The sequence below is a fragment of the Streptomyces tropicalis genome, from assembly GCF_029269835.1.
In the GTDB taxonomy this organism is placed as follows: Bacteria; Actinomycetota; Actinomycetes; order Streptomycetales; family Streptomycetaceae; genus Streptomyces; species Streptomyces tropicalis.
Window position 1 is genome coordinate 114,722 of the sequence record NZ_JARJBB010000011.1, and the last position, 55,255, is coordinate 169,976.

At 68.4% G+C, this 55,255-nt stretch carries 62 protein-coding genes and 3 tRNA genes (2 of these 65 cut by a window edge); 5 read left to right on the forward strand and 60 right to left on the reverse strand.

Annotated features, from left to right (window positions below; all coding sequences use genetic code 11):
• The 3 genes from glmM to rplM form a co-directional block, all read right to left on the reverse strand.
• Positions 1-297, reverse strand: the 5' portion of a protein-coding gene (gene glmM / locus P3H78_RS21450; RefSeq protein ID WP_276110717.1) for a phosphoglucosamine mutase. The gene continues 1,062 nt to the left of window position 1, outside the view; 297 of the gene's 1,359 nt are visible here — the first part of the coding sequence; the start codon lies at positions 295-297; its stop codon lies beyond the left edge, outside the window.
• A 242-nt stretch (positions 298-539) separates the two neighbouring features.
• The gene (gene rpsI / locus P3H78_RS21455) at positions 540-1,052 is read right to left on the reverse strand and encodes a 30S ribosomal protein S9 (RefSeq protein WP_276110718.1); all 513 of its coding nucleotides are present in this window, start codon (positions 1,050-1,052) and stop codon (positions 540-542) included.
• Between the two features lie 42 nt (positions 1,053-1,094).
• A complete protein-coding gene (gene rplM, locus P3H78_RS21460; RefSeq protein WP_276110719.1) occupies positions 1,095-1,538 on the reverse strand; it encodes a 50S ribosomal protein L13 in 444 nt (147 codons plus the stop codon).
• Between the two features lie 379 nt (positions 1,539-1,917).
• Here rplM and P3H78_RS21465 point away from each other — a divergent pair, with 379 nt between their 5' ends.
• Positions 1,918-2,787, forward strand: a complete 870-nt coding sequence (locus P3H78_RS21465; protein WP_276110720.1) for a hypothetical protein — start codon at positions 1,918-1,920, stop codon at positions 2,785-2,787.
• Positions 2,788-2,839: 52 nt separating this feature from the next.
• Here P3H78_RS21465 and truA read toward each other — a convergent pair whose 3' ends face one another.
• The 49 genes from truA to P3H78_RS21710 all read right to left on the reverse strand — a co-directional run bounded on the left by truA (position 2,840) and on the right by P3H78_RS21710 (position 46,455).
• On the reverse strand, positions 2,840-3,697 hold the full coding sequence (gene truA, locus P3H78_RS21470) for a tRNA pseudouridine(38-40) synthase TruA (RefSeq protein ID WP_276110721.1): 858 nt from the start codon (positions 3,695-3,697) through the stop codon (positions 2,840-2,842).
• 239 nt (positions 3,698-3,936) lie between these two features.
• On the reverse strand, positions 3,937-4,413 hold the full coding sequence (rplQ, locus tag P3H78_RS21475) for a 50S ribosomal protein L17 (RefSeq protein WP_276110722.1): 477 nt from the start codon (positions 4,411-4,413) through the stop codon (positions 3,937-3,939).
• A 178-nt stretch (positions 4,414-4,591) separates the two neighbouring features.
• Entirely contained in the window at positions 4,592-5,614 is a 1,023-nt protein-coding gene (locus P3H78_RS21480) for a DNA-directed RNA polymerase subunit alpha (protein ID WP_276110723.1), read from the reverse strand.
• Positions 5,615-5,769: 155 nt separating this feature from the next.
• A complete protein-coding gene (gene rpsK / locus P3H78_RS21485; protein WP_003956432.1) occupies positions 5,770-6,174 on the reverse strand; it encodes a 30S ribosomal protein S11 in 405 nt (134 codons plus the stop codon).
• A 62-nt stretch (positions 6,175-6,236) separates the two neighbouring features.
• A complete protein-coding gene (gene rpsM, locus P3H78_RS21490; RefSeq protein ID WP_093477045.1) occupies positions 6,237-6,617 on the reverse strand; it encodes a 30S ribosomal protein S13 in 381 nt (126 codons plus the stop codon).
• 184 nt (positions 6,618-6,801) lie between these two features.
• The gene (gene rpmJ, locus P3H78_RS21495) at positions 6,802-6,915 is read right to left on the reverse strand and encodes a 50S ribosomal protein L36 (protein WP_003974245.1); all 114 of its coding nucleotides are present in this window, start codon (positions 6,913-6,915) and stop codon (positions 6,802-6,804) included.
• Between the two features lie 82 nt (positions 6,916-6,997).
• The gene (gene infA, locus P3H78_RS21500; RefSeq protein WP_003948620.1) at positions 6,998-7,219 is read right to left on the reverse strand and encodes a translation initiation factor IF-1; all 222 of its coding nucleotides are present in this window, start codon (positions 7,217-7,219) and stop codon (positions 6,998-7,000) included.
• Between the two features lie 190 nt (positions 7,220-7,409).
• Positions 7,410-8,246 (reverse strand): type I methionyl aminopeptidase, encoded by an 837-nt coding sequence (map, locus tag P3H78_RS21505; RefSeq protein ID WP_276110724.1) that lies wholly within the window; start codon positions 8,244-8,246, stop codon positions 7,410-7,412.
• A gap of 127 nt (positions 8,247-8,373) precedes the next feature.
• A complete protein-coding gene (locus tag P3H78_RS21510; protein WP_276110725.1) occupies positions 8,374-9,036 on the reverse strand; it encodes an adenylate kinase in 663 nt (220 codons plus the stop codon).
• Positions 9,036-10,349: a preprotein translocase subunit SecY gene (secY, locus tag P3H78_RS21515; protein WP_276110726.1), complete on the reverse strand. Its 1,314-nt coding sequence runs from the start codon at positions 10,347-10,349 to the stop codon at positions 9,036-9,038. The genes P3H78_RS21510 and secY overlap by 1 nt, the downstream gene beginning before the upstream one ends.
• Positions 10,350-10,594: 245 nt before the next feature.
• A complete protein-coding gene (gene rplO / locus P3H78_RS21520; protein ID WP_276110727.1) occupies positions 10,595-11,050 on the reverse strand; it encodes a 50S ribosomal protein L15 in 456 nt (151 codons plus the stop codon).
• Positions 11,051-11,052: 2 nt separating this feature from the next.
• The gene (gene rpmD, locus P3H78_RS21525) at positions 11,053-11,235 is read right to left on the reverse strand and encodes a 50S ribosomal protein L30 (RefSeq protein ID WP_276110728.1); all 183 of its coding nucleotides are present in this window, start codon (positions 11,233-11,235) and stop codon (positions 11,053-11,055) included.
• A 2-nt stretch (positions 11,236-11,237) separates the two neighbouring features.
• Positions 11,238-11,843: a 30S ribosomal protein S5 gene (gene rpsE, locus P3H78_RS21530; RefSeq protein ID WP_009190144.1), complete on the reverse strand. Its 606-nt coding sequence runs from the start codon at positions 11,841-11,843 to the stop codon at positions 11,238-11,240.
• A gap of 41 nt (positions 11,844-11,884) precedes the next feature.
• On the reverse strand, positions 11,885-12,268 hold the full coding sequence (gene rplR, locus P3H78_RS21535; protein ID WP_276110729.1) for a 50S ribosomal protein L18: 384 nt from the start codon (positions 12,266-12,268) through the stop codon (positions 11,885-11,887).
• A gap of 3 nt (positions 12,269-12,271) precedes the next feature.
• A complete protein-coding gene (rplF, locus tag P3H78_RS21540; protein WP_276110730.1) occupies positions 12,272-12,811 on the reverse strand; it encodes a 50S ribosomal protein L6 in 540 nt (179 codons plus the stop codon).
• A gap of 24 nt (positions 12,812-12,835) precedes the next feature.
• On the reverse strand, positions 12,836-13,234 hold the full coding sequence (gene rpsH, locus P3H78_RS21545) for a 30S ribosomal protein S8 (protein ID WP_276110731.1): 399 nt from the start codon (positions 13,232-13,234) through the stop codon (positions 12,836-12,838).
• A gap of 213 nt (positions 13,235-13,447) precedes the next feature.
• The gene (locus P3H78_RS21550; RefSeq protein WP_003948630.1) at positions 13,448-13,633 is read right to left on the reverse strand and encodes a type Z 30S ribosomal protein S14; all 186 of its coding nucleotides are present in this window, start codon (positions 13,631-13,633) and stop codon (positions 13,448-13,450) included.
• A 5-nt stretch (positions 13,634-13,638) separates the two neighbouring features.
• Positions 13,639-14,196, reverse strand: a complete 558-nt coding sequence (gene rplE / locus P3H78_RS21555; RefSeq protein ID WP_276110732.1) for a 50S ribosomal protein L5 — start codon at positions 14,194-14,196, stop codon at positions 13,639-13,641.
• Complete coding sequence (gene rplX, locus P3H78_RS21560; protein WP_276110734.1) at positions 14,196-14,519, reverse strand: 50S ribosomal protein L24; 324 nt, start codon at positions 14,517-14,519, stop codon at positions 14,196-14,198. The genes rplE and rplX overlap by 1 nt, the downstream gene beginning before the upstream one ends.
• Positions 14,520-14,521: 2 nt before the next feature.
• Positions 14,522-14,890 (reverse strand): 50S ribosomal protein L14, encoded by a 369-nt coding sequence (gene rplN / locus P3H78_RS21565; RefSeq protein ID WP_003998823.1) that lies wholly within the window; start codon positions 14,888-14,890, stop codon positions 14,522-14,524.
• 99 nt (positions 14,891-14,989) lie between these two features.
• On the reverse strand, positions 14,990-15,274 hold the full coding sequence (gene rpsQ, locus P3H78_RS21570; RefSeq protein WP_039656223.1) for a 30S ribosomal protein S17: 285 nt from the start codon (positions 15,272-15,274) through the stop codon (positions 14,990-14,992).
• Positions 15,274-15,498: a 50S ribosomal protein L29 gene (gene rpmC / locus P3H78_RS21575; protein ID WP_018564811.1), complete on the reverse strand. Its 225-nt coding sequence runs from the start codon at positions 15,496-15,498 to the stop codon at positions 15,274-15,276. Before rpmC ends, rpsQ begins: the two co-directional genes overlap by 1 nt.
• Positions 15,498-15,917 carry a 50S ribosomal protein L16 gene (gene rplP, locus P3H78_RS21580; protein ID WP_009190136.1) on the reverse strand — a complete coding sequence of 140 codons (420 nt, stop codon included), beginning with the start codon at positions 15,915-15,917 and terminating at the stop codon, positions 15,498-15,500. Before rplP ends, rpmC begins: the two co-directional genes overlap by 1 nt.
• Before the next feature lie 5 nt (positions 15,918-15,922).
• A complete protein-coding gene (rpsC, locus tag P3H78_RS21585; protein WP_003998826.1) occupies positions 15,923-16,744 on the reverse strand; it encodes a 30S ribosomal protein S3 in 822 nt (273 codons plus the stop codon).
• Positions 16,744-17,091, reverse strand: coding sequence for a 50S ribosomal protein L22 (gene rplV, locus P3H78_RS21590; RefSeq protein ID WP_155058649.1), 348 nt, complete (start codon positions 17,089-17,091; stop codon positions 16,744-16,746). Before rplV ends, rpsC begins: the two co-directional genes overlap by 1 nt.
• Before the next feature lie 45 nt (positions 17,092-17,136).
• The gene (gene rpsS, locus P3H78_RS21595) at positions 17,137-17,418 is read right to left on the reverse strand and encodes a 30S ribosomal protein S19 (RefSeq protein ID WP_276110735.1); all 282 of its coding nucleotides are present in this window, start codon (positions 17,416-17,418) and stop codon (positions 17,137-17,139) included.
• Positions 17,419-17,430: 12 nt separating this feature from the next.
• On the reverse strand, positions 17,431-18,267 hold the full coding sequence (gene rplB, locus P3H78_RS21600) for a 50S ribosomal protein L2 (protein ID WP_007494772.1): 837 nt from the start codon (positions 18,265-18,267) through the stop codon (positions 17,431-17,433).
• Between the two features lie 40 nt (positions 18,268-18,307).
• The gene (gene rplW / locus P3H78_RS21605) at positions 18,308-18,727 is read right to left on the reverse strand and encodes a 50S ribosomal protein L23 (protein WP_276110736.1); all 420 of its coding nucleotides are present in this window, start codon (positions 18,725-18,727) and stop codon (positions 18,308-18,310) included.
• A complete protein-coding gene (rplD, locus tag P3H78_RS21610) occupies positions 18,727-19,380 on the reverse strand; it encodes a 50S ribosomal protein L4 (protein WP_276110737.1) in 654 nt (217 codons plus the stop codon). Before rplD ends, rplW begins: the two co-directional genes overlap by 1 nt.
• Before the next feature lie 7 nt (positions 19,381-19,387).
• A complete protein-coding gene (gene rplC / locus P3H78_RS21615; RefSeq protein ID WP_005481233.1) occupies positions 19,388-20,032 on the reverse strand; it encodes a 50S ribosomal protein L3 in 645 nt (214 codons plus the stop codon).
• Positions 20,033-20,049: 17 nt separating this feature from the next.
• A complete protein-coding gene (rpsJ, locus tag P3H78_RS21620) occupies positions 20,050-20,358 on the reverse strand; it encodes a 30S ribosomal protein S10 (protein ID WP_003948644.1) in 309 nt (102 codons plus the stop codon).
• 489 nt (positions 20,359-20,847) lie between these two features.
• Positions 20,848-22,017 (reverse strand): type VII secretion-associated serine protease mycosin, encoded by a 1,170-nt coding sequence (mycP, locus tag P3H78_RS21625; protein ID WP_276110738.1) that lies wholly within the window; start codon positions 22,015-22,017, stop codon positions 20,848-20,850.
• A 1,764-nt stretch (positions 22,018-23,781) separates the two neighbouring features.
• Positions 23,782-24,348 carry a DUF2563 family protein gene (locus P3H78_RS21630; protein ID WP_276110739.1) on the reverse strand — a complete coding sequence of 189 codons (567 nt, stop codon included), beginning with the start codon at positions 24,346-24,348 and terminating at the stop codon, positions 23,782-23,784.
• Between the two features lie 734 nt (positions 24,349-25,082).
• Positions 25,083-27,203, reverse strand: coding sequence for a hypothetical protein (locus tag P3H78_RS21635; RefSeq protein ID WP_276110740.1), 2,121 nt, complete (start codon positions 27,201-27,203; stop codon positions 25,083-25,085).
• Between the two features lie 53 nt (positions 27,204-27,256).
• A complete protein-coding gene (locus tag P3H78_RS21640) occupies positions 27,257-27,592 on the reverse strand; it encodes a hypothetical protein (RefSeq protein ID WP_276110741.1) in 336 nt (111 codons plus the stop codon).
• Between the two features lie 367 nt (positions 27,593-27,959).
• Positions 27,960-29,153 carry an elongation factor Tu gene (gene tuf, locus P3H78_RS21645; protein WP_276110742.1) on the reverse strand — a complete coding sequence of 398 codons (1,194 nt, stop codon included), beginning with the start codon at positions 29,151-29,153 and terminating at the stop codon, positions 27,960-27,962.
• 165 nt (positions 29,154-29,318) lie between these two features.
• Positions 29,319-31,445 (reverse strand): elongation factor G, encoded by a 2,127-nt coding sequence (gene fusA, locus P3H78_RS21650; protein ID WP_276110743.1) that lies wholly within the window; start codon positions 31,443-31,445, stop codon positions 29,319-29,321.
• 39 nt (positions 31,446-31,484) lie between these two features.
• The gene (gene rpsG, locus P3H78_RS21655; protein WP_005481264.1) at positions 31,485-31,955 is read right to left on the reverse strand and encodes a 30S ribosomal protein S7; all 471 of its coding nucleotides are present in this window, start codon (positions 31,953-31,955) and stop codon (positions 31,485-31,487) included.
• A gap of 2 nt (positions 31,956-31,957) precedes the next feature.
• Positions 31,958-32,329 (reverse strand): 30S ribosomal protein S12, encoded by a 372-nt coding sequence (gene rpsL / locus P3H78_RS21660; RefSeq protein WP_003948652.1) that lies wholly within the window; start codon positions 32,327-32,329, stop codon positions 31,958-31,960.
• Between the two features lie 674 nt (positions 32,330-33,003).
• The gene (locus P3H78_RS21665) at positions 33,004-36,903 is read right to left on the reverse strand and encodes a DNA-directed RNA polymerase subunit beta' (RefSeq protein ID WP_276110744.1); all 3,900 of its coding nucleotides are present in this window, start codon (positions 36,901-36,903) and stop codon (positions 33,004-33,006) included.
• Between the two features lie 101 nt (positions 36,904-37,004).
• Complete coding sequence (gene rpoB / locus P3H78_RS21670) at positions 37,005-40,490, reverse strand: DNA-directed RNA polymerase subunit beta (protein ID WP_276110745.1); 3,486 nt, start codon at positions 40,488-40,490, stop codon at positions 37,005-37,007.
• Between the two features lie 606 nt (positions 40,491-41,096).
• Positions 41,097-41,486, reverse strand: coding sequence for a 50S ribosomal protein L7/L12 (gene rplL / locus P3H78_RS21675; protein WP_276110746.1), 390 nt, complete (start codon positions 41,484-41,486; stop codon positions 41,097-41,099).
• 116 nt (positions 41,487-41,602) lie between these two features.
• Positions 41,603-42,133, reverse strand: coding sequence for a 50S ribosomal protein L10 (rplJ, locus tag P3H78_RS21680; RefSeq protein WP_276110747.1), 531 nt, complete (start codon positions 42,131-42,133; stop codon positions 41,603-41,605).
• A gap of 364 nt (positions 42,134-42,497) precedes the next feature.
• Complete coding sequence (locus P3H78_RS21685; protein WP_276110748.1) at positions 42,498-43,403, reverse strand: SCO4651 family lipoprotein; 906 nt, start codon at positions 43,401-43,403, stop codon at positions 42,498-42,500.
• 156 nt (positions 43,404-43,559) lie between these two features.
• The gene (gene rplA, locus P3H78_RS21690; RefSeq protein ID WP_276110749.1) at positions 43,560-44,285 is read right to left on the reverse strand and encodes a 50S ribosomal protein L1; all 726 of its coding nucleotides are present in this window, start codon (positions 44,283-44,285) and stop codon (positions 43,560-43,562) included.
• A 94-nt stretch (positions 44,286-44,379) separates the two neighbouring features.
• Positions 44,380-44,814 (reverse strand): 50S ribosomal protein L11, encoded by a 435-nt coding sequence (gene rplK, locus P3H78_RS21695; protein WP_255953001.1) that lies wholly within the window; start codon positions 44,812-44,814, stop codon positions 44,380-44,382.
• Between the two features lie 182 nt (positions 44,815-44,996).
• Positions 44,997-45,908: a transcription termination/antitermination protein NusG gene (gene nusG / locus P3H78_RS21700; RefSeq protein ID WP_276110750.1), complete on the reverse strand. Its 912-nt coding sequence runs from the start codon at positions 45,906-45,908 to the stop codon at positions 44,997-44,999.
• Positions 45,909-45,988: 80 nt separating this feature from the next.
• Positions 45,989-46,273: a preprotein translocase subunit SecE gene (gene secE / locus P3H78_RS21705; RefSeq protein WP_276110751.1), complete on the reverse strand. Its 285-nt coding sequence runs from the start codon at positions 46,271-46,273 to the stop codon at positions 45,989-45,991.
• A gap of 109 nt (positions 46,274-46,382) precedes the next feature.
• Positions 46,383-46,455 (reverse strand) — tRNA-Trp (locus P3H78_RS21710).
• A 259-nt stretch (positions 46,456-46,714) separates the two neighbouring features.
• On the opposite strand from P3H78_RS21710, the gene P3H78_RS21715 reads away from it, so the two are divergent.
• The 3 genes from P3H78_RS21715 to P3H78_RS21725 all read left to right on the forward strand — a co-directional run bounded on the left by P3H78_RS21715 (position 46,715) and on the right by P3H78_RS21725 (position 49,819).
• Complete coding sequence (locus tag P3H78_RS21715) at positions 46,715-47,941, forward strand: pyridoxal phosphate-dependent aminotransferase (protein WP_276110752.1); 1,227 nt, start codon at positions 46,715-46,717, stop codon at positions 47,939-47,941.
• A 124-nt stretch (positions 47,942-48,065) separates the two neighbouring features.
• On the forward strand, positions 48,066-49,106 hold the full coding sequence (locus tag P3H78_RS21720; protein ID WP_276110753.1) for an adenosine deaminase: 1,041 nt from the start codon (positions 48,066-48,068) through the stop codon (positions 49,104-49,106).
• An 80-nt stretch (positions 49,107-49,186) separates the two neighbouring features.
• Positions 49,187-49,819 (forward strand): NAD(P)-dependent oxidoreductase, encoded by a 633-nt coding sequence (locus tag P3H78_RS21725; RefSeq protein WP_276110754.1) that lies wholly within the window; start codon positions 49,187-49,189, stop codon positions 49,817-49,819.
• Between the two features lie 60 nt (positions 49,820-49,879).
• Here the strand turns inward: P3H78_RS21725 and P3H78_RS21730 are convergent, their stop codons facing one another.
• The 8 genes from P3H78_RS21730 to P3H78_RS21765 all read right to left on the reverse strand — a co-directional run bounded on the left by P3H78_RS21730 (position 49,880) and on the right by P3H78_RS21765 (position 54,671).
• The gene (locus P3H78_RS21730) at positions 49,880-50,935 is read right to left on the reverse strand and encodes a UDP-N-acetylmuramate dehydrogenase (protein WP_276110756.1); all 1,056 of its coding nucleotides are present in this window, start codon (positions 50,933-50,935) and stop codon (positions 49,880-49,882) included.
• 56 nt (positions 50,936-50,991) lie between these two features.
• Positions 50,992-52,449 (reverse strand): DHA2 family efflux MFS transporter permease subunit, encoded by a 1,458-nt coding sequence (locus P3H78_RS21735; RefSeq protein WP_276110757.1) that lies wholly within the window; start codon positions 52,447-52,449, stop codon positions 50,992-50,994.
• Positions 52,450-52,567: 118 nt separating this feature from the next.
• Positions 52,568-53,137 carry a TetR/AcrR family transcriptional regulator gene (locus P3H78_RS21740; protein WP_276110758.1) on the reverse strand — a complete coding sequence of 190 codons (570 nt, stop codon included), beginning with the start codon at positions 53,135-53,137 and terminating at the stop codon, positions 52,568-52,570.
• A 115-nt stretch (positions 53,138-53,252) separates the two neighbouring features.
• Entirely contained in the window at positions 53,253-53,681 is a 429-nt protein-coding gene (locus tag P3H78_RS21745) for a MaoC family dehydratase (RefSeq protein ID WP_276110759.1), read from the reverse strand.
• Between the two features lie 4 nt (positions 53,682-53,685).
• On the reverse strand, positions 53,686-54,138 hold the full coding sequence (locus P3H78_RS21750) for a MaoC family dehydratase N-terminal domain-containing protein (protein ID WP_276110760.1): 453 nt from the start codon (positions 54,136-54,138) through the stop codon (positions 53,686-53,688).
• 87 nt (positions 54,139-54,225) lie between these two features.
• Positions 54,226-54,390, reverse strand: a complete 165-nt coding sequence (rpmG, locus tag P3H78_RS21755) for a 50S ribosomal protein L33 (RefSeq protein ID WP_003948671.1) — start codon at positions 54,388-54,390, stop codon at positions 54,226-54,228.
• Positions 54,391-54,479: 89 nt separating this feature from the next.
• A tRNA-Met gene (locus P3H78_RS21760) sits at positions 54,480-54,552 on the reverse strand.
• 46 nt (positions 54,553-54,598) lie between these two features.
• Positions 54,599-54,671: transfer RNA gene (locus tag P3H78_RS21765), tRNA-Thr, on the reverse strand.
• Between the two features lie 343 nt (positions 54,672-55,014).
• On the opposite strand from P3H78_RS21765, the gene P3H78_RS21770 reads away from it, so the two are divergent.
• On the forward strand, positions 55,015-55,255 hold the 5' portion of the coding sequence (locus P3H78_RS21770; RefSeq protein ID WP_276110761.1) for an amidohydrolase family protein. It continues 1,040 nt past the right edge of the window; only the first 241 of its 1,281 coding nucleotides appear in the window; the start codon lies at positions 55,015-55,017; its stop codon lies beyond the right edge, outside the window.

Here is a 55,255-nt window from a genome sequence, read left to right on the forward strand (position 1 = left end):
CACACCGAGGTCGGCGCCGAGCGCGCCGGTGAGGTACGCGACCGCGGGAGTCGGCAGCACACCGACCCGCAGCACGTTCACGCCCGCGCTGGCCAGGCCGGCGACCACGGCGGCCTCCAGGAACTCCCCGGACGCGCGCGGGTCCCGACCGACCACCGCCGTCGGCCGGTGGCCTTCGAAGGTGCCCGCCTCGGCGAGTACGTGCGCCGCGGCGACGGAGAGGCCGAGCGCCATCTCGGCCGTCAGGTCCGCATTGGCGACGCCGCGCACGCCGTCCGTGCCGAAGAGTCGTCCCACTTGTCCTCCTGAGGAAGCGTCCGTTCGAAGAGCCGTGCCGATGTGTTCAGCGCGCGTTCACTGGGTTTGATGCACCGGACCCGCCTGCGGCTCCGCATTCCGGGCTCTTCGAAAGCCCGTCCATCCGATCGCATCAACCGTTGAGCGTCCTGTGCCGTTATACGCCCACGTCTGTGATAAACGAACGCCCCGGCGGCACAGTGGCGTGCCGCCGGGGCGTTCGGAGTACGAGCAGGCGACGATCAGCGCTTGCTGTACTGCGGGGCCTTGCGGGCCTTCTTGAGACCGGCCTTCTTGCGCTCGACCGCACGGTCGTCGCGCTTGAGGAAGCCGGCCTTCTTCAGCGCGCCGCGGTTGTTGTCCACGTCGGCCTCGTTCAGCGCGCGGGCGACACCGAGACGGAGCGCACCGGCCTGACCGGAGACGCCGCCACCCGCGATGCGGGCGATGACGTCGTAACGGCCCTCGAGCTCGAGCACCTTGAAGGGCTCGTTGACTTCCTGCTGGTGCACCTTGTTCGGGAAGTAGTCCTCGAGGGTGCGGCCGTTGATCTTCCACTTGCCGGTGCCCGGGACGATCCGGACACGGGCGATGGCGTTCTTGCGGCGGCCCAGGCCGGCGGCCGGCTGGGGCTCGCCGAAGCGGGAGGCCATGGACTCCGAGGTGTACTCGCCCTCGACGGGGACCTCGGACTCGGTGGTGTAGCTGTCGATGTCGATCTCTTCGAGCGGCTGCTCGGCAGTGGTCTCGGCCACGATGCTCCTCAGATTCTCTTCAGTCTTAGGGGGTGGCCGGACTTACTGCGCGACCTGGGTGATCTCGAACGGCACCGGCTGCTGGGCAGCGTGCGGGTGCTGGTCGCCCGAGTAGACCTTCAGCTTGGAGAGCATCTGACGGCCCAGGGTGTTCTTGGGGAGCATGCCCTTGACGGCCTTCTCGACGGCCTTCTCGGGGTTCTTCGCGAGCAGCTCGTCGTAGCGGACGGAGCGCAGACCACCCGGGTAGCCGGAGTGGCGGTACGCCATCTTCTGGGTCCGCTTGTTGCCGGAGAGGTGCACCTTGTCGGCGTTGATGATGATGACGAAGTCACCAGCGTCGACGTGCGGCGCGTAGATCGGCTTGTGCTTGCCCCGCAGAAGGGTGGCGGCGGTGGTGGCGAGACGGCCCAGGACAACGTCCTGAGCGTCGATGACGTGCCACTGGCGCGTCACATCGCCGGGCTTGGGGCTGTACGTACGCACGGTTCGTAGCCTTCGCTTCTTCAGTGAGTGGTCCTGACAAGGTCACCGAAGACGATCACGACAGCCCTGACCGCACTGCGGTGACGCATACCGCGCGCTGGTCGCTGGTCATCGGCCCGGTGGACCGGTGTAAGGGCCGGTTCCGTGAGAAGAGCCAAGCCAATACACAACGAAGAGGCAGAATACCCGCAGCGCCACGGCCGGGTCAAAACGGTGGGCGCGATCGCCGGTCCTGCATCGTCCGGACCCAGTGTACGGGCCCGGCCGCCCGGGCCCGGCCCACCGGACGTACGGGTATGTGACGGCCTGCACCAAAGGCTCCGCGAAGGGTCTCCGCGCCCACACCGGCCGCCCCCGGCCCCCGTCTAAGATGCGCCCCATGAGTTATGGGCAGGGGGGCTCGCAGTCCCAGTGGGATCCCTGGAAACCGAATTCCCAGCAGCCGTGGAGCGGCGGCGACGGACCGTCCCCGGACTGGGCCGCGCTGGCGGAGGCGTCCGAGACACGCAACAGACGGCGCCGGCTGCTGTTCATCGGCGGCGGAGCACTCGCCACCGTCGCCGTCGGCACGGCCGTCGCCATGGCCGTGGTCTCGGCGAACGGCACGAACGGCCGGCCGGGCTCCCAGCTGCCCGCCTCGGCGCCCCTGCCGAGCGACTCGGCCGCCGCCCCCTCCTTCGCGCCCACCAGCGCCCCGCCGCCGCTGGACCCCAAGGACTTCATATCCAGCGCCGGGAAGGACACGGCGCCGCTCAGCCCGGAGACCCTCTTCCCGGGCACCCAGCTGACCATGGGCGAGAGCGTGTACAAGAAGGGGCCCACGGCCGACGTCAAGAACTGCGCCGCGGCCGCGCAGGGCACGCTGCCACAGGTCCTGACCTCGGGCGGCTGCACCCGGCTGATGCGCGTCACCTACGTCAAGGACGGCATCGCGGTGACCGTCGGTGTCGCCGTCTTCGACACCGAGGCACAGGCCACGAAGGCCAAGGGCCGGGCCGACCGGAAGAGCATCGTCAAGCCGCTGTCCGGCAAGGGCGTGAAGCCCTTCTGCACCGGCGCCGTCTGCCGCTCCACGACGAACGCCTACGGCCGCTACGCCTACTTCACCCTTTCCGGCTTCACCAGCGGCAAGAACGTCACGGCCAAGGACACCAAGGTCTTCCGGACCGGCGACGACCTGGCCGAGTTCGCGTTCCGGCAGATCCGCCGGCGCGGCGAGGCGCAGGCCTCCGCGGCGGCCTCCCAGTAGCCGCCCCGCGGCGCCCGCCCCCCACCGGGCGCCGCACCCCCGACGGGACCGTTCAGCAGCACCCCGCCGCCGGCAGCGTCCGCCGGTTGCGGGCCTCCCTGCTCCGCGCCGCCAGCAGCTCGTCGGCCGGATAGCCGACCTCCTCCAGCGTCAGCCCGTGCGGCCGGACCACGTGCACGGCGGAGTCCCGCACCCCGGCGCCCAGCACCCGCCCCGGCCAGTCGGCCGGCCGGTGCCCGTCGCCGACGAACAGCAGCGCCCCGATGAGGGAGCGGACCATGTTGTGGCAGAAGGCGTCGGCGCGGACGGTGGCGGTGATCACGCCGTCCTCCCCGCGCACCAGGCTCAGCTCCTGGAGGGTGCGGATGGTGGTCGCGCCCTCGCGCCGCTTGCAGTAGGCGGCGAAGTCGTGCTCGCCCAGCAGGCGCCGCGCGGCCTCGTTCATGGCGTCGACGTCGAGCGGCCAGTCGTGCCACAGGACGTGGCCGCGCAGCAGCGGGTCGACACCGCCGGGGTGGTCGGTGACGCGGTAGGCGTAGCGGCGCCAGATCGCGGAGAACCGCGCGTTGAAGCCGGCCGGGGCCTCGCCGAGGGACCAGACGCGGACGTCCTTCGGCAGCCGCCCCGCGAGCCGCTTCAGCAGCTTCTCCCGGTGCTCGGCCCACAGCCCGGCCGGCAGGTCGACGTGCGCGACCTGCCCGCGCGCGTGCACCCCGGCGTCCGTGCGCCCGGCCACGGTCAGCTCGTACGTCGTCTCCCCGGACCGGGTCACCGTCCGCAGGGCGTCCTCGATCTCACCCTGCACGGTCCGCCTCCCGCCGGCCTGCTTGGCCCACCCGTGGAAGGCCGTGCCGTCGTAGGAGAGGTCGAGACGGATCCGGACGTACCCGGGCTGTGCTTCGTCGCTCACTGTCGAAAATCCTCCTGGTGCCGTGGCAGGCCATGTCCGCCCGCTGAGGAGCGGCGTCCGGTGCGTGCGCTCGCTGCGCCGGGGCGGAAGTCCTCGTACGGGGCGTACTCGGGCTGCCGGCCGGTGCGGAGAGCGTGCGTGCCGGGCGTCGCGACGGGGCGAACGTTGTCTGCCACGGCACTGGGTACGCGAAAGCGGGCCCGCCCCTCAGGACGGGCCCGCTCGGCGCGAGGTCGGCCTCAGGCGTCCTTGGACTCCTCGGCAGGGGCCTCGGTGCCCTCGGCCTGCGTGGCCTCGGACTCCTTCACGGCGCGCTTGGTCGCCGCCTCGGCCTCGCCGACCGCCTTCTGCTGCACCGTCAGGGCCTCGACCAGCTCGATGACGGCCATGGGCGCGTTGTCGCCACGGCGGTTACCGATCTTGGTGATGCGGGTGTAGCCACCCGGACGGTTCTCGTAGCGCGGGCCGATCTCGGTGAAGAGCGTGTGGACGATGCTCTTGTCCGTGATCACCTGCAGCACCTGGCGGCGGTTGTGAAGGTCGCCCTTCTTCGCCTTGGTGACAAGACGCTCCGCGTACGGGCGCAGGCGGCGGGCCTTCGCCTCGGTGGTGGTGATACGGCCGTGCTCGAAGAGCGACTTCGCGAGGTTCGCGAGGAGCAGCTTCTCGTGCGCGGCGCTGCCGCCCAGACGGGCACCCTTGGTGGGCTTCGGCATGGTGTTTCTCCTAGGTGTCTGCCGCGGCCGTGTCAGGTACCGCGGTCAGTATCCGAGCGGGCGGTCGCCCGTCGGAGATCCGGGAGCAGCCCCGAGGGGCGCTCCCGGAAGGGGCGCGGGGAGCTGCACGATTAGGCACAGCGCACCCGCACCCGGGATCGGAGTGTCGGTCCCGAGCTCAGTACTGCTCGGTCTCGACGAACCCGGCGTCCGCGTCGTCGTCGGTGCCGAAGGCGTCGGCGGCGGCGGTCGGGTCGAATCCGGGCGGGCTGTCCTTCAGGGCCAGGCCCATGCCGGCCAGCTTCGCCTTGACCTCGTCGATCGACTTCGCACCGAAGTTGCGGATGTCGAGCAGGTCGGCCTCGGAGCGGGCGACGAGCTCACCCACGGAGTGGATGCCCTCGCGCTTGAGGCAGTTGTAGGAGCGGACCGTGAGCTCCAGCTCCTCGATCGGCAGGGCCAGGTCGGCGGCCAGGGCGGCGTCCGTCGGGGACGGGCCCATGTCGATGCCCTCGGCGTCGATGTTCAGCTCACGGGCGAGACCGAACAGCTCGACCAGGGTCTTGCCCGCCGACGCCATGGCGTCACGGGGACGCATGGCCTGCTTCGTCTCGACGTCGACGATCAGCTTGTCGAAGTCGGTGCGCTGCTCGACACGGGTGGCCTCGACCTTGTACGTGACCTTCAGCACCGGGCTGTAGATCGAGTCGACCGGGATCCGGCCGATCTCCTGGCCCACCTGCTTGTTCTGCACGGCGGAGACGTAGCCGCGACCGCGCTCGACGGTCAGCTCCATCTCCAGCTTGCCCTTGCCGTTGAGCGTGGCCAGGACCAGGTCGGGGTTGTGGACCTCGACACCGGCCGGGGGCGCGATGTCGGCGGCGGTGACCAGACCCGGGCCCTGCTTGCGCAGGTACATCACGACCGGCTCGTCGTGCTCCGAGGAGACGACCAGCTGCTTGATGTTGAGGATCAGGTCGGTGACGTCCTCCTTGACGCCCGGCACGGTGGTGAACTCGTGCAGGACACCGTCGATGCGGATGCTGGTGACGGCAGCGCCGGGGATCGACGACAGGAGGGTGCGGCGGAGGGAGTTGCCGAGGGTGTAGCCGAAGCCCGGCTCCAGCGGCTCGATCACGAACCGGGAGCGGAACTCGTCGACGACCTCTTCGGTCAACGAGGGACGCTGAGCGATCAGCATGTGTGGATCAGATCCTTCTTTCGTGGACGCCCGCTATTTGACGTCCGACGGTGTCCGCGCCCGTGAGGAACGCGGCTACTGCAAGGGTACGGGCGGCACGGCCCCTTCACGGTGCCGTGCCGCCCGAACCCGAAGCCGTACGAAGCGGCCGTGCGTCAGACGCGGCGGCGCTTCGGCGGACGGCAGCCGTTGTGCGGGGTCGGCGTGACGTCCTGGATGGAGCCGACCTCGAGGCCCGTGGCCTGGAGGGAGCGGATCGCGGTCTCACGACCGGAACCCGGGCCCTTCACGAAGACGTCCACCTTGCGCATGCCGTGCTCCTGCGCGCGGCGGGCTGCCGACTCGGCGGCCATCTGCGCGGCGAAGGGGGTCGACTTGCGCGAGCCCTTGAAGCCGACGTGGCCGGCGGAGGCCCAGGAGATCACGTTGCCGGACGGGTCCGTGATCGAGACGATCGTGTTGTTGAACGTGCTCTTGATGTGCGCGTGGCCGTGAGCGACGTTCTTCTTTTCCTTGCGGCGCACCTTCTTGGCAGCGCCCTGACGACCCTTGGGGGGCATCTCTTAACTCCTACGGGAGGTGGTCGGTCCTACAGCGAAGACCGTGGACAGTCCGCTGCGGACTACTTCTTGCCCGGCTTCTTCTTGCCGGCGATGGCGCGACGCGGGCCCTTGCGGGTGCGGGCGTTGGTGCTGGTGCGCTGACCGCGGACGGGCAGACCGCGGCGGTGACGGAGACCCTGGTAGCAGCCGATCTCCACCTTGCGGCGGATGTCGGCCTGGATCTCACGACGGAGGTCACCCTCGGTCTTGATGTTGCTGTCGACGTACTCGCGGATCGCGACGAGCTGCTCTTCGCTCAGGTCGCGGACGCGGGTGTTCGGGTCGATGCCGGTCTCGGCCAGCGTCTGCTGCGAGAGGGTCCGGCCGATGCCGAACACGTAGGTGAGGGCGACCTCCACACGCTTTTCGCGCGGGATGTCAACACCGGAAACGCGTGCCATTCAATGGCTCCAGTTGATCCTCGGAGGTCTTCCGCAGATACCGGATCCCAGCCGCCGTACGAGGTACGAACTGGGTCCCCGGCCTCCGAACCGGGGGTGTCGGAGCCAGACGGCTCCGGGCTCTGCGTATGAACATGTTCGCGTCGCGCGAAGTTCTGCGGGATGCAGAGGGTGCGGTCGTGCGTCAGCCCTGGCGCTGCTTGTGGCGCGGGTTGTCGCAGATGACCATGACCCGGCCGTGACGGCGGATCACCCTGCACTTGTCGCAGATCTTCTTGACGCTCGGCTTGACCTTCATGGGATGTGAGGTTCTCCGGGTCAGTGCCACCACCCCGCGGGAGCGGGATGCGCACCCCGCGGAAGCGGGATGCGGGCAAGATCTACTTGTAGCGGTAGACGATCCGGCCACGCGTCAGGTCGTACGGAGACAGCTCCACCACGACCCGGTCGTCAGGGAGGATGCGGATGTAGTGCATGCGCATCTTGCCGCTGATGTGTGCCAGGACCTGGTGGCCGTTCTGGAGCTCGACCTTGAACATGGCGTTCGGCAGAGACTCGACGACAGTGCCCTCGATCTCGATGGCACCTTGCTTCTTGGCCACGCTTCGCCCTTCGAATCGACTACCTTGATCGACTCCGTACGAGCGCATGCGGACATGCGGGTGCACGAGAGCCGACGAGTCAGTCTACGTCAGCGCACCCGGAAAGACGAATCGGTGAAGTCTGCCCCGTAGCGGAGGTCATCATGCGGGGCGCGGCGGGCCGCGGTGCGGCTCGGGCCGGCACGGCGGCTCAGGCCAGCGGATCGGGCGCCGCGGTGATGCCGTACTCCGCGAGCTTGGCCCGGCCGCAGTCGGGGGCGGTCAGCACCAGCGGGCCCTGCTCGGTGAGGGCGACGGAGTGCTCCCAGTGGGAGGACCAGGTGCCGTCGGTGGTCACCACGGTCCAGTCGTCCTCGAGCACCTCGGTGCGCGGGGTGCCCAGCGAGACCATGGGCTCGATGGCCAGGCAGAAACCGGGGACCAGCTTGGGGCCCTTGCCGCGGCGCCGCTCGACGTAGTTCAGCAGATGCGGGTCCATGTGCATCTCGGTGCCGATGCCGTGGCCGCCGTAGTCCTCGATGATCCCGTACTTGCCGCCGCCCGGCTTGGGCTGGCGCCGGATGTACGTCTCGATCGCGCGGGAGATGTCGACCAGCCGGTTGCCCGCCTTCATGGCCGCGATGCCGGCCCACATCGACTCCTCGGTCACCCGGGACAGCTCCACCAGCTCCGGAGCGTGACCGGAGCCCACGAAGGCGGTGTAGGCGGCGTCGCCGTGCCAGCCGTCGACGATGGCGCCGCAGTCGATGGAGATGACGTCGCCGTCCTTCAGGACGACCTCGTCGGAGGGGATGCCGTGGACCACGACCTCGTTCACCGAGGTGCAGATCGTCGCGGGGAAGCCGCCGTAGCCGAGGAAGTTCGGCTTGGCGTTGTGCTCGGCGAGCACCTTCCGGGCCACCTCGTCCAGGTCCTTGGTGGTCGCCCCGGGCACGGCCGCCTCACGGGTGGCCGCGTGGATCGCGGCGACGACCAGCCCCGCCGCGCGCATCGTGGCGATCTGCTCGGGGGTCTTGATCTGCACCATGGGAGCTACGGCCTTTCTCGGACCGGGAGGTCTGTGAACATCTTCAACGATAAGGGGGACGCCGACGGCGCCACCCCACAGCGCAGCCGCGGCCCTCGGAAGGAACCGCGGCTGCAACCGACGGAGACTACTGGGTGGCGTCCTCGCGCTTGAGCGCCTCCAGCGCCCGGCGCGTGATCTCGTCCACCGGGCCGAGCGAGGAGATCGTGACGACCAGGCCCTGGGCCTTGTAGTAGTCGATGATCGGCTCGGTCTGCGTGTGGTAGACCTCCAGGCGCGTGCGGACCGTGTCCTCGGAGTCGTCGTCGCGCTGGTAGAGCTCGCCGCCGCAGGTGTCGCAGACACCCGCCTGCTTCGGCGCGCTGTACGACTCGTGGAAGACGTGGCTGGAGTCGTTGCGGCAGATGCGCCGGCCGGCGATCCGCTTGACGACCTCCTCCTCGGGGACCTCCAGGTCGAGGACCGCGTCCAGCTTGATGTCCTCGGACTTCAGCAGGGCGTCCAGGGCCTCGGCCTGCTGGACGTTGCGCGGGAAGCCGTCGAGCAGGAAGCCGTCGACCGCGTCGGGCTGCTCCATGCGGTCCTTGGCCATCGCGATGGTGACCTCGTCCGGAACCAGGTTGCCGGCGTCCATGTAGGACTTCGCGAGCTTGCCCAGGTCCGTCTGCCGGCTGATGTTGGCGCGGAACAGGTCGCCCGTGGAGATGTGCGGGATGCGCAGTTTCTCGGCCAGGCGCGTCGCCTGTGTTCCCTTACCTGCACCAGGCGGCCCGACGAGGACGATTCGCATCAGCGGAGGAACCCTTCGTAATTGCGCTGCTGGAGCTGGCTCTCGATCTGCTTCACCGTCTCGAGACCGACACCCACGATGATCAGGATGCTGGTCCCGCCGAACGGGAAGTTCTGGCTTGCCCCGAAGCCAACCAACGCCATTGTCGGGACGAGAGCGATCAGACCCAGGTACAGCGAACCCGGCCAGGTGATCCGGTTGAGCACGTAGCTCAGGTACTCAGCGGTCGGCCGGCCGGCCCGGATGCCCGGGATGAAGCCACCATACTTCTTCATGTTGTCGGCGACTTCCTCGGGGTTGAAGGAGATCGCCACGTAGAAGAACGCGAAGAACACGATCAGGAGGAAGTACGCGGTGATGTAGACCGGGTGGTCGCCCTTGGTCAGGTTGCTCTGGACCCACGTCTTCCAGGAGGAGTTGCCCCCGGAGAACTGGGCGATCAGGCTCGGGATGTAGAGCAGCGACGAAGCGAAGATCACAGGGATCACGCCCGCCTGGTTGACCTTCAGCGGGATGTACGTCGAGGTGCCGCCGTAGGACTTGCGGCCGATCATGCGCTTCGCGTACTGCACGGGGATGCGGCGCTGGGCCTGCTCGACGAAGACGACCAGGCCGACCATGACGAGGCCCACCAGGATCACGGTGGAGAACTCGATCCAGCCGCCGGCCAGCTTGCCCTGGACCTTGATCGCCCACAGGGCGCTCGGGAAGGTCGCGGCGATCGAGATGAACATCAGGATCGACATGCCGTTGCCGATACCGCGGTCGGTGATCAGCTCGCCGAGCCACATGACGACGCAGGTGCCCGCCGTCATCACGATGACCATCGTGATCGTGGTGAAGATCGACTGGTCCGGCACGATCTGGGACGCCACGGGACAGCCCGAGAAGAGGGCGCCGCTGCGGGCGGTGGCCACCAGGCCCGTGCCCTGCAGGACCGCCAGGGCGATGGTCAGGTAGCGCGTGTACTGCGTGATCTTCGCCGTGCCGGCCTGGCCCTCCTTCTTCAGGGCCTCCAGACGCGGGATGACCACGGTCAGCAGCTGCAGGATGATGCTCGCCGTGATGTACGGCATGATGCCGAGCGCGAAGACCGTGATCTGGAGCAGCGCGCCGCCGCTGAACATGTTGATCAGGCTGAACAGGCCGCGGTTCGAGTTGGCCACGTTCATGCACGTCTGGACGTTCTTGTAGTCGATGCCCGGGATCGGGATGTGGGTACCGACCCGGTACACCACGATGATGCCGAGCGTGAAGAGCAGCTTGTTGCGCAGGTCGGGCGTCTTGAACGCCCGGGCGAACGCGGTGAGCACGGTGCCTCCTGCGACCCCCGCGCAACTGCGTCAAGGGTGGTGGTCTTGAGGTTCCAACAGAGAACTACGACTTAACAACGGCCGACTGCCGTTACGGGTGCCCCTCGCGCGGCATCCGGTGGAAGTGGACAGTGCTGGCCACCTTACCGGCGAGACCGCCCCCCTTGGAACGACCAACCGGGGATACCCCATTTATTGGGTATCCCCGGTTGGGATCGTTCAGGTCATCGAGACGCCCGAAAGGGTCAGACGAGCTCGGTGACGGTACCGCCGGCGGCGGTGATCTTCTCCTTGGCGGAGCCGGAGACGGCGTCGACCGTCACCTGCAGCGCCACGGAGAGCTCGCCCTGACCGAGGACCTTGACCAGGCTGTTCTTGCGAACGGCGCCCTTGGCCACCAGGTCCTCGACCGTGACCTCGCCACCCTGCGGGTAGAGCGCGGCCAGCTTGTCGAGGTTCACGACCTGGAACTCGGTCTTGAACGGGTTCTTGAAGCCCTTCAGCTTCGGGAGACGCATGTGGAGGGGCATCTGGCCACCCTCGAAGCGCTCCGGAACCTGGTAGCGGGCCTTCGTGCCCTTGGTACCACGACCGGCCGTCTTACCCTTCGACGCCTCACCACGACCGACACGGGTCTTGGCGGTCTTGGCGCCCGGGGCGGGACGGAGGTTGTGGATCTTGAGCGGGTTCTGCTCCGCCATGATCAGTCGACCTCCTCGACCGTCACGAGGTGGCGGACATGGCGCACCATGCCGCGGAACTCGGGGCGGTCCTCCTTGACGACCACGTCACCGAGGCGCTTGAGGCCCAGGCTCCGCAGGGTGTCACGGTGGTTCTGCTTGCTGCCGATGTAGGACTTGACCTGCGTAATCTTGAGCTGCGCCATGATTACGCACCCGCCCCGGCACGCGCACGGAGCAGGGCCGCGGGAGCGACGTCCTCGAGCGGCAGACCACGGCGGGCCGCGATCTCCTCGGGACGCTGCAGGCCCTTCAGGGCCTCCACGGTGGCGTGCACGATGTTGATGGCGTTGTCGGAGCCGAGCGACTTCGACAGCACGTCGTGGATACCGGCGCACTCGAGCACGGCGCGCACCGGACCACCGGCGATCACACCGGTACCCGGGGACGCGGGCTTGAGCAGCACGACGCCGGCAGCCTTCTCACCCTGGATCGGGTGCGGGATGGTGCCCTGGATGCGGGGGACCTTGAAGAAGTGCTTCTTGGCCTCCTCAACACCCTTGGCGATGGCGGCCGGCACCTCCTTGGCCTTGCCGTATCCGACACCCACGGTGCCGTCACCGTCGCCCACCACGACCAGCGCGGTGAAGCTGAAGCGACGACCACCCTTCACAACCTTGGCGACGCGGTTGATCGCGACAACGCGCTCAACGTACGCGGTCTTCTCGGCGGCAGCTGCGCCGCCGTCACGGCCCTTCCGGTCCCGCCGCTCGCCGCCACCGGCACCGCCACCGCGGCGCTGGGGTCCAGCCATTGGAATTACCTCTCTCTGTCTCCGCTAGCTACGGAACCGACTCAGAACTTGAGTCCGGCTTCGCGGGCGGCGTCCGCCAGGGCGGCGATGCGCCCGGCGTACTGGTTACCACCACGGTCGAACACGACGGCCTCGACTCCGGCGGCCTTGGCGCGCTCGGCGACCAGGGCGCCGACCTGCTTGGCCTGCGCGGACTTGTCGCCCTCGCCACCGCGGACGGAACTGTCCAGGGTGGACGCCGACGCCAGGGTGTGGCCCTTGAGGTCGTCGATCACCTGCGCCACGATGTGGCGGTTGGAGCGGGTCACGACCAGACGGGGGCGCTCCGCCGTACCGGCGATCCGCTTGCGGATCCGGATGTGGCGGCGCTTGATCGCGGCGCGCTTGTAGGCGTCGCCCTTCAGGATCTTCTGCCCGTATGCCATGGCTTACTTACCCGCCTTTCCGACCTTGCGGCGGATGACTTCGCCCTCGTACTTGACGCCCTTGGCCTTGTACGGGTCGGGCTTGCGCAGCTTGCGGATGTTGGCCGCAACCTCGCCGACCTTCTGCTTGTCGATGCCCTCGACCTGGAAGCGGGTCGGGGTCTCCACCTTGAAGGTGATGCCCTCGGGCGCCTCGACGGTGATCGGGTGGCTGTAACCGAGAGCGAACTCGAGGTTCGAACCCTTGGCGGTCACGCGGTAACCGACACCGCTGATCTCGAGCTTCTTCACGTAACCCTGGGTCACGCCGGTGATCATGTTCGCCACCAGCGTGCGGGACAGGCCGTGGAGGGCCTTGTTCTGACGCTCGTCGTTGGGGCGGGTGACGTTCAGAACGCCGTCCTCACCCTTGGCGATGTCGATCGGAGCCACGACCGTGTGGGTCAGCGAGCCCTTGGGCCCCTTGACCGAGATCGTGCGGCCGTCGATGGTGACGTCCACGCCGGCGGGAACCGCGATGGGGAGCTTGCCGATGCGCGACATAGCTGTTTCCTCCGTTCCCTTCTGCTACCAGACGTAGGCGAGGACTTCCCCACCCACGCCCTTCTTGCCGGCCTGCTTGTCGGTGAGGAGCCCGTGCGACGTGGAGATGATCGCCACGCCGAGGCCGCCCAGCACCTTGGGCAGGTTGGTGGACTTCGCGTACACCCGGAGACCGGGCTTGGAGATCCGCTTGATGCCCGCGATGGAGCGCTCACGGTTGGGGCCGAACTTCAGCTCCAGGACGAGGTTCTTGCCCACCTGGGCGTCCTCGACCTTCCAGCCCGTGATGAAGCCCTCCTGCTGGAGGATCTCCGCGATGTGCGACTTGATCTTCGAGTGCGGCATCGCCACGGTGTCGTGGTACGCCGAGTTCGCGTTCCGCAGACGCGTGAGCATGTCTGCGATCGGATCAGTCATGGTCATGAATTGGCCTTCGGCCTCTCTCGCCGGGGTTTCCTGGTGCGCCATCCCTCTCCCCGATCCGAGACGGGACGGGTGCGGCGCGGTGGACCTACGGCGTAGTAAGTCGTACGGGCGCGGCAGGCGCCCAACCCCACAAGCCTAAGGCATGCGGGGGTGGGCTCCCTGCCGTCCCAGATGCTTACCGAGAGACTCTTGGAACCCGGATGTCCGGGATTACCAGGAGCTCTTGGTCACGCCCGGCAGCTCGCCACGGTGAGCCATCTCACGAAGGCACACGCGGCACAGGCCGAACTTGCGGTACACGGAGTGCGGACGGCCGCAGCGCTGGCAGCGGGTGTAGCCACGCACACCGAACTTGGGCTTGCGAGCAGCCTTAGCGATCAGAGCCTTCTTCGCCATCTCGCTCACGCCTCCTTGAACGGGAAGCCGAGGTGACGAAGGAGCGCGCGGCCCTCAGCGTCGTTGGTCGCCGTGGTGACCACGGTGATGTCCATACCCCGGACGCGGTCGATCTTGTCCTGGTCGATCTCGTGGAACATGACCTGCTCCGTGAGACCGAAGGTGTAGTTGCCACGGCCGTCGAACTGCTTGGGGGACAGACCACGGAAGTCGCGGATGCGCGGGAGCGCGAGCGACAGGGTGCGGTCCAGGAACTCCCACATGCGGTCGCCACGGAGCGTGACGTGGGCACCGATCGGCTGACCCTCGCGCAGCTTGAACTGCGCGATGGACTTGCGGGCCTTGGTGACGGCCGGCTTCTGACCGGTGATCGTGGTGAGGTCGCGGATGGCGCCCTCGATCAGCTTCGAGTCACGGGCGGCGTCGCCGACACCCATGTTGACCACGATCTTGACGAGACCGGGGATCTGCATGACGTTCTCGTACTTGAACTCGTCACGCAGCTTGCCCGCGATCTCCTCGCGGTACTTCTGCTTCAGACGCGGGGCAGTGGTGGTAGCCATCAGATGTCCTCACCCGTCCGCTTGGCAACGCGGATCTTGTTGCCTTCGTCGTCGAAGCGGTAGCCGACACGCGTGACGACCTTCTGGCCGTCCTTCTCCACGACCAGCTGGACGTTGGAGACGTGGATCGGCGCCTCGGTCGTGACGATGCCGCCGGCCTGCGAGCCGCTGGCGGTCGGACCGGCCTTGGTGTGCTTCTTGACCCGGTTGACACCCTCGACCAGGACGCGCTCGTCGCGCGGGAAAGCGGCAATGACCTTGCCCTGCTTGCCCTTGTCCTTACCGGTGATGACCTGGACCAGGTCGCCCTTCTTGATCTTCATGCTTACAGCACCTCCGGCGCGAGCGAGATGATCTTCATGAACTTCTTCTCGCGCAGCTCACGGCCGACGGGGCCGAAGATACGGGTGCCGCGAGGGTCGCCGTCGTTCTTCAGAATGACGGCGGCGTTCTCGTCGAAGCGGATGTACGAGCCGTCCGGACGGCGGCGCTCCTTGACGGTGCGAACGATGACCGCCTTGACGACGTCACCCTTCTTCACGTTGCCACCGGGGATCGCGTCCTTGACGGTGGCGACGATGACGTCACCGATGCCCGCGTAGCGGCGACCGGAGCCACCGAGCACACGGATGCAAAGGATTTCCTTCGCACCAGTGTTGTCGGCGACGCGCAGTCGCGACTCCTGCTGGATCACGTCTATCTCCTGTGTGTCTGCCGGTTCCCCGGGGGCCGTTCGGTGAACGGCCCCCGGAGCCTGGCGGAACTGTCCTGCGAGGGGTGCCCCGCAGGATGATTACTTGGCCTTCTCGAGGATCTCGACGACGCGCCAGCGCTTCGTCGCGGACAGCGGCCGGGTCTCCATCAGGAGGACGCGGTCGCCGACGCCCGCAGCGTTCTGCTCGTCGTGCGCCTTGAGCTTGTTCGTACGGCGGATGACCTTGCCGTACAGCGCGTGCTTGACACGGTCCTCGACGGCGACGACGACGGTCTTGTCCATCTTGTCGCTGACGACCAGACCCTCACGGGTCTTGCGGAAACCGCGAGCTTCCTTGTTCTCAGTCACGTTGCTCTCGCTCATCAGGCGTTCTCCACCGTCTCGATGCCGAGCTCACGCTCACGCATGAGGGTGTAGATCCGGGCGATGTCCTTGCGGACCGCCTTGAGACGGCCATGGTTCTCGAGCTGACCCGTCGCCGCCTGGAAGCGGAGGTTGAACAGCTCTTCCTTGGCCTCGCGGAGCTTGCCCAGAAGCTCCTCGTTGCCCAGCTCGCGCAGCTCGGACGCCTTGGTACCGGCCGACATCACGCTTCACCTGCCTCGCGCTTGACGATCCGGCACTTCATCGGCAGCTTGTGGGCCGCACGAGTCAGCGCCTCACGGGCGATCTTCTCATTGGGGTACGACAGCTCGAACATCACGCGTCCGGGCTTGACGTTCGCGATCCACCACTCCGGCGAACCCTTACCGGAACCCATGCGGGTCTCGGCAGGCTTCTTGGTGAGGGGACGGTCCGGGTAGATGTTGATCCAGACCTTGCCGCCACGCTTGATGTGACGGGTCATCGCGATACGAGCCGCCTCGATCTGGCGGTTCGTCACGTAGGCCGGGGTCAGCGCCTGGATGCCGTACTCGCCGAACGCAACCTGCGTTCCACCCTTGGACATACCGTTGCGCTTCGGGTGGTGCTGCTTGCGGTGCTTGACCCTACGGGGGATCAGCATGTCGGTCAGGCCTCCGTTCCGGTGCTCTCAGCCGGAGCGGACGCGGGAGCCTCGGCCTTGGGGGCCTCGGCGCCGGCAGCCTGCTGCGGCTTGCGACCGCGCCGCTCGCCACCGCGGCCACCACGGGCCGGGCGGTCGGCACCGCCACGGGCCGGGCGGTTACCCGCACGGGCCGCAGCGTTCTCGGCGCGGACCTCGGCGATGTTCTTGACGTCGCCCTTGTAGATCCAGACCTTCACGCCGATGCGGCCGAAGGTCGTCTTGGCCTCGAAGAAGCCGTAGTCCACGTTCGCGCGGAGCGTGTGCAGGGGCACGCGGCCCTCGCGGTAGAACTCCGAGCGGGACATCTCGGCGCCGCCGAGGCGGCCACCGCACTGGATCTTGATGCCCTTGGCGCCCGCCTTCATCGCCGACTGCATGCTCTTGCGCATGGCACGGCGGAAGGAGACGCGGGAGGAGAGCTGCTCGGCGACGGCCTGGGCCACGAGCTGAGCGTCCGTCTCGGGGTTCTTGACCTCGAGGATGTTCAGCTGGACCTGCTTGCCCGTGAGCTTCTCGAGGTCACCGCGGATGCGGTCGGCCTCGGCGCCACGGCGGCCGATGACGATGCCCGGACGAGCGGTGTGGATGTCCACACGCACGCGGTCACGGGTGCGCTCGATCTCCACCTTGGAGATGCCGGCGCGCTCCATGCCGGACGTCATCATCCGACGGATGGCGACGTCTTCCTTGACGTAGTCCTTGTACAGCTTGTCGGCGTACCAACGCGACTTGAAGTCGGTCGTGACCCCGAGCCGGAACCCGTGCGGGTTTACCTTCTGGCCCATTACCGGGTTCCTTCCTTGCTGCTGACGACCACAGTGATGTGGCTGGTCCGCTTGCGGATCCGGTAGGCACGGCCCTGAGCACGCGGACGGAACCGCTTCAGGGTCGGGCCCTCGTCGACGTACGCCTCGGAGATGAAGAGGCTGTCGGCGTCGGTGTGGTCGTAGTTGTGCGCGGCGTTGGCGATGGCGCTGTCGAGCACCTTGCCGACCGGCTCGGAGGCTGCCTGCGGAGCGAATCGCAGAACAGCCTGGGCCTCCGTGGCGTCCATGCCACGGATGAGGTCCACCACACGGCGGGCCTTCATGGGCGTGACGCGGATGTACCGCGCCTGGGCCCTGGCTTCCATGGTTGTCCCTTCAGAGTTACTTACGTGTCTGAATGCGATCCGCTACTAGCGGCGCTTCGACTTCCGGTCGTCCTTGACGTGACCCCGGAAGGTGCGGGTCGGCGAGAACTCGCCGAGCTTGTGGCCGACCATCGACTCGGTGACGAACACCGGGATGTGGGTCTTGCCGTTGTGCACCGCGATCGTGTGGCCGAGCATGGCCGGGACGATCATCGAGCGACGGGACCAGGTCTTGATGACGTTCTTGGTGCCGGCTTCGTTCTGGGCGTCCACCTTCTTGCTCAGGTGGTCGTCGACGAAGGGCCCCTTCTTGAGACTGCGCGGCATCTAAACCCGCTCCTAGCGCTTCTTGTTCGTCTTGCGGCGGCGGACGATGTACTTGTTCGAAGCCTTCTTCGGCGAACGAGTACGACCCTCCTTCTGACCCCACGGGGAGACCGGGTGGCGACCACCGGAGGTCTTGCCCTCACCACCACCGTGCGGGTGGTCAACCGGGTTCATCGCCACACCGCGAACGGTCGGGCGCACGCCCAGCCAGCGCTTGCGGCCGGCCTTGCCCCAGTTGATGTTGCTCTGCTCGGCGTTGCCGACCTCGCCGACCGTGGCGCGGCAGCGCTGGTCGACCAGGCGGATCTCACCGGAAGGCATGCGGAGGTGGGCCATCGAGCCCTCCTTCGCGAGCAGCTGCACGGAGGCACCGGCGGAGCGGGCGAACTTGGCACCGCCACCGGGACGGAGCTCGATCGCGTGGATCGTGGTACCGACCGGGATGTTGCGGAGGGCCAGGTTGTTGCCCGGCTTGATGTCGGCCCCGGGACCGTTCTCCACGCGGTCGCCCTGCTGCAGGTTGCGCGGGGCGAGGATGTAGCGCTTCTCGCCGTCGGCGTAGTGCAGCAGCGCGATGCGCGCGGTGCGGTTGGGGTCGTACTCGATGTGCGCGACCTTCGCCGGCACGCCGTCCTTGTCGTGACGACGGAAGTCGATCACTCGGTAGGCGCGCTTGTGTCCGCCACCCTGGTGGCGAACGGTCACACGACCGGCGTTGTTACGGCCGCCCTTGCTGTGCAGCGGGCGGACCAGCGACTTCTCCGGCGTGGACCGCGTGACCTCGACGAAGTCGGCGACGCTGGAACCACGACGGCCCGGCGTAGTCGGCTTGTACTTGCGGATTCCCATTTCTCAGTCCTCGTCCGATATCGGACGATCCGGACCGCCCTCAGGCGGTCGGACCGCCGAAGATGTCGATACGGTCGCCCTCGGCGAGGGTCACGATCGCGCGCTTGGTGGCGGCACGCTGACCGAAGCCGGTCTTCGTGCGCTTGCGCTTGCCCTGGCGGTTGATCGTGTTGACCCCGGTGACCTTGACGTCGAAGACCGCCTGGACGGCCTGCTTGATCTGGGTCTTGTTGGCGTTCGGGTCGACGATGAACGTGTACTTGTTCTCGTCGAGAAGCGCGTAGCTCTTCTCGGAGACGACCGGCTTCAGCAGGACGTCACGGGGGTCCGTGTACGACTTGCTCAGCGGGGTCTCGACCGTGTTCTTGCCCTCGGTGGCGTGGCGACGCGCCTTGGCGACGCGCGCGGCCTTGGCGGCCTTGGCCGCCTTCGAGGCAATGCTCGGGTGACGCGTAGCCATCAGGCCTCGCTCCCTTCGGTGTCAGCGGCCTTGGGGCCAGACACGAAGGACTCGAAAGCGGCCTGGGTGAAGACCACGTCGTCCGAGACGAGAACGTCGTACGTGTTCAGCTGGCCCGGCTCCAGGATGTGGACCTGGGGCAGGTTGCGGGCGGACAGCCACGCGGCCTCGTCCGAGCGCTCGGCGACGAGCAGCAGGTTCTTGCGCTCGCTGATCTTGCCGAACAGCGTCTTGGCGGCCTTGGTGGAGATCTCGCCCTCGATCACGCCGGAGACGACGTGGATACGGCTGTGGCGGGCCCGGTCGGTGAGGGCGTGGCGCAGGGCCGCGGCCTTCATCTTCTTCGGGGTCCGCTGCGAGTAGTCGCGCGGCACGGGACCGTGCACGACGCCACCACCGGCGAACTGCGGTGCGCGGGTCGAGCCCTGACGGGCGCGACCGGTGCCCTTCTGGCGGTACGGCTTCTTGCCGCCACCACGGACTTCACCGCGACGCTTGGTCTTGTGCGTGCCCTGGCGGGCAGCGGCGTTCTGCGCGACGACGACCTGGTGGATCAGCGGGATGCTGATCTTCTCCACGCCGAAGATCTCCGCGGGGAGCTCGACGCTACCGGTCTTCTCGCCCGCAGGCGAAAGGATGTCAACAGTGCTCATCGGTACCTCAGGCCCCCTTGGCCGCGGTGCGGACCAGGACGAGGCCGCCGTTCGGACCGGGAACCGCGCCCTTGATGAGCAGCAGACCCTTCTCCGCGTCAACGGCGTGGACGGTCAGGTTCTGGGTGGTGACCCGCTCGTTGCCCATGCGACCCGCCATGCGGAGGCCCTTGAACACGCGGCCCGGGGTGGCACAGCCACCGATGGAACCGGGCGAGCGGTGCTTGCGCTGGGTGCCGTGTCCGGCGCCGAGGCCCTTGAAGTTGTGACGCTTCATGACACCGGCGAAGCCCTTGCCCTTGCTCTTGCCGGTCACGTCCACCTTGACGCCGGCCTCGAAGACCTCAGCGGAGATCTCCTGGCCCAGCGTGTACTCGGAGGCGTCCGCGGTGCGGATCTCGACGAGGTGGCGGCGGGGGGTGACGTCGGCCTTGGCGAAGTGCCCCTTGAGGGGCTTGTTCACCTTGCGCGGGTCGATCTCGCCGAACGCGATCTGGACGGACTCGTAGCCGTCGACGTCGTTCGTGCGGACCTGGGTGACGACGTTGGGGCCGGCCTTGACGACGGTGACCGGAACAACACGGTTGTTCTCGTCCCACACCTGCGTCATGCCGAGCTTCTCGCCCAGGATGCCCTTGATCTGCTTAGCCATCTTTCAGATCACCGGCCTCAGAGCTTGATCTCGATGTCGACACCGGCCGGGAGGTCGAGTCGCATCAGGGAGTCAACGGTCTTGGGCGTCGGGTCGAGGATGTCGATCAGGCGCTTGTGCGTGCGCATCTCGAAGTGCTCGCGCGAGTCCTTGTACTTGTGCGGCGACTTGATGACGCAGTACACGTTCTTCTCAGTGGGCAGCGGCACCGGGCCCGCGACCGACGCACCAGTGCGGGTCACCGTCTCGACGATCTTCTTCGCCGAGGAGTCGATGACCTCGTGGTCGTAGGCCTTGAGCCGGATGCGGATCTTCTGTCCCGCCATGGCTACTTCGTAGTCCTGTCTCTTCTTACGCTCCGGAACCCGGTGTTCCGTTCGTCTTCTCCGACCCACGCGGTCGGGCGTGTCGCTCTCCCGCTGACACAGATGTCCCTTGATCGAACATCCCTGCGGGATTGCACACGGCCCTTCCGGAACCGCGAGCCGGGGGTGAAGACCCACCGGGCGCCTGGTCGGTGCCGCGCCGACACTTCCCGGAAGATTCCCGTACGTCCGCCCCAGCGCTGCCATCAGGCAGTTTGGGCGACGAGTACTGTGGGACTCGCTTCCGGTCCCCCCGGCGGGAGGCGCGCAGCATCAACACTCGACCGAGCAACTCGGACAGTCTGCCATACAGGGAGGCCGACTGGCCAATCGAGCGGAAGAGGGTACCCCGGGGGTGACGCAGGTCAAACCCTGCGCACGGGGTGGGCGTGGCGCACGGGGTGATCGTCGGGTCACCCACCCGCGCCTGCGGGGCAGGTGACCCGACGGTCACACGGCGGAGCGCCGACGCCTGCCGGCGAGCACGGCCGCGACGGCCCCGCCCACGAGCACCAGCGCACCGACGCCCGCGGCGCCCCACACGACGCTGCCCGCATCCCCCTTGGACGACGCCTCGGTCTTCTTCGCACCCGCCTCGGCCGACCCCTTGGACGCAGGGCCACCCGGCCGCGGGGACGACGAGGCCGCCGCCGCCAGATCGGGGAGCGGGTAGACGTCGGCCGGACCCGGGTCCCCCGGGTTCTTCAGCGCGATACGGGGGCGCACGATGCCGTACCCGATCCCGTCATTGCGCTTCGCCCCGTCGGTGGGACCACCGATGGTGTTCAGCATGACCCGGAGCACCTGGTTGTTCGTCCAGGTCGGATGCTTCGACCAGATGAGAGCGGCGCTGGCGGAAACGAGGGCGGTGGCGTCACTGGTGCCGTGCGATCGGCAGAGTCCGGTCCCACCACCACATGCGTGCAACATGTCGTCCCCGGGCGCCGACATGTCCACCTGAGGGCCGTACTCCGACTCCGCGGTTCTGTGCAGATCTCTCCCCACGGCGGCAACTCCCACTACGCCGGGTGTCGCAGCGGGATACTCGACCTCGTTGTTCTTGTTTCCGTTGTTGCCGACTCCCGCAAAAATGAGCGAGCCCTTTTTCAAGGCGTATTTCACTGCCGCCGCCAGCTTCGGCGAATCCTCTCTCTGCCCCAAGGAGATATTGATAATCTGGGCACCTTCGTCCGCCGCATACCGAATTGCCTTCGGAGCGAATTCGTTGAACTCGACAGCGGCATCGGCCTCGCTGGGAGCTTTGCTCACATCGGGCATACGGATGGGAAGGATCTTTGCGCCGGGCGCAAGGCCGAAAGCTCCCCTGCCCCCGTCGTAGGCACCCGTCCCGGCGATAAGACCTGCCATTCCAGTGCCATGGCCTTGATAGTCGGTGTGGTCGTCACCGGGCTGCCGCGTGGCGAAGTCCTTGCCCCGCAGTACACGCCCCTTGAGGTCCGGATTGCTCGGATCCACCCCCGAATCGATCACAGCGACCGTGATCCCGGAACCTGTGCTGATGCGCCACATCTCCTCGGCCCTCATGGCGTCCAGGAACCACTGCTGTCCGCGGGTGGATTCCGCATACGCCGGTGCGCCGCCCACACCTATCAGCAGCACGCACAGCGCTGCTGATAGCGGGGCCGTCTGACGGCCACGTCGTATTGTCCTGACGAGCATGCGTCTTCCCTTGCCTGATTCGGGGTCGTGCCTCAGCCGCCGTTCCGCGACTCGTTGGGATGCTCTTCCTGCCTCGCGCCTCGATCCTCAGCGTGACGGCCGAGTCGTCTGCCCTTGTGGTTCGCCTCACCGGGAGGGATTGTTCGAGCCTCACGGGATACAGAGTTCCGTCCCCGCGTTGAGGGTTCGGCGGCAGGGGTTCCTCCCGCAATGCCTCCTCGCACCGGAGCTCCCGTTCTGGCCGGGCCATCCACGGCCTCGGACATCGATGAAGCAATCACGCCACGCCCAGACCATTGCGGGCTACTTCCCGTGACCCTGCCGTACGAAGATGCGCCACGCTCTCCGCCAGCTCCATTCCTCGTGCCACCAGCTACCGGCCGCCCCACCGAACCTGTGCGGGCCGCACCACCCTGGGGGCTACCGCTACCCGTCGTCCCCTCTGCACCGACGACAGTCCCGCGGGGGAGCGCCGAAGCCTTGGACCCAGTAGCCGGCGCGGTTGGGCGACCGCCGACCACGCCGTTGCCTGCGCGCCCCGGAACAGGCCGCGTGGGTACTGAAGAGGACTCGCCGGGAACATGGAGAACCCTGCCTGTCACGTTCGCCCGTGGAAGACGGTTTGAGGCCACCTCCTCCTCACCTGGATTGAAGGCGGCCTTCCCGGGACTACCCGATCTCGGCAGGCCGGGCGACAACCGCCCGGGCTCGGCTGTGCCCACGGGGATCCCCCTGCCGCTGCGCACGATCGGAGGGACGTTGCTGGGGCCGGAACTTGTCGGGCCCAAGATGTCCGGCCTGGCCGGGCTACGCAGTTCGTCGCTCGGATGGACTGGTGAGGGGGCAAGGTGGGGCTGAGGTCCCACAGAGTCAATGGCCATTCGGACGGGCGCCTTGTGCTCAGCACCGTCCGGGGATTGGCCAGGCAGACTATCGACGGGAGTGCTGTGCCCATCAGCCTCACTGACTGCATCCCAGCGCGACGAATCCCGTCCCGACGCCCCGGTGGCATCCGCAACAGGTCGCGTGGACGGATAGGAAGATTTGGTACCACTGTCATAGGGCCGGGATACGGATTGCTGGCCATCGAGGTGACGGAATTCAGCCGGCACAATCTTCGCCGGAGGTGGTGGGAATGTCGGCCGCTCCAGCGCGTTGATCTGCGTAGTGGATAGATCGTACGTCTGTCCCAGCTTGCGCATCTGGGCGGCCGCCTCCTGGCGGACCTTCTCCCGGTCGGCCTTCAGCGCGGCGAGTTCGCTCGCGGACTTGGAACGGATCGCCGCGGAGTCGGGATCGTTGTGAGCCGCCGTGGCCGCAGCCAGGTTCTCCTGGGCGCCCTTGGCGTCACGGGGGATCGAGACCTGCGCCGTGGCGATCGCGTTCGACGCTTCGCCGAGCCACTTCCCCGCGCCCTCGCTGAAGTCGCCCAGTCGGTGCGTCGAGTTGGCGAGGTCGCCGGCCCACGTGCGGAAGGCGTCCGCGCCCTGACCCTTCCAGTCCACGCGCTGCGGGCGGACCTTGAGCTCCTCGGCGATCTTGCGGATCTCCTTCGCGGCCCCGGTCAGACGGTCGGCCGCGGCCTGCACCTCTCCGGAGTTGGCCTGGTCAAGCCACGCCAGCATGTCCTCGTGGCTCATGCTCTCGAAGGACGTACCGCCACCGGTACCGCCCGCCATCAGGCCTCCCCCGTCGTCTCAAACATCAGATCTCGCCGCCCGCGGCCTTGGGCGGGTGCGCGGCATGCGTCGGGCCTGTCTCGGCCCCGCCACCATCGGCCTTCTCGCGCGTCTTCTCCGGCAGCGAGGGGTCGTACTCGCCGCCGTAGTGCTTCGTGGTCTCCACGTCGATCGCGGCCATGCGGTGGCGGATGTCCGCGTCGATGTTCTCGTAGCCCTTGTGGGAGGCCAGGACCACGATGCCCATGCCCTCCATGGAGTCCGACAGCAGCTTCGAGAGCGTCTCCAGCTCGCTGATCACGGTCTGGTACGCCGTGAACAGACCCGCCGCCTCCGACCACGAGCCGCCACCGCCGCCGAACTGATGCCGGGCAAGTCGGCTCTCACCGACCTTGGCCGAACCGGCGTCGGACCCCTTCAGGTCGCGGATCAGGCCGTCGATCCGCTTCCGGAACTTCGTGAACGACGCGTACTCCGCGGCCATGTGGGCCTGGGCGCTGATGGCGTCCCGCGTCGCGTCGGCCAGGCCGGGCAGACCGGACAGCAGGGACGGCGGCGTGGCGCCACCGGATCCGGCATCGCTCTCCAACACTGCGTCCTCCCCCGTGCGTTCAGGAAGCGGTGGTCTCGGTGACCACTCTAGCTACGGCCGGTGACAGTCCCGAAGTGGGTATCCCGACGGTGATCGGAACCGGCCTGGGTCGTCCCATCCGACCAGCTCGCTGGACGTCGGGCATGAGCGCTCCTACTCATGTCGCGCGGTCGCCTCCCCGCCCGGCCGCCGGGCACAGCCGAGGGTCTTGACCGTCGCCGGAAAGTAGGCCCGCATGAACCTCTCGATGGATGCACGGCCTTTGCTGCCTCCCGGACGTTTTTTCTCCAAGAGCACAGATAGGGTGAAATAGGATCCGACACCCGTCTTGCAAGGAATGGTCGAGATGGCACCATTTCCGCCAAGGGCCGTCTCGTAGTCAGAACTCAGCAAGACCGGGGCCGTGAGCGCAGACAAGGAGTCGTTGGACTCTGCAATCTGCAATACATTAACCCTGTCCGGATGCCAGGCGAACCTCATGGACAGAAGCACCTGTCCGTCCACTGATACTTGACACCACGCAGAGGGCTTCGGCCTCCACAGGTCGACATTGTTACGCTGCTTCAATTCACGGCCGTCTCCGAGAAGGGATTCCGAGAAGCTGCGGTTCACAGCGACCCCACACAAAGAGGAAGGTGTCGTTCGTCCACCGATAGCACGATGATGCCAAAAGTACGACCCACTTCCGAGGACGGCCACTAAAGCCACTGGAAGAACGATCCGAACACCGCGCCTCACTTGGCTACCTCCCCGGACATTCCGCGTGCATGGTGAATTCCAGCCTCTGCAGACCGTTCCACAAGGTCCTGCTGAGCATAGTCCGGCTCACTGCCAAGCCGATGAGTCCGACTCCATTCCTGAGCCAACGCGGTTAGCTGACCATTCCGGGATTGGAAATGGGAAATATTCTCCTCCTCCCCCTCCTCATCCAGCCTCTTCTGCTCGTCCTCCAGCCACTTGTCCGTGACGTAGTCGAAGCCCTCCTGGACGTTTCCGCTCACGACCGGGATGTAGCTGATCGCCTTGTCGAAGAGCGGCTTCGTTTCGAAGGCTGCGGTCTTCGGGTCGCCCTGGGCCTGGATGCGGGCCTCCTCCAGGAAGCCGACCGTGCGGCCGGCCCGGACCAGTGGCTCCGTGGACGTCGGGTGGTCGGCGTGGAGGTTCGAGACCATCGCCTGGTTGAGGCCGCCGTTCAGGGTGCCGTAGGCGTCCTTGTCCTTGGAGATCTGCTTGGTGACCTCGAACAGGTCGTCCTGCTTCAGGGGGGACCTCGCGATGTCGATCTCGCTCATCGACGCGTGCACCGTGGCGCCGTGGTTGACCAGCACGTCGGCCATCGGGCGGCGCAGCGACGCGGGCATGTCGTCGCCCTGCTCCGCGAGGTGGCCGAGGGCCGACCTGAGCACGGCGTCGTTCTGCCGGGTGTGGGCCACGTAGTGCGCGTGCCGGTCGGAGGGGTCCAGGCCGGTCGCCGCCGCCTGGAGGGCCGCGCCGAATCCCGCGCGGTCGTCCCCGTCGAGGCCGACTCGGTACTCGCCGCCCTTTCCGCCACCGCCGTGCTCGTGAAGGGTGACGTTCCAGTCGCGGTCCTTCATCAGGTACTTCATGCGGGCGTCGTCGCCCAGGTAGTGCGCCGCGGTGCCCGGGTCGCGGCTCATGATGCCGAGCGCTCCGTCGACCGGGTCGTTGGCGAACCAGCCGTCGCGCCGACCGGCGTACTCGCCCTTCAGCCTCCAGATTCCGGGCTCCCGCCTCTCCGCCGCGATCATGTCGTCGGTCAGGTCCTCCAGCATGGGCCGCCCGTAGCCGTGGCCCTTCCTCATCAGGGTGACCAGCGACTGGTAGCCGACCGCCCGGTCCAGGCGGACGCCCTGCGCGTCGGTCGCGTACCGCTGCACGCCTGCGTGTCGCAGGTCCTCCCGCCAGTGCCGGTACCACCGCGCCCCGGTGTCCCTGGTGGCCGAGGCGAGCGTGTCCGCCAGCCCCGTCTCGACGGTCGCGTAGGCGGCCGCGCGAGCGCCGGGCCGGACGTGGACGAGGTCGTCGATTTCGTTGGTCAGCCTGATCGTGCCGGCCACTCCGAGGCCGTCCAGCAGGGTGCGGGAGAAGACCGGATCGCTGCTGTTGTCGCGGAAGGCGCGCTGCAGCGCGGCGAGTTCCCCGCCCGACAGGCGGCCGCCTCCGCTCAGCCGCGCCAGCAGCGTCCCGGCCTCCTCGGCCTCGTACCGCTCGATGTCTCCGGTGGCGCGGCCGTTGAAGCCGCGGCCGCCCGCCAGGACGTCCCCGTCGGCCACGACCGCCTTCAGCGCGATGCCGACACCCGCGTCCGCGTCCGCGACTGCCCGGACCACCTGGTCGATGCGGTCCTGCCACGCCTGTACGGACGTCCGCGCCCCGTGCGGGACGGCCCCGTGCGGGACGGCCCCATGCCACACCGCTCCCTGCGGCCCGCCGCCGTGGTCCGGCCCCGCCTGCGCCCCCGGGGGCGGAACGGGCTCCCTGCGGCTCACCACCCCGCGGTCCGACACCGTCATCCCCGCGTCGACGGCGTCCTGCCGGGTGCTCCGCAGCCGTTTCTGCAGCCCCGCGAGCTGCGTGTGGGCGTCGCGGAGCAGCGAGGCGACGGCCTTCGCCTCGGTCTGCGCGTACTGGAACTCCTTGAGCGTGACGTGGAAGCGGGTGTTCGCCGCGTCGGCGCTCAGGCCCACCCACGACGGGCCCATGGTGATGCGGTGGACGTCGTGGCGGTAGGCCGTCTCCTGTTTCCCGAACTCGCCCGCCATCCCCTCCCAGCGGGCGGCCGCGGTGGTCAGCGCGGTGAGGTCGGTGGTCATGATCTCGTGGTACGTCGGCATGCCCGCCTGTCCGTCCCGTTCCCGTCCCGTTCCCGTGCCGTTCCCGTGCCGCGTCAGAAGCGGTCGAGCGCCGACGTCCGGCGCAGTGTCGAGCCGACCGCGAGATCCGTGCCGGTCAGCACCCTGTGCGTGTCCCTGAGGGCGCCCTTGTCCGCGCCGAGCCGGTCCATCAGGTTCTTCACCTGGTCGCCCCAGGTGCGGTGCGTGCGCGCCAGCGCCGCCGAGGTCAGCCAGCCGTCCCCGTCCCGCGCGCCGAACGCCCGCACGGCGGACCCGGTGTCCTCGTCCGCCCACTCCCCCGCGCGCCGGGTTCCCGGTTCGATGCGGTCCTCGATGGCCTGCGCCGCGGCACGCTTCTCGGCCGGCGAGGACGCGAGGTCCGGCGACACCCGCGCGCCGGGTCCTCCGGTGGCTCCGGATCCTCCCGGTACCTCGGGTCCGCCGGGGACGCCCGCCGCCCCGGCGCCCCTGCCGAAGCCACCACCTGATCCGTGGGTCACCGCCCACCACCGCCCTCCGCCGCGCCGGGTCCCGGTCAGCCCTCCAGAACATCAACTTCCCGGCGGGCGGGTCCGTCACGGTGCCCTTTCACCGTCCGGTGTTGACACCCCCTCGTTGACACCGCTCGTTGACGCCCGCGCGACGAGGCCCCCGCAGAGACCCCGTACACGACGAAGAGGCCCGCACGACCGAAGTCGTGCGGGCCTCCTCAGGCCATTGACCCTCTCAGGTCAGTCGACCCTCAAGCGAGTGGACTCACTTGTTGATCTTGATGACCTGGCCGGCGCCCACGGTGCGACCACCCTCACGGATGGCGAACTTCAGGCCCTCCTCCATGGCGACGGGCTGGATGAGCTCCACCTTCATCTCGGTGTTGTCACCCGGCATGACCATCTCGGTGCCCTCGGGGAGGGTCACCACGCCGGTCACGTCCGTCGTACGGAAGTAGAACTGCGGGCGGTAGTTGTTGAAGAACGGCGTGTGGCGGCCACCCTCGTCCTTGGACAGGATGTAGGCCTGCGCCTCGAACTCGGTGTGCGGGGTGACCGAGCCCGGCTTGATGATGACCTGGCCGCGCTCGACGTCCTCGCGCTTGATGCCGCGGAGCAGCAGACCGACGTTCTCACCGGCCTGGCCCTCGTCGAGCAGCTTGCGGAACATCTCGATGCCGGTGACCGTGGTGGTGGTCTTCTCGGTCTTGATGCCGATGATGTCGACGGTCTCGTTGACCTTGAGGACACCACGCTCGATACGGCCGGTGACGACCGTACCGCGACCGGTGATCGTGAAGACGTCCTCGATCGGCATCAGGAACGGCTTGTCGACGTCGCGCTCCGGCTCCGGGATCGCGGTGTCGACGGCGTTCATGAGGTCCAGGACCGACTGGGTCCACTTGGCGTCGCCCTCGAGCGCCTTGAGCGCGGAGACCTTGACGACCGGAACGTCGTCGCCCGGGAACTCGTACTCGGAGAGGAGCTCACGGACCTCGAGCTCGACGAGCTCCAGGATCTCCTCGTCGTCCACCATGTCGGCCTTGTTCAGGGCGACGACGATGTACGGAACGCCGACCTGGCGGGCCAGGAGCACGTGCTCCTTGGTCTGCGGCATCGGGCCGTCGGTGGCGGCGACCACGAGGATCGCGCCGTCCATCTGCGCGGCACCGGTGATCATGTTCTTGATGTAGTCCGCGTGACCGGGGCAGTCGACGTGGGCGTAGTGACGCGCCTCGGTCTGGTACTCGACGTGCGCGATGGAGATGGTGATACCGCGCTGACGCTCCTCGGGCGCCTTGTCGATGTTGTCGAACGCGGTGGCCTCGTTCAGGTCCGGGTACGCGTCGTGCAGCACCTTGGTAATGGCGGCCGTGAGGGTCGTCTTACCGTGGTCGATGTGACCGATGGTGCCGATGTTGACGTGCGGCTTAGTCCGCTCGAACTTCGCCTTCGCCACTGGGTTCCTCCTGTGGAGTGGTTCTGTACGCCTTACTTCATCGGCGCCAGGTGATCTTTGCTGGATGGCCCGGATCCCCGGGGCACTCCGCCGGATTCCGGATGGAATCCGGGGAATGCCCCTCGAGGTTCCGGCGTCAAGCCTAAGGGCTGGAACTCGGGTGAGTTACTCGCCCTTGGCCTTCGCGATGATCTCCTCGGCGACGTTCCGGGGAACCTCGGCGTAGGAGTCGAACTGCATCGAGTAGCTTGCGCGACCCGAGGTCTTGCTGCGGAGGTCTCCGACGTAGCCGAACATCTCCGAGAGGGGCACGAGGCCCTTCACGACGCGGGCACCGGCCCGCTCCTCCATGGCCTGGATCTGGCCACGGCGGGAGTTGATGTCGCCGATGACCTCACCCATGTAGTCCTCGGGCGTGGTGACCTCGACGGCCATCATCGGCTCGAGCAGCACGGGGCTGGCCTTGCGCGCGGCCTCCTTGAAGGCCTGCGAGCCGGCGATCTTGAAGGCGAGCTCGGAGGAGTCGACCTCGTGGTAGCCACCGTCGATGAGCGTGACGCGGACGCCCGTCATCTCGTAGCCGGCGAGGATGCCGAACTGCATGGCCTCCTGCGCACCGGCGTCGACCGAAGGGATGTACTCCTTCGGGATGCGGCCACCGGTCACCTTGTTCACGAACTCGTACGAGGCGTCGCCGCCCTCGATCGGCTCGATCGCGATCTGCACCTTGGCGAACTGACCGGTACCACCGGTCTGCTTCTTGTGGGTGTAGTCCACGCGCTCGACGGCCTTGCGGATCGTCTCGCGGTAGGCGACCTGGGGCTTGCCGACGTTGGCCTCGACCTTGAACTCACGGCGCATGCGGTCGACCAGCACCTCGAGGTGCAGCTCGCCCATACCGCCGATGATGGTCTGGCCGGTCTCCTCGTCCGAGTGGACCTGGAAGGAGGGGTCCTCCTCCGCGAGACGCTGGATGGCGACACCCAGCTTCTCCTGGTCACCCTTGGACTTGGGCTCGATGGCGACCTGGATCACCGGCGCCGGGAAGTCCATGGACTCCAGGATCACCGGGGACTTGTCGTCCGAGAGCGTCTCACCGGTGGTGGTCTGCTTCAGGCCCATGACGGCGACGATGTCGCCGGCGCCCACCGACTCGATCTCCTCACGCTTGTTCGCGTGCATGCGGTAGATCTTGCCGATGCGCTCCTTCTTGCCCTTGACGGAGTTCAGCACCGCGGTGCCGGACTCCAGGCGGCCCGAGTAGACCCGGACGAAGGTGAGCTTGCCCAGGTGCGGGTCGCTCATGATCTTGAACGCGAGGGCGGACAGCGGCTCGTCGTCCGACGGCTTGCGCTTGACGACCAGCTCGGGGTCCTTCACGTCGTGGCCCTCGATGGCCTCGACGTCGAGCGGGGTCGGCAGGTAGCGCACGACCGCGTCGAGCAGGGGCTGGACGCCCTTGTTCTTGAACGCGGTGCCGCAGAACACCGGGGTGACCGTGGTGTCGCTGGACTTGCCGGACGCGATGGTGATGCGACGGATCGCCGCGTACAGCTGCTCCTCGGTGGGCTCCTCGCCCTCCAGGAACAGCTCCATCAGCTCCTCGTCGTTCTCCGCGACGGCCTCGATCAGCTTGCCGCGCCACTCCTCGGCAGCCTCGGTGTGCGTGGCCGGGATGTCGACGGTGTCGTACATCTCGCCCTTCGCCGCCTCGGCGGACCACACGAGCGCCTTCATGCGGACCAGGTCCACGACGCCCTTGAAGTCGGCCTCGGCGCCGATCGGAAGCTGCATGACGAGCGGCTGGGCGCCCAGGCGGTCCGAGATCATGTCCACGCAGCGGTGGAACTCGGCGCCGGTACGGTCCAGCTTGTTCACGAAGCAGATGCGCGGCACGCCGTAACGGTCGGCCTGACGCCACACCGTCTCGGACTGCGGCTCGACACCGGCGACACCGTCGAACACGGTCACGGCACCGTCGAGCACACGCAGGGAGCGCTCCACCTCGACGGTGAAGTCGACGTGACCCGGGGTGTCGATGATGTTGATCGTGTAGTCGTTGTTCTCGAGCGGCCAGTGGCAGGTGGTCGCAGCAGACGTGATCGTGATGCCACGCTCCTGCTCCTGCTCCATCCAGTCCATCGTGGCAGCGCCGTCGTGGACCTCACCGATCTTGTACGAGACACCGGTGTAGAACAGGATCCGCTCGGTCGTCGTCGTCTTGCCCGCGTCGATGTGGGCCATGATCCCGATGTTGCGGACCTTGGCCAGGTCAAGTGAAGTGGTAGCCATAAGGCTTCAGTCTTCTCTCGGTCTCGATGTGGGTAGCGACTACCAGCGGTAGTGCGCGAAGGCCTTGTTGGACTCGGCCATTTTGTGGGTGTCCTCGCGCTTCTTCACAGCGGCACCGAGGCCGTTGGAGGCGTCGAGAAGCTCGTTGAGCAGACGCTCGGTCATGGTCTTCTCGCGACGGGCGCGGGAGTAACCGACCAGCCAGCGCAGCGCGAGCGTGTTGGCACGACCGGGCTTGACCTCGATCGGAACCTGGTACGTCGCACCACCGACACGGCGGGACTTGACCTCGAGGGTCGGCTTGATGTTCTCCAGCGCGCGCTTCAGCGTGATGACCGGGTCGTTGCTGGTCTTCTCGCGCAGGCCCTCCATGGCGCCGTACACGATGCGCTCGGCGGTGGAGCGCTTGCCGTTCAGCAGCACCTTGTTGATGAGCGACGTGACAAGAGGAGAACCGTAGACCGGGTCGATGATGACCGGGCGCTTCGGGGCAGGGCCCTTACGAGGCATTCTTACTTCTCCTTCTTGGCGCCGTAGCGGCTGCGGGCCTGCTTGCGGTTCTTGACACCCTGGGTGTCGAGGGAGCCGCGGATGATCTTGTAGCGAACACCGGGCAGGTCCTTCACACGGCCGCCGCGCACGAGCACGATGGAGTGCTCCTGCAGGTTGTGTCCCTCACCCGGAATGTAAGCGGTGACCTCGATCCCGCTGGTCAGACGCACACGCGCGACCTTACGCAGGGCCGAGTTCGGCTTCTTCGGGGTGGTCGTGAACACACGCGTGCAGACGCCACGACGCTGGGGCGAACCCTCGAGTGCGGGCGTCTTGTTCTTCTCGACCTTGTCCTGCCGGCCCTTCCGGACCAGCTGCTGGATCGTAGGCACTACTTCTCCGGTTTCTGTGTGCCGAATGGTGAAGCTAACCTGGAACGTCACCGACCCACGCGGTCGGGTGTGTCGAATCCTGCAAGTCCCGCCGAGAGGCGGAAAGTAGCGCGGATTGCGGTGTCCGATGGCGGCTCCCCATGCGGTTGAAGGCACGCACGAGGGCCAGGGCACACCCCAGGCACAAGGTCTGAGCGTACCTACCTCATGGACTCCGGTCAAAACAAATGGAGCCCACCCCGACACGCCGGACTTGTCCGGGTTCCTCTTCCGCACCGATTCGCCACGGTTTCACTCCGGTTCCGTTCCGCAGAGGATGACGGCCCGTGGCCCGTCCGGCACTCCGCGCCACGGGCCGGAAGACGCCCGGAAACGCCGGGCCCACCTCTTCGCGCAGGCGGGCCGGCAGCCGTCCCGGCGGGCCCTGGGAGCCGCGGGAGCCGTACCGCGGCGGCCGGCGGACCGGCACCGCGCCCCGGCGGCCGACGCCCCCGTCACGCGCCCCACACGGACCGCGGCCACATGCCGCACCCACCCGCGGACCGCGCCCGCGGGCCGCGGCGATCCGGACGGCGGGCCCGCACCGGACGGCGGGCCCCGCACGGACGTCGTCCGGACACGCCGAGGGGCGGCCACCCCTCCCGGGATGACCGCCCCTCGGTCAAGCTGCTCGCTTACTGGTTGTACGGACCGTAGTCGTAGTCCTCCAGCGGAACGGCCTGGCCGGAGCCCGTGCCGAACGGCGAGTAGTCGATGTCGTCGTAGCCGACGGCCGAGTACATCGCGGCCTTGGCCTCCTCGGTCGGCTCGACCCGGATGTTGCGGTAGCGGGACAGGCCCGTACCGGCCGGGATGAGCTTACCGATGATGACGTTCTCCTTGAGGCCGATCAGGGAGTCGGACTTGGCGTTGATCGCCGCGTCCGTCAGAACCCTGGTCGTCTCCTGGAAGGACGCCGCCGACAGCCAGGACTCGGTCGCCAGCGAGGCCTTGGTGATACCCATGAGCTGCGGACGACCCGAGGCCGGGTGACCGCCCTCCTGGACCACACGACGGTTCTCGGTCTCGAACTTCGAGCGCTCGACCAGCTCGCCGGGCAGCAGCTCGGCGTCGCCGGACTCGATGATCGTCACGCGGCGGAGCATCTGCCGGATGATGATCTCGATGTGCTTGTCGTGGATCGACACACCCTGCGAGTTGTAGACCTTCTGGACCTCGCCGACCAGGTGGACCTGGACGGCACGCTGACCCAGGATGCGCAGCACGTCGTGCGGGTTGGTGGCACCCACGGTGAGCTTCTGGCCCACCTCGACGTGGTCGCCCTCGCCGACCAGGAGCCGGGCGCGCTTCGAGATCGGGTACGCCGTCTCGTCGCTGCCGTCGTCCGGGGTGATGACGATCTTCTTGGTCTTCTCGGTCTCCTCGATCCGCACGCGGCCGGAGGCCTCGGAGATCGGGGCGACACCCTTCGGGGTACGGGCCTCGAAGAGCTCGACGACACGGGGCAGACCCTGGGTGATGTCGTCACCGGCCACACCACCGGTGTGGAAGGTACGCATCGTCAGCTGGGTACCGGGCTCACCGATGGACTGGGCGGCGATGATGCCGACCGCCTCACCGATGTCGACCAGCTTGCCGGTGGCCAGCGAGCGGCCGTAGCACATGGCGCAGGTGCCGACGGCGGACTCGCAGGTCAGGATCGAACGGGTCTTGACCTCCTCGATGCCGTGGTGCACGAGCTGGTCGATGAGCACGTCGCCGAGGTCCACGTTGGCCGGCGCGATCACCTTGCCGTCGATGACGACGTCCTCGGCGAGCATGCGGGCGTAGACGCTGGTCTCGACGTCGTCCGCCTTGCGCAGCACGCCGTCGGCGTCGCGCGAGGCGATCCGCAGCTTCAGACCGCGCTCGGTGCCGCAGTCCTCCTCGCGGATGATGACGTCCTGGGAGACGTCGACCAGACGACGGGTGAGGTAACCCGAGTCGGCGGTACGCAGGGCGGTGTCCGCCAGACCCTTACGGGCACCGTGCGTGGAGATGAAGTACTCCAGCACGGACAGGCCCTCACGGAACGAGGCCTTGATGGGACGCGGGATGGTCTCGTTCTTCGCGTTCGACACCAGACCACGCATACCGGCGATCTGCCGCATCTGCATCATGTTTCCTCGGGCACCCGAGTCAACCATCATGAAGATGGGGTTCGTCTTGGGGAAGTTCTCGTTCATCGCCTCGGCGACCTCGTTGGTCGCCTTGGTCCAGATCGCGATGAGCTCCTGCGTGCGCTCTTCCTTGGTGATCAGACCGCGCTCGTACTGCTTCTGGACCTTCTCGTCCTGCGCCTCGTACCCGCGGACGATCTCCTTCTTCGCCTCGGGAACGACGACGTCGGAGATGGCCACGGTGACGCCGGAACGGGTCGCCCAGTAGAAGCCGGCCGCCTTCAGGTTGTCGAGCGTCGCCGCCACGATGACCTTGGGGTAGCGCTCGGCCAGGTCGTTGACGATCTCGGAGAGCTGCTTCTTGCCCACCGAGTAGTCGACGAACGGGTAGTCCTCGGGCAGCAGCTCGTTGAAGAGCGCGCGGCCCAGGGTCGTGCGCAGCCGGAACGAGTCACCCTGCTGCCACTCGGGCTCGCCCTCCTCGCGCGCCGGCGGGGTCCAGCCGCGCGGCGGGATGGTGCCCACCGGGAAGCGGATGTCGATCGACGACTGCAGAGCGAGCTCGCCGGCGTCGAAGGCCATGGTCGCCTCGGCCGTGGAGCCGAACGCCCGGCCCTCGCCCTTGGTGTCGCGCAGCTCGCCGTCGGTGGTGAGGAAGAACAGACCGAGGACCATGTCCTGGGTCGGCATCGTCACCGGGCGGCCGTCGGCCGGCTTGAGGATGTTGTTCGAGGACAGCATCAGGATGCGGGCCTCGGCCTGCGCCTCCGCGGACAGCGGCAGGTGCACGGCCATCTGGTCGCCGTCGAAGTCCGCGTTGAACGCGGTGCAGACGAGCGGGTGGATCTGGATGGCCTTGCCCTCGACCAGCTGCGGCTCGAAGGCCTGGATGCCGAGGCGGTGCAGGGTGGGAGCACGGTTCAGCAGCACCGGGTGCTCGGCGATGACCTCTTCGAGGACGTCGTACACGACGGTGCGGCCGCGCTCCACCATGCGCTTGGCGCTCTTGATGTTCTGCGCGTGGTTCAGGTCGACCAGGCGCTTCATCACGAACGGCTTGAAGAGCTCCAGCGCCATGGCCTTGGGCAGACCGCACTGGTGCAGCTTCAGCTGCGGGCCGACGACGATGACGGAACGCGCCGAGTAGTCGACTCGCTTGCCGAGCAGGTTCTGACGGAAGCGGCCCTGCTTGCCCTTCAGCATGTCGCTGAGGGACTTCAGCGGGCGGTTGCCGGGGCCGGTCACCGGGCGACCACGACGACCGTTGTCGAAGAGGGCGTCCACGGCCTCCTGGAGCATGCGCTTCTCGTTGTTCACGATGATCTCGGGCGCACCGAGGTCGAGAAGGCGCTTCAGGCGGTTGTTGCGGTTGATGACACGGCGGTACAGGTCGTTCAGGTCGGAGGTCGCGAAGCGGCCACCGTCCAGCTGCACCATCGGACGCAGGTCCGGCGGGATGACCGGGACGCAGTCCAGGACCATGCCCTTGGGGCTGTTGGAGGTCTGCAGGAACGCGGAGACGACCTTCAGCCGCTTCAGGGCGCGGGTCTTCTTCTGGCCCTTGCCGGTGCGGATGATCTCGCGGAGCTTCTCGGCCTCCTCGTCGAGGTCGAAGGACTCCAGGCGCTTCTGCAGCGCCGCGGCACCCATCGAGCCGTCGAAGTAGGTGCCGAAGCGGTCGCGCAGCTCGCGGTAGAGCAGCTCGTCGCCCTCGAGGTCCTGGACCTTGAGGTTCTTGAAGCGGGTCCAGACCTCGTCGAGGCGGTCGATCTCGCGCTGCGCGCGGTCGCGCAGCTGCTTCATCTCACGCTCGGCGCCCTCGCGGACCTTGCGGCGCACGTCGGCCTTGGCGCCCTCGGCCTCCAGCTCGGCCAGGTCGGTCTCGAGCTTCTTGGCGCGGGTCTCCAGGTCGGCGTCGCGGCGCTGCTCGATCTGCTGGCGCTCGACGGAGACGTGGGCCTCCAGCGAGGGCAGGTCGCGGGTGCGGCGCTCCTCGTCGACGTACGTGATCATGTACGCCGCGAAGTAGATGACCTTCTCCAGGTCCTTCGGGGCGAGGTCGAGCAGGTAGCCCAGACGCGACGGGACGCCCTTGAAGTACCAGATGTGGGTGACGGGGGCGGCGAGCTCGATGTGGCCCATCCGCTCACGGCGCACCTTGGCGCGGGTGACCTCGACGCCACAGCGCTCACAGATGATGCCCTTGAAGCGGACGCGCTTGTACTTGCCGCAGTAGCACTCCCAGTCCCGGGTCGGACCGAAGATCTTCTCGCAGAAGAGTCCGTCCTTCTCGGGCTTCAGGGTGCGGTAGTTGATCGTCTCGGGCTTCTTGACCTCACCGTGGCTCCACTGACGGATGTCGTCAGCGGTGGCCAGGCCGATCCGGAGCTCGTCGAAGAAGTTGACGTCGAGCACTATGCGTCAATCCCTCTCAGTGTTCGTTAAGTCTGTGGTCTGAAACGGGGGCCTGGGGGTCGGCGGGGCCCTGATCGCTCAGGGCGCCCGCCGGACTCCCGTCAGACCTCTTCGACGCTGCTCGGCTCGCGCCGGGACAGGTCGATGCCGAGCTCCTCCGCGGCGCGGAAGACATCCTCGTCGGTGTCACGCATCTCGATGGACATACCGTCGCTGGACAGCACCTCCACGTTCAGGCAGAGCGACTGCATCTCCTTGATGAGGACCTTGAAGGACTCGGGGATGCCGGGCTCGGGGATGTTCTCGCCCTTGACGATGGCCTCGTAGACCTTCACGCGGCCGGTGACGTCGTCGGACTTGATGGTGAGCAGCTCCTGCAGGGCGTAGGCGGCGCCGTAGGCCTCCAGGGCCCACACCTCCATCTCGCCGAAGCGCTGGCCGCCGAACTGCGCCTTACCACCCAGCGGCTGCTGGGTGATCATCGAGTACGGACCGGTCGAGCGGGCGTGCAGCTTGTCGTCGACCAGGTGGTGCAGCTTCAGGATGTACATGTAGCCGACCGAGATCGGGTCCGGGAACGGCTCACCGCTGCGGCCGTCGAACAGCCGCGCCTTGCCGGTCGGGAGCACCATGCGCTCGCCGTCGCGGTTCGGGATGGTGTGCTGCAGCAGACCCGCGAGCTCGTCCTCGCGCGCACCGTCGAAGACGGGGGTGGCGACGTTCGTGCCCGGGTCGACCTGGTCGGCGCCGATCACCTGGAGGCGCTGCGCCCACTCCTCCGCGAGGCCGGAGACGTCCCAGCCGCGGCTGGCGAGCCAGCCGAGGTGGATCTCCAGGACCTGTCCCGGGTTCATTCGGGACGGGACACCCAGCGGGTTGAGGATGATGTCGACCGGGGTGCCGTCCTCCAGGAACGGCATGTCCTCGATCGGCAGGATCTTGGAGATGACGCCCTTGTTGCCGTGGCGGCCGGCGAGCTTGTCACCGTCGGTGATCTTGCGCTTCTGCGCGACGTAGACGCGGACCAGCTGGTTCACGCCCGGCGGCAGCTCGTCGCCCTCCTCGCGGTCGAAGACGCGCACGCCGATGACCTTGCCGGTCTCGCCGTGCGGCACCTTCAGCGAGGTGTCGCGGACCTCACGGGCCTTCTCGCCGAAGATCGCGCGCAGCAGGCGCTCCTCGGGGGTCAGCTCGGTCTCGCCCTTCGGGGTCACCTTGCCGACGAGGATGTCGCCGGCGATGACCTCGGCGCCGATGCGGATGATGCCGCGCTCGTCGAGGTCGGCGAGGACCTCCTCGGAGACGTTCGGGATGTCCCGGGTGATCTCCTCGGGGCCGAGCTTGGTGTCACGGGCGTCGACCTCGTGCTCCTCGATGTGGATCGAGGAGAGGACGTCGTCCTGCACGAGGCGCTGCGACAGGATGATCGCGTCCTCGTAGTTGTGACCCTCCCACGGCATGAACGCCACGAGCAGGTTCTTGCCGAGGGCCATCTCGCCGTTCTCGGTGGCGGGACCGTCCGCGAGCACCTGGCCCGTGATGATCCGGTCGCCCTCGTTGACGATGACCTTCTGGTTGACCGAGGTGCCCTGGTTGGACCGGGAGAACTTGGCCAGGCGGTACGTGATGTACGTGCCGTCGTCGTTGGCGGTGGTGATGTAGTCCGCGGAGACCTCCTGGACCACACCGTCCTTCTCGGCCTTGACCACGTCGCCGGCGTCGACGGCGGAGCGGTACTCCATGCCGGTGCCGACGAGCGGGGCCTCGGACTTAATCAGCGGCACGGCCTGACGCATCATGTTCGCGCCCATGAGGGCACGGTTGGCGTCGTCGTGCTCGAGGAAGGGGATCATGGCGGTCGCGACCGACACCATCTGGCGCGGCGAGACGTCCATGTAGTCCACGTCGTCACCGGCGACGTAGTCGACCTCGCCGCCACGGCGGCGGACGAGCACGCGGTTCTCGGCGAAGCGCAGGTCGTCGTTGAGCGTGGCGTTGGCCTGCGCGATGACGAAGCGGTCCTCCTCGTCGGCGGTCAGGTAGTCCACCTCGTCGGTGACCTGGCCGTCGACGACCTTGCGGTACGGCGTCTCGACGAAGCCGAACGCGTTGACCCGGCCGTAGGAGGCGAGCGAGCCGATCAGACCGATGTTCGGGCCTTCGGGCGTCTCGATCGGGCACATGCGGCCGTAGTGCGACGGGTGCACGTCGCGGACCTCGAAGCCGGCCCGCTCACGGGAGAGACCACCCGGGCCGAGCGCGGACAGACGACGCTTGTGCGTCAGCCCGGACAGCGGGTTGTTCTGGTCCATGAACTGGGACAGCTGGCTGGTGCCGAAGAACTCCTTGATGGAGGCGACGACCGGCCGGATGTTGATCAGGGTCTGCGGCGTGATCGCCTCGACGTCCTGCGTGGTCATGCGCTCGCGCACGACGCGCTCCATACGCGCCAGACCCGTGCGGACCTGGTTCTGGATGAGCTCGCCGACGCTGCGCAAGCGGCGGTTGCCGAAGTGGTCGATGTCGTCCGTCTCGACGACGATCGTCTCGCCGGAGTCGCCGACCGTCTCGATCTCGCCCGCGTGCAGCTTGACCAGGTACTTGATCGTCGAGATGACGTCCTCGACGGTCAGGATGCCGGCGTCCAGCGGAGCGTCCGCACCCAGCTTCTTGTTGACCTTGTAGCGGCCGACCTTGGCGAGGTCGTAGCGCTTGGGGTTGAAGTAGAGGTTCTCCAGCAGCGTCTGCGCGGCCTCACGCGTGGGGGGCTCGCCCGGGCGCAGCTTGCGGTAGATGTCGAGCAGCGCGTCGTCCTGGCCCTGGGTGTGGTCCTTCTCCAGGGTGGCGCGCATGGACTCGTACTCGCCGAACTCCTCGAGGATCTGCTCGGTGGTCCAGCCGAGCGCCTTCAGGAGGACGGTGACGGACTGCTTGCGCTTGCGGTCGATGCGGACACCGACCATGTCGCGCTTGTCGATCTCCATCTCCAGCCAGGCACCCCGGGACGGGATGATCTTGGCCGAGAAGATGTCCTTGTCGGACGTCTTGTCGATGGAGGAGTCGAAGTAGACGCCCGGCGAACGGACCAGCTGCGACACCACGACACGCTCGGTGCCGTTGATGACGAACGTGCCCTTGTTCGTCATGAGCGGGAAGTCGCCCATGAAGACGGTCTGGGACTTGATCTCGCCGGTCTCGTTGTTCGTGAACTCGGCCGTGACGAAGAGCGGCGCGGCGAACGTGAAGTCGCGCTCCTTGCACTCGTCGATCGAGTTCTTCGGCGGCTCGAAGCGGTGGTCGCGGAAGGTCAGCGACATCGACCCGGAGAAGTCCTCGATCGGGGAGATCTCCTCGAAGATCTCCTCGAGACCGGACTTGTTGGGGACGTCCTGACCGTTCTCCACAGCCTCCTCGACGCGAGCCTTCCACGCGTCGTTGCCGAGCAGCCAGTCGAAGCTCTCGGTTTGCAGCGCGAGCAGGTTCGGAACCTCGAGAGGCTCCTTGATCTTTGCAAAGGAGATCCGCAGCGGGGCTGTGCTGGCGGCGTTGTTCGTATTCGCGGTCGAGGCATTGCGCGAGGCGGCCAAGAGGGGGTCCTTCCGAGGGCTCGGACTCACTACGCGCGTGCCGGTCCCTTGCCGCCGCACCCGGACAGGCTGTGTCCAGTCTGACTAAAAGGCCAGGTCAGGGCTCATCCGGTCATCGATGCTGAGGCGAGGGCATGCCCCTGGTGACGGGCAGGGGACAGCTAACAGGCAGCGCAAAGGGTCAGTGTAGCCACTTGGCACACTGATGTCCAGTGCGGGTTTTCGCGACCCTCGTTGTCGTCAACGTCTGCGGCCTGCCTGCCCTCAACGCACGTTGATACTGCCCTCTTCGCCGTCGATCCATGCCTCGGTTCCGGATCCTTGTGACGACGCGTCCTGAGAATTGCGCGCTGCGTGCGGTTCGTCAAGGCCCCCCAGCCCAAACCGGATGCTGCGATCGTCACTTGCAGCCTGCCACCAGGGGCGCTCGGGGCACAACGATGATCACCATACCCCTCCCGTCCGCGGGAGCAAGGGAGCCACCGCCGACCCCTCCGAACGCCGAAGAGCGACCACCCGGATGGATGATCGCTCTTCGGTGCGTTCGCGTTACAGCCCTAGTGGGCCGTCGCCGGCGCGCAGGAGTCGGAGAGACTCCGAAAGGTCTTACTTGACCTCGACGGAGGCGCCGGCGCCCTTGAGGGACTCGGCGGCCTTCTCGGCGGCGTCCTTGGCGACCTTCTCGAGGACGGGCTTCGGGGCACCGTCGACGAGGTCCTTGGCCTCCTTCAGACCCAGCGAGGTCAGCTCACGCACGACCTTGATGACCTGGATCTTCTTGTCGCCGGCGCCGGTGAGGATGACGTCGAACTCGTCCTTCTCCTCGACGGCCTCGGCGGCAGCGCCACCGGCGGCACCGCCGGCCATGACGACCGGGGCGGCAGCGGCAGCGGTGACGTCGAACTTGTCCTCGAAGGCCTTCACGAACTCGGAGAGCTCGATGAGGGTCATCTCCTCGAACTGGGCAAGCAGCTCGTCCTGGGTGAGCTTCGCCATGATGGCGGTCCTTCCACTCAATCGGCGGGTGCCGGATGTACTGGATAAGGCGGGCGTACGTCGGCCCGCTGAGACCCGTGCCGCGTCAGGCGGCGCGGATCAGAAAGCGAGCCGAGTTACTCGGCACCGCCCTGCTCGTCCTGCTTGGCGCGCAGCGCGTCCACGGTGCGGACGAGCTTCGACGGCAGCGCCTGGAAGACGGAGGCAGCCTGGGACTGCTTCGCCTTGAAGGCACCGGCCAGCTTGGAGAGCAGAACCTCGCGGGACTCGAGGTCCGCAAGCTTCTTGATCTCGTCGGCGGACAGCGCCTTGCCGTCAAGGACACCGCCCTTGATGACGAGATTGGGGTTGTCCTTGGCGAAGTCACGGAGACCCTTCGCCGACACCACCGGGTCACCGGTGACGAAGGCGACCGCCGTCGGACCAGCGAAGAGCTGGTCGTCCAGCGTGATCCCGGCCTCGTTGGCCGCAATCTTGGTCAGCGTGTTCTTCACCACGGCGTACTGGGCGTTCTCACCGAGCGACCGGCGCAGCGTCTTGAGCTGCGCCACGGTGAGACCGCGGTACTCGGTCAGCACGGCGGCGTTGGAGCTGCGGAACTTGTCCGTCAGCTCGGCAACCGCGGCAGCCTTGTCGGGCCTCGCCATAGAGCCTCGGCCTCCTTCCGGGTGATTCGGACCGCGCGGACCCGAAGGAGGACTGGGCAAAACAAACGCCCCGGCGCAGGCGCACGGGGCGGGCTCGACCGGGGCGCACGCGCTGAGACGCTCATGCTCCGGGAGCTCTTCCACTGACACCTGCGCGGGTCGCCCACTTTTCAGCGGATCCTTCGGCCACCGCACTCCCTTGCGAGCGCACGGCAACGACCAGCGGTCTTTGGCTTCGGAGAGGAGATTACGGGACCGGGACGCCGAAGGGCAAATCGGCCCCGGAGGGCCCGGAGCGGGGCCGGGACCGCGGCGCTCCGGGGGTGAGCCGCATGCTCCGGGAGGGTGTGGACGGCGCCGCTCCTCAGGAGGCGGTGCCGCTCCCGCCCGGCAGGACGCCCTTCTTCGTCAGCAGCTCCTTGAAGTCCTCGGTGTCGCCCGCCGGGGGCCTGGCCACGGACGTCCGGACACCGTAGCCGGAGTAGTACGCGGTCTGACTCATCCCGCCCATGGCCATCTGCGCCGCGCAGGTCTGCTTGACCAGCAGGTCGTGGTCGTCGACCCAGATGTCGACGCGCTCCGAGCCGACGCCCGCCGCGGTGAGCTGCTTCCTCAGCCGGGCCAGCTGGTCCGCGGGCAGGTGGGAGCCGCGGGCGGCCAGGTCGGCCACGCGGACCGTGCCGCCGTAGTGCGTGGTGCGGGCGCCGCGCACCGTCTCCCGGCCGAGCCGGCGGACGTCCCCGGAGGCCAGCAGGAGCTTGACCGACTGGTTCGGGGTGCTGTTCTGCATCTGGTCCTGGAGGAACGCCCCGGAGCCGCCGCCGAGGCCGGCGAGGTCGGTGTACCCGTACCGGAGCCAGTGCCGGCCGCCGGTCCGCCGGGCGAACTGCTCGCCGAGGCGGGCGTAGTAGGCGTCGGGGAGGTAGCGCGCCTCCATCGAGGTACTGCCCAGCCGGCGCATGGTGTCGGCCATCGTGCCGCCGGTGTAGATGAGAGTGAGGGAGCCGGTGAGGCCGTGTCCCCAGGCCAGGGTTCCGCCCGCCTTCATGGACATCATGGTGCCGAAGGTGGTGGTGAGCTCGACCCGGGCGGAGTCGGCCCGGTCGGTCGACCGCATGGCGGAGCGCAGGGCGGCCACGGGAACCGCGTGCGCCGCGCCGCCGGTGTCCCGGGCGGCGGAGGATCCCCCGGAGGTACAGGCGCTCGCACCCGTCAGCGCGGTCACCGCCGCCAGGCAGAGCGTCGTCCGGCGCACGGTCGTGCTCGTCATTCGTCCCACCCCTGTGCGATCGCTGTGATCAGCACGCTAGCGCAGGCCGCCCGCATTCGTACGGAAATTCGCATACAAAGGGGTGCACAAAGGGAGACGGGCCCCGTACCTCGGAAGGTACGGGGCCCGTCGTCCGACTGGGGCGAGTCAGAGGACTCAGACCGCGGCCGGGTCCTCCTCGGTGAGGAGGTTGCGGGTGCGGTTCGGGTCGACCTGGATGCCGGGGCCCATGGTGGTGCTCACGGCGGCCTTCTTGATGTAGCGACCCTTGGCGGCGGACGGCTTCAGACGGAGGATCTCCTCCAGCGCGGCGCCGTAGTTCTCCACCAGCTTGCTGTCGTCGAACGACGTCTTGCCGATGATGAAGTGCAGGTTCGAGTGCTTGTCGACGCGGAACTCGATCTTGCCGCCCTTGATCTCCGTGACCGCCTTGGCCACGTCCGGGGTCACGGTGCCGGTCTTGGGGTTCGGCATGAGACCACGGGGACCGAGCACGCGGCCGAGACGGCCGACCTTGCCCATGAGGTCCGGGGTGGCGACGACGGCGTCGAAGTCCAGGCGGCCCTTCGCGACCTCGTCGATCAGTTCGTCGGAGCCGACGATGTCGGCGCCGGCGGCCTCCGCGGCCGCAGCACGGTCACCGGTCGCGAAGACCAGGACCCGGGCGGTCTTGCCGGTGCCGTGCGGCAGGTTCACGGTGCCACGGACCATCTGGTCGGCCTTGCGCGGGTCGACACCCAGGCGGAAGGCGACCTCGACGGTGCCGTCGAACTTCGAGGTGGAGGTCTCCTTGGCGAGACGGACGGCCTCGAGCGGGGCGTACAGCTTCTCCCGGTCGATCTTGGCGTCCGCAGCGCGGAGAGCCTTGCTGCGCTTGCTCACAACTGCTCCTGTGTGTTCCGAAAGGAGTCGTGGTGTACGGGCCGAGCAGGCCCTGCCACGTGCGGCCGAGGCCGCGATTCTACGAAGGTGGGGGTCAGCCCTCGACGGTGACGCCCATGGACCGGGCGGTGCCCGCGATGATCTTCGCGGCGGCGTCCAGGTCGTTGGCGTTCAGGTCGGGCATCTTGGTCTCGGCGATCTCGCGGACCTGCGCCTGGGTGATCTTGGCGACCTTGGTCTTGTGCGGCTCGCCGGAGCCCTTCTCGACACCCGCGGCCTTGAGGATCATCTTGGCGGCCGGCGGGGTCTTGGTGATGAAGGTGAAGGAGCGGTCCTCGTAGACCGTGATCTCCACCGGGATGACCCAACCGCGCTGCGACTCGGTCGCGGCGTTGTAGGCCTTGCAGAACTCCATGATGTTGACGCCGTGCTGACCCAGCGCCGGGCCGACCGGCGGAGCCGGGTTGGCGGCACCGGCCTGGATCTGGAGCTTGATGAGCCCCGTGACCTTCTTCTTCTTGGGAGGCATTTCTCTCTCCGGGTCCTTAGTGAGAGTTTCCGCCACCATCCTCAGGCATGATCGTCCGGATCATCCGGATGGAGGCATACCGCACAACGATAACGGGTATGGTTGCGCGGCCAAAAACCGACAGGTCAGACCGGCTGTGCAGCCGGTCCGACCTGGTCGGAAGCGTGCGGTCCGAAAGGACGTCAGTTCTTCTGGATCTGGTCGAAGGAGAGCTCGACCGGCGTCTCGCGGCCGAAGATCTCCACCAGGCCCTTGACCTTCTTCGAGTCGGGGTTGATCTCGTTGATGGTCGCCTGCAGCGTGGCGAACGGGCCGTCGGTGACGGTGACCGAGTCGCCGACCTCGAAGTCCAGCACCTGGACCTCGACCTTGCGCTGCGGGGCCGGCTTGCCCTCGGCCTCGGCGGCCTCGCGGGCGGCCTTCTCCTCCGCCTCCGGGGCGAGCATCTTGACGATCTCGTCCAGGGAGAGCGGGTACGGGTCGTAGGCGTTGCCGACGAAGCCGGTGACACCCGGGGTGTTGCGGACGACGCCCCAGGACTCGTTCGTCAGGTCCATGCGGACGAGGACGTAACCGGGCAGCTTGTTCTGCCGGACGGTCTTGCGCTCGCCGTTCTTGATCTGGACGATCTCTTCCTCGGGGACCTCGGCCTGGTAGATGAAGTCCTCGACGTTCAGCGAGACGGCGCGCTGCTCCAGGTTGGCCTTCACGCGCTTCTCGTAGCCCGCGTAGGTGTGGATGACGTACCACTCGCCGGGCAGCGTGCGCAGTTCCTGGCGGAGCTTCTCGATCGGGTCGAGCTCCTCCTCCGCCTCCGCCTCGGCCTCCGCCTCGGCCTCGGCAGCCTCGCCCTCGGCGGACTCGCCGGTCTCGCCCTCGACGGACTCGCCGGTCTCGTCCTCGGCGGACTCCGCGGTTCCGCTCTCGTCCTCGACGTGGAGAGCGGCCTCCTCTGCGGGCTCGCCCGCCGCGGCCTCGGCAGCCTCGGCCCGGTCGCCCTCGTCCGCGCCCTCGACGATCTCGAGCTCGTCGTCCGCGGACTCGACGGCCTCCGCGCGAGGCTCCATGGCGTCGTTCACGTTCGGGTCAGACACGGTGGCTGCTTCTTCCTGGATACAGAGGGGTGGAACATGCGAAAGGGGCGCCGGATGCCTCGGCGCCCTTCGCTCTTGACTCAGCCGAAGACGTACTTGGCCGCGTGGTTGAGTCCATAGTCAATCACGGTCACCAGGGCGATCATGACGGCGACGAAGAAGATCACCACGGTCGTGTACGACGTGAGCTGGTTGCGGGTCGGCCAGACGACCTTGCGGAGCTCCGCGATGATCTGGCGGTAGAAGAGGGCAAGGCGCTTCAGCGGGCCCTTCTTGGCCCGCTTGCCACCCTTGCGGGACTTCTTGGACTCCTGCAGCTCATCCTGGGCATCAGGCGTGTCGATGGAGCCCACGGCGTCCGTCATTCCGTCCTCACCTGATTCCGGGTCGTGGCCGTGCCGCGCCCGGTCGGAGCCGCACGGCGGTGCATTGCTGTACGTACACGCGCACACATCCTGGCGACGATGTGTGTAGCAGGGCCGGAGGGACTTGAACCCCCAACCGCTGGTTTTGGAGACCAGTGCTCTACCAATTGAGCTACGACCCTTTGTGTGTCCCCAACGTACCGCATCCGACCGGATGCTCGGTGTGCATCGGTCGTGCGCGGCCGCTGAAGGCCAACGAGGTGAGAGTGTACGTGCTCAGGCGCCGGGCGTCGAACAGAAAGCGCCCGTCGGGGCACTGTCGCGGGAAGATCGCCCAGGCGGGGCCGCGGATCCGGACGGTTGTTCTGTCCTTCGACCCGATCTGTTCAGTCTGTGAAACCCGTGTGCCGGGGGTCTTTCCGGTCTGGAACGATGGACTCCATGAGCGCTGCAACCCCTCCCACCGAGCGCCGGGTCTCCGCCCGAGTCGGCGCGATCTCCGAGTCCGCCACCCTCGCCGTGGACGCGAAGGCCAAGGCCCTCAAGGCCGCCGGGCGTCCGGTGATCGGCTTCGGCGCCGGTGAGCCCGACTTCCCCACCCCCGACTACATCGTCGAGGCCGCCGTCGCGGCCTGCGGGAACCCGAAGTACCACCGCTACACGCCGGCCGGCGGTCTGCCCGAGCTGAAGACCGCCATCGCGGCGAAGACGCTGCGCGACTCCGGCTGGGAGCCGGACGTCTCCCAGATCCTGGTCACCAACGGCGGCAAGCAGGCCATCTACGAGGCCTTCGCCGCGATCCTCGACCCGGGCGACGAGGTCATCGTGCCGGCGCCGTACTGGACGACCTACCCGGAGTCGATCCGCCTGGCCGGCGGCGTCCCGGTGGAGGTCGTCGCCGACGAGACCACCGGGTACCGGGTCACCGTCGAGCAGCTGGAGGCCGCCCGCACCGAGCGGACCAAGGTCGTCCTGTTCGTCTCGCCGTCCAACCCGACCGGCGCGGTCTACTCCGAGGCCGAGACCGAGGCCATCGGCCGCTGGGCCGTCGAGCACGGCCTGTGGGTGCTCACCGACGAGATCTACGAGCACCTGGTCTACGGCGACGCGACCTCCGTCTCCCTGCCCGCCGTCCTGCCCGAGCTGCGCGACAAGTGCATCGTGGTCAACGGCGTCGCCAAGACGTACGCGATGACCGGCTGGCGCGTCGGCTGGATCATCGGCCCGAAGGACGTGGTGAAGGCGGCGACGAACCTGCAGTCGCACGCCACCTCCAACGTCTCCAACGTCGCCCAGGCCGCCGCCCTCGCCGCGGTCTCCGGCGACCTGGAGGCGGTGGCGCGGATGCGCGAGGCCTTCGACCGCCGCCGCCGCACCATCGTGCGGATGCTCAACGAGATCGACGGCGTGCTCTGCCCGGAGCCGGAGGGCGCCTTCTACGCGTACCCGTCGGTGAAGGCCCTGATCGGCAAGGAGATCCGCGGCAGGCGCCCGCAGAACACCGTGGAGCTGGCCGCGCTCATCCTGGAGGAGGTGGAGGTCGCGGTCGTCCCGGGCGAGGCCTTCGGCACCCCGGGCTACCTGCGGCTGTCCTACGCCCTCGGCGACGAGGACCTGGTGGAGGGCGTGAGCCGGATCCAGAAGCTGCTGGCGGAGGCGCGCGACTGACGTCCGCGCCCCCCACGAGGCCCGGTGAGCGACCCGCTCGCCGGGCCTCGGTCGTTCGTGCGAGCAAGGCCACGAACGGTGAAACGACTACCGGGACCGCCGTGCCGTACGGCAAGATCCTGGGATGGAGCGTGTACGTGATGTCTCTGAGCTGCCGAAGGCCCATCTGCACCTGCACTTCACCGGGTCGATGCGGCCCACCACCCTGCTGGAACTGGCCGACAAGTACGGTGTGCGGCTGCCCGAGGCGCTGACGGAGGCGCTGGTCAGCGGGGAGCCGCCGCGGCTGCGCGCGACGGACGAGCGGGGCTGGTTCCGCTTCCAGCGGCTGTACGACGCGGCCCGCTCGTGCCTGCGGGAGCCGGACGACATCCGCCGGCTGGTGCGGGAGGCCGCCGAGGAGGACGTCAGGGACGGCTCGGGCTGGCTGGAGATCCAGGTCGACCCGACCTCGTACGCGCCGCGGCTGGGCGGGCTGATCCCCGCACTGGAGATCATCCTGGACGCGGTGGACAGCGCCGCCCGCGAGACCGGGCTCGGGATGCGGGTGGTGGTGGCCGCGAACCGGATGAAGCACCCCCTGGACGCCCGCACGCTGGCCCGGCTGGCCGTGCGCTACGCGGACCGTGGGATCGTCGGCTTCGGCCTCTCCAACGACGAACGCCGTGGCATGGCAAGGGACTTCGACCGGGCCTTCGCCATCGCCCGGGACGGCGGGCTGCTCTCGGCGCCGCACGGCGGGGAGCTGACCGGCCCGTCGTCGGTGCGGGACTGCCTGGACGACCTGCACGCCCACCGGGTGGGCCACGGGGTGCGCGCCGCGGAGGACCCGCGGCTGCTCGCCCGGCTCGCCGAGCGGGGCGTGACCTGCGAGGTGTGCCCGGCCTCGAACGTGGCGCTGGGCGTCTACGAGAAGCCCGAGGACGTGCCGCTGCGCACCCTCTTCGACGCGGGCGTCCCGATGGCCCTCGGCGCCGACGACCCGCTGCTCTTCGGGTCCCGGCTGGCGGCCCAGTACGCCATCGCCCGCCGGCACCACGGCTTCGGCGACGAGCAGCTGGCGGAGCTGGCCCGGCAGTCGATCCGCGCGTCGGCGGCGCCGGAGGACATGCGGGTGAAGCTGCTGTCGGGCGTGGACGACTGGCTGGCCGCTCCGGTCGGCTGAGCCCCGGCGCGCCGGCCTCCGCGTCGGGCGGTCGGGTGCCTGGGTGATTGATCAGGGGCCGACGAGGTACGGGTGTCTCCATGAACCTCACCGTTTTCGGCGCCACCGGCGGCATCGGCCAGGAGATCGTTCGGCAGGCCCTCGCGGCCGGGCACCGGGTGACGGCGGTCGTCCGCGATCCGACGCGGCTTCCGGTGACGGGCGCCGCCCTGGACGTGGTCAGCGCCGACTTCTCGGATCCGGAGGCGCTGCGCCCGGCGGTGGCGGGACGGGACGCGGTGCTGTCCGGGCTGGGTGCGCGCTCCCGCAAGGACGCGGGCGTGGCGACACGGCTGACCCGCTCGGTGCTGACGGCGATGGAGGCGGAGGGGGTGCGGCGGCTGCTGGTGGTCAGCGCGGGCCCCGTCGGGCCCGCGCCGGAGGGCGACGGCCTCCTGGACCGCGCCGCGCGCGGCCTGGTCTCCGCGATCCTGAAGGACGTCTACGCCGACCTGCGCACGATGGAGGCCGAGGTGTCCCGCAGCGCCACGGAGTGGACGGTGGTCCGCCCGCCGCGTCTGCTGGACGGGCCGCTCAGCGGCTCGTACCGCACGGTGGTGGGCGGCTTCCCCCGCGGGGGCCGCTTCATCGTCCGCGCCGACGTGGCGCACGCCATGCTCGCGATGGTCGAGGACCCGGAGACGGTGCGGCAGGGGGTGGGGGTGGCCCGCTGAGGGTCGCCCCGCTGATCCCCGGCGGGCCACCGGCGGTGCCGGACCGGGCGGCCGGGGGGGTCAGAGGGCGGTGCCCACCATCACCGGCTCGTTGACCAGCGTGACGCCGAAGGCGTCGCGGACCCCGGCCACCACCTCGCGGGCCAGCGCGAGCAGGTCCTCGGTGGTGGCGCCGCCGCGGTTGGTGAGTGCGAGCGTGTGCTTGGTGGAGATGCGGGCCGCGCCGGTGCCGTACCCCTTGGTGAAGCCCGCCTTGTCGATCAGCCAGGCCGCGGAGGTCTTGGTGCGGCCGTCCCCCGCCGGGTACGCGGGCGGCTCGGCGCCCTCCCCCAGCCGCTCCCGCACCCGCGCGCGGAAGGCGGTGAACTCCGCGTCCGTGAGGATCGGGTTGGTGAAGAAGGATCCGGCCGACCACGTGTCGTGGTCCTCGGGGTCCAGGACCATGCCCTTGCCGGCGCGCAGCTTGAGCACGGTGTCGCGGGCGGATTCGAGCGGCACCCGGTCGCCGGCCTCCACGCCGAGCGCGCGGGCCGTCTCGGCGTACTTGAGGGGTGCGGACAGGCCGCCTGCGTCCTCCAGCAGGAAGCGGACCCGCAGCACGACGTACCGGTCGGGGTCGGCCTTGAAGCGGCTGTGCCGGTAGGAGAAGCCGCAGTCCTCGGCGGGCAGGGTCACCGTCCCGCCCGTCCGGCGGTCGTACGCGACGACCTCCGTGATCGTCGAGGAGACCTCCTGGCCGTACGCCCCCACGTTCTGGATGGGGGTGGCGCCGGCGGAGCCCGGGATGCCGGACAGGCACTCGATGCCGGCGAGTCCGGCCTCGACGGTGCGGGCGACGGCGTCGGTCCACACCTCGCCGGCGGCCAGCTCCAGCGTCGTGCCGGACAGCTCGAAGCCGGAGGTGGCGATCCGCAGGGCGGTGCCGTCGAAGCCCTTGTCGCCGACGACCAGGTTGGACCCGCCGCCGACGATCAGCAGCGGCACTCCGGCCGCGTCGGCCTCGCGGACGGCGTCGACCACCTCGGCGTCGGTCGTCGCGGTGATCAGCCGGGTGGCGGGGCCGCCGAGCCGGAAGGTGGTCAGGGGAGCCAGGGGCGCGTCGTGGAGTTCCTGCACGCGCCCAAGACTACGAGACGCCGCCGACAGCCCCCGCTCCCCCGCCGCCGACGTGCTCAGCGGACCGCGGGCTCCGGGGCCGCGGCGGGTTCGGCGGCGTCCACGAGCCGGAGGGCGTGCCGGCGGCCCGGTATCAGGAGCGCCGCGATCCCGGCGACGGCGACCACGGCGGAGCCGACCACGAGGGCGGGCCGCAGTCCGTCGACGAAGGCCTGGGCGCTCCCGTAGCCGCCCCGGGCGGTGAAGATCGACGACATGACCGCGATGCCGAGGGCGCCGCCCACCTCGCGCAGCGCGTTGTTGGCTCCGGAGGCGATGCCCTGCTCGGCGGGGCGGACGCTGGACATGACCAGGTGGGAGGCGGGCGCGAAGAACAGGGCCATGCCGATCCCGCTGATGATCAGTGCGGGCAGCTGGGCGGTGTAGGAGACGTCGGCGGACACCACGGAGGCCATGTAGCCGAGTCCCGCGGCCTGGAGGAACAGGCCGGCCGCGACGACGGGCCGGCCGCCGATCCGGTCGGAGAGGATCCCGGCGACGGGCGCCACGAGCATCGGCATGCCGGTCCAGGGCAGCATCCTGAGGCCCGCCTCGGTGGGCGAGTAGCCGAGCACGCCCTGCATGTACTGGCTGAGCAGGAAGATCGACCCGAACATCCCGAGGAACATCAGCAGGCTCGCCGCGTTGATGCCGGAGAAGGCGCGGGAGCGGAACAGCCGCATCGGCAGCATCGGGTTCCGGGCGCGCGCGCCGTGCAGGACGAACGCCGCGAGCAGGGCGCCGCCCGCGGTCAGGCCGGTGAGCACGACGGTGTCGGTCCAGCCGTCGGCCGGGCCGCGGACCAGGCCGTAGACGATGCCGAAGAGGCCACCGCTGGCGAGCACGGTGCCCGGGACGTCCAGGGGCGCGCCGGTGCCGTGGGACTCGGCCAGACGCAGGCGGGCGAGCGGCAGCAGGGCCAGGCCGAGCGGCACGTTGAGCCAGAAGATCCAGTGCCAGGAGACGTGTTCGGTGAGGCTGCCCCCGATGAGGGGTCCGGAGGCGACCGCGAGGCCGTTGACCGCGCCCCAGATGCCGTACGCCATTCCGCGCCGGTGCGCGGGCACGGCCGCGGTGAGCAGGGTCAGCGTCAGCGGCATCATGACGGCCGCGCCGACGCCCTGCACCGCGCGGGCGGCGATGAGGGAGTCGATGCCGGGGGCCACGGCCGCGGCGGCGGAGGCGCCGGTGAACACGGCGAGTCCCGCGAGGAAGAGCCGGCGGCGGCCGAACCGGTCGCCCAGCGCCGCACCGAACATGAGCAGTACGGCGAAGGTGAGCGTGTAGGCGCTGACGGTCCATTCCAGGTCGTCCAGCGCCCCGCCGAGATCCCGGCGGATGGAGGGCAGGGCGGTGGTGACGACGAGGTTGTCCAGGGCCGCCATGAATCCGGCGACGCTGGTGAGGGCGAGGGCCCACACGGCCCGCCCCCGTCCTCCGTACGGTGCCGCTGTCGCTTCGGTGTGTCGGGACATCGCTTCCCCCAGTCACTCTTCCGTGTCGAGATTAGTTATTGATGACTAACTTCTACGGGCACAAGAGCGCCCGCGCCGACGGCTTCCGCGCGACGGCCCCCGTGCCGCCGCGCGGCCCCTACTTCTCCAGCCGGCCCTTGAGCCGGGCGGAGGGGAAGAGCCCCTCCCAGACCCGGTGCTCGGGCGGAAACCCCATGGCCACCAGGCAGTTGATGAGCATGCCGTACGCCATGAAGGTCGTCGTCTCGCCGACGTCGCCGCCGAGCGGCAGGTGGACGGCGTCCCACAGGCGCATCCACCCGGCCCGGACGGCCTCACCGAACTCCTCGTCCCCGTCCTGCTCCGCGGCGGCCACCGCGACGTACATCTGCATCTGCATCTGGAGCAGTTCGGGGCGTTCGGCGATGACGCGGGTGTAGGCGTTGGCCATTGCATGCAGGGCCCCTTCGCCGCACAGCCCGTCGGAGGCCTCCTCGAAGGTGCGGATGGTGTCCTCCACGCAGCGCTCGGCCGCGGCGATGAAGATCGCCTTCTTGCCGGGGAAGAGCCGGAAGAGGTACGGCTGCGACACCCCGACCCGCCGGGCGATCGCCTCGGTGGAGGTGCCGTGGTACCCGCCCCGCGCGAACTCGCCCATCGCGGCGCGGACGACGCTCTCACGCCGCTCCTCTGCGCTCATCCTGACCATGGGTAGAAGTTAGTGTTCACTCACTAACTTGGTCAAGAGGAGCACGGCGCGTCCCACGGACGGGACCGGTGAGGGGCGCCCTCCGCAGAGGACGCCCCTTACCGCCGAGGCCGGCTCAGGCCAGCCGGACCACGGCGCGCGACATGCCGAGCACCTTCTGCCCGCCGCTGGTGGCGGTCAGGTCCACCCGCACGGTGTTGTCGTCGAGCTTGGCCGCGACCTTGCCGGCGACCTCGATCGTGGCCCCCCGGCCGTCGTTCGGCACGACGACGGGCTTGGTGAAGCGGACGCCGTACTCGACGACCGCCCCGGGGTCGCCCACCCAGTCGGTGACGACCCGGGCCGCCTCCGCCATGGTGAACATGCCGTGCGCGATGACGTCCGGCAGCCCGACCTCCCGGGCGAACTTCTCGTTCCAGTGGATCGGGTTGAAGTCCCCGGAGGCGCCCGCGTACTGGACGAGGGTGGCGCGGGTCACGGAGAAGGTCTGCGCCGGCAGTTCGGTGCCGACCTCGACGTCGTCGTACGCGATCTTCGCGGTCATCGGCTCACGCCTCCTCGGCCGCACGGGCCACGAGCTTGGTCCAGGCGGTCACGACGTGCTCGCCCGCCTCGTCGTGGACGTCACCGCGGACATCCAGGATGTCGTTGCCGGCCATCGACTTGACGGCCTCGATGGTCGAGGTGACGGAGAGCCGGTCGCCCGCGCGCACGGGGCGGGTGTAGGCGAACTTCTGGTCGCCGTGCACGACTCGGCTGTAGTCGAGGCCGAGCTGCGGGTCCATGACCACCCGACCCGAGGCCTTGTGGGTGATCGCGAACACGAAGGTGGGCGGCGCGATCACGTCGGGGTGGCCGAGCGCCTTGGCGGCCTCCGGGTCCACATAGGCCGGGTTGGGGTCCCCCACGGCCTCCGCGAACTCGCGGATCTTCTCCCGCCCCACTTCGTAGGGGGCGGTGGGCGGGTAGGTCCGCCCCACGAAGGACTGGTCGAGCGCCATGGGCCCGGTACCTCCTGATGTCACGTGCGGGGAAACACCATGAGGCCGCCCCCCAAGTACGGGGGCGGCCTCATGGATGAGCCTGATTTATCGCGTTTCGCGGTGCGCGGTGTGCGCATTGCAACGCGGGCAGTGCTTCTTCATCTCAAGACGATCCGGGTTGTTACGCCGGTTCTTCTTGGTGATGTAGTTCCGCTCCTTGCACTCCACGCAGGCCAGCGTGATCTTCGGGCGGACGTCGGTGGCAGCCACGTGAGTGCTCCTTGACGAACGGGTGGACTAAAACAACGCAAGCAAGAGTAGCCGATCGAAGGACCGACCCCGCAATCGGCTACTGTCAGTAGCGGTGACCGGACTTGAACCGGTGACACAGCGATTATGAGCCGCTTGCTCTACCGACTGAGCTACACCGCTGAGATGCGATCGGGCCCCGCCTTGCGACGGGTACCTCTCACACCAGAGCCCCAAAACGGAATCGAACCGTTGACCTTCTCCTTACCATGGAGACGCTCTGCCGACTGAGCTATTGGGGCGAGCGATGAAGACATTACACGGTCCGCTGCCGTTCGCCCAAATCCGTTCCTGCGCCCCGGCCTCGCCCCCGTCCCCGCCCTCTCCGGGGGCCCGGAGGGCGGCTTCGCGGCCCCCTGTCCGGCCCTGTTTCCGGGGCTCCCGCGCCCCTCGGGCCCATCTCGTCCGCCCCTCGGGCCACGCCGGTACGACTATTGCGCTCCTCCCCCGTCCGACCGGGAAGCCGACCTAGGCTCGACTCACTCTGCGTGATCGTGCGTCCCCCCGGCGCAGCCACGCACCCGTACCACCGCAACTCCTCCGGGCACCGGAGAGCCGCCGCCGACACGTCGTCCCTGGAGCGCGATGCCCGACAGTGAGCCGCAGCCACCCCGGTCGTCCTCGCCGTCGGGGCCGTCGGGGCGGCCCGACCCCGGCGGCCTGCTGCTGTGCGGGGCACGGCTGACCGACGGGCGGACGGTGGACGTACGGCTGTCCGGCGGACGCATCGAGGCGGTCGGCACCGCCGGCAGCCTCGGGGCGTCCTCCAGCCGCGGCGCGGGCGGCCCGGAGGGCGGGGCCCGCGTGGACCTCACCGGCTACCTCC

Coding starts and splice junctions, on each gene's coding strand:
- P3H78_RS21465 (WP_276110720.1), top strand. CDS start 1,918: ATGAGTTATGGGCAGGGGGGCTCGCAGTCCCAGTGGGATCCCTGGAAA.
- rplQ (WP_276110722.1), bottom strand. CDS start 4,413: ATGCCGAAGCCCACCAAGGGTGCCCGTCTGGGCGGCAGCGCCGCGCAC.
- P3H78_RS21480 (WP_276110723.1), bottom strand. CDS start 5,614: ATGCTGATCGCTCAGCGTCCCTCGTTGACCGAAGAGGTCGTCGACGAG.
- rpsK (WP_003956432.1), bottom strand. CDS start 6,174: ATGCCCCCCAAGGGTCGTCAGGGCGCTGCCAAGAAGGTGCGCCGCAAG.
- rpsM (WP_093477045.1), bottom strand. CDS start 6,617: ATGGCACGCGTTTCCGGTGTTGACATCCCGCGCGAAAAGCGTGTGGAG.
- rpmJ (WP_003974245.1), bottom strand. CDS start 6,915: ATGAAGGTCAAGCCGAGCGTCAAGAAGATCTGCGACAAGTGCAGGGTG.
- map (WP_276110724.1), bottom strand. CDS start 8,246: ATGGTGCAGATCAAGACCCCCGAGCAGATCGCCACGATGCGCGCGGCG.
- P3H78_RS21510 (WP_276110725.1), bottom strand. CDS start 9,036: ATGCGAATCGTCCTCGTCGGGCCGCCTGGTGCAGGTAAGGGAACACAG.
- rplO (WP_276110727.1), bottom strand. CDS start 11,050: ATGGCGGAGCAGAACCCGCTCAAGATCCACAACCTCCGTCCCGCCCCG.
- rpmD (WP_276110728.1), bottom strand. CDS start 11,235: ATGGCGCAGCTCAAGATTACGCAGGTCAAGTCCTACATCGGCAGCAAG.
- rpsE (WP_009190144.1), bottom strand. CDS start 11,843: ATGGCTGGACCCCAGCGCCGCGGTGGCGGTGCCGGTGGCGGCGAGCGG.
- rplR (WP_276110729.1), bottom strand. CDS start 12,268: ATGGCATACGGGCAGAAGATCCTGAAGGGCGACGCCTACAAGCGCGCC.
- rplF (WP_276110730.1), bottom strand. CDS start 12,811: ATGTCGCGCATCGGCAAGCTCCCCATCGCGGTTCCCGCCGGCGTGGAC.
- rpsH (WP_276110731.1), bottom strand. CDS start 13,234: ATGACCATGACTGATCCGATCGCAGACATGCTCACGCGTCTGCGGAAC.
- P3H78_RS21550 (WP_003948630.1), bottom strand. CDS start 13,633: ATGGCGAAGAAGGCTCTGATCGCTAAGGCTGCTCGCAAGCCCAAGTTC.
- rplE (WP_276110732.1), bottom strand. CDS start 14,196: ATGGCTACCACCACTGCCCCGCGTCTGAAGCAGAAGTACCGCGAGGAG.
- rplX (WP_276110734.1), bottom strand. CDS start 14,519: ATGAAGATCAAGAAGGGCGACCTGGTCCAGGTCATCACCGGTAAGGAC.
- rpsQ (WP_039656223.1), bottom strand. CDS start 15,274: ATGAGCGAGAGCAACGTGACTGAGAACAAGGAAGCTCGCGGTTTCCGC.
- rpmC (WP_018564811.1), bottom strand. CDS start 15,498: ATGTCGGCCGGTACCAAGGCGTCCGAGCTGCGCGAGCTGGGCAACGAG.
- rplP (WP_009190136.1), bottom strand. CDS start 15,917: ATGCTGATCCCCCGTAGGGTCAAGCACCGCAAGCAGCACCACCCGAAG.
- rpsC (WP_003998826.1), bottom strand. CDS start 16,744: ATGGGCCAGAAGGTAAACCCGCACGGGTTCCGGCTCGGGGTCACGACC.
- rplV (WP_155058649.1), bottom strand. CDS start 17,091: ATGGAAGCCAGGGCCCAGGCGCGGTACATCCGCGTCACGCCCATGAAG.
- rpsS (WP_276110735.1), bottom strand. CDS start 17,418: ATGCCGCGCAGTCTCAAGAAGGGGCCCTTCGTCGACGACCACCTGAGC.
- rplB (WP_007494772.1), bottom strand. CDS start 18,267: ATGGGAATCCGCAAGTACAAGCCGACTACGCCGGGCCGTCGTGGTTCC.
- rplW (WP_276110736.1), bottom strand. CDS start 18,727: ATGGCTACGCGTCACCCGAGCATTGCCTCGAAGGCGGCCAAGGCCGCC.
- rplD (WP_276110737.1), bottom strand. CDS start 19,380: ATGAGCACTGTTGACATCCTTTCGCCTGCGGGCGAGAAGACCGGTAGC.
- rplC (WP_005481233.1), bottom strand. CDS start 20,032: ATGGCTAAGCAGATCAAGGGCATCCTGGGCGAGAAGCTCGGCATGACG.
- rpsJ (WP_003948644.1), bottom strand. CDS start 20,358: ATGGCGGGACAGAAGATCCGCATCCGGCTCAAGGCCTACGACCACGAG.
- P3H78_RS21635 (WP_276110740.1), bottom strand. CDS start 27,203: ATGCCGACGTACCACGAGATCATGACCACCGACCTCACCGCGCTGACC.
- fusA (WP_276110743.1), bottom strand. CDS start 31,445: ATGGCTACCACTTCACTTGACCTGGCCAAGGTCCGCAACATCGGGATC.
- rpsG (WP_005481264.1), bottom strand. CDS start 31,955: ATGCCTCGTAAGGGCCCTGCCCCGAAGCGCCCGGTCATCATCGACCCG.
- rplL (WP_276110746.1), bottom strand. CDS start 41,486: ATGGCGAAGCTCACCCAGGACGAGCTGCTTGCCCAGTTCGAGGAGATG.
- rplJ (WP_276110747.1), bottom strand. CDS start 42,133: ATGGCGAGGCCCGACAAGGCTGCCGCGGTTGCCGAGCTGACGGACAAG.
- P3H78_RS21685 (WP_276110748.1), bottom strand. CDS start 43,403: ATGACGAGCACGACCGTGCGCCGGACGACGCTCTGCCTGGCGGCGGTG.
- rplK (WP_255953001.1), bottom strand. CDS start 44,814: ATGCCTCCCAAGAAGAAGAAGGTCACGGGGCTCATCAAGCTCCAGATC.
- secE (WP_276110751.1), bottom strand. CDS start 46,273: ATGACGGACGCCGTGGGCTCCATCGACACGCCTGATGCCCAGGATGAG.
- P3H78_RS21715 (WP_276110752.1), top strand. CDS start 46,715: ATGAGCGCTGCAACCCCTCCCACCGAGCGCCGGGTCTCCGCCCGAGTC.
- P3H78_RS21720 (WP_276110753.1), top strand. CDS start 48,066: ATGGAGCGTGTACGTGATGTCTCTGAGCTGCCGAAGGCCCATCTGCAC.
- P3H78_RS21725 (WP_276110754.1), top strand. CDS start 49,187: ATGAACCTCACCGTTTTCGGCGCCACCGGCGGCATCGGCCAGGAGATC.
- P3H78_RS21735 (WP_276110757.1), bottom strand. CDS start 52,449: ATGTCCCGACACACCGAAGCGACAGCGGCACCGTACGGAGGACGGGGG.
- P3H78_RS21740 (WP_276110758.1), bottom strand. CDS start 53,137: ATGGTCAGGATGAGCGCAGAGGAGCGGCGTGAGAGCGTCGTCCGCGCC.
- P3H78_RS21745 (WP_276110759.1), bottom strand. CDS start 53,681: ATGACCGCGAAGATCGCGTACGACGACGTCGAGGTCGGCACCGAACTG.
- P3H78_RS21750 (WP_276110760.1), bottom strand. CDS start 54,138: ATGGCGCTCGACCAGTCCTTCGTGGGGCGGACCTACCCGCCCACCGCC.